At 72.6% G+C, this 43,818-nt stretch carries 37 protein-coding genes and 2 pseudogenes; 26 read left to right on the top strand and 13 right to left on the bottom strand.

The window, feature by feature from the left end; translation table 11 throughout:
- Positions 1 to 393: 393 nt before the first annotated feature.
- Both UK12_RS18830 and UK12_RS45075 read right to left on the bottom strand, forming a co-directional pair.
- Positions 394 to 864, bottom strand: a complete 471-nt coding sequence (locus tag UK12_RS18830; RefSeq protein WP_197084983.1) for a transposase — start codon at positions 862 to 864, stop codon at positions 394 to 396.
- A 94-nt stretch (positions 865 to 958) separates the two neighbouring features.
- Positions 959 to 1,585 (bottom strand): annotated as a pseudogene (locus UK12_RS45075) (tyrosine-type recombinase/integrase); the annotation flags it as partial.
- Between the two features lie 90 nt (positions 1,586 to 1,675).
- On the opposite strand from UK12_RS45075, the gene UK12_RS18825 reads away from it, so the two are divergent.
- A complete protein-coding gene (locus tag UK12_RS18825; RefSeq protein WP_045304186.1) occupies positions 1,676 to 3,268 on the top strand; it encodes a phytoene desaturase family protein in 1,593 nt (530 codons plus the stop codon).
- A 572-nt stretch (positions 3,269 to 3,840) separates the two neighbouring features.
- On the opposite strand, the gene UK12_RS18820 is transcribed toward UK12_RS18825, so the two are convergent.
- A complete protein-coding gene (locus tag UK12_RS18820; protein WP_045304185.1) occupies positions 3,841 to 4,776 on the bottom strand; it encodes an SDR family oxidoreductase in 936 nt (311 codons plus the stop codon).
- Positions 4,777 to 4,898: 122 nt separating this feature from the next.
- Here UK12_RS18820 and UK12_RS18815 point away from each other — a divergent pair, with 122 nt between their 5' ends.
- Positions 4,899 to 5,483 carry a TetR family transcriptional regulator gene (locus UK12_RS18815; RefSeq protein WP_045304184.1) on the top strand — a complete coding sequence of 195 codons (585 nt, stop codon included), beginning with the start codon at positions 4,899 to 4,901 and terminating at the stop codon, positions 5,481 to 5,483.
- Between the two features lie 60 nt (positions 5,484 to 5,543).
- Here the strand turns inward: UK12_RS18815 and UK12_RS45070 are convergent, their stop codons facing one another.
- Positions 5,544 to 5,822, bottom strand: coding sequence for an alpha/beta fold hydrolase (locus UK12_RS45070; RefSeq protein ID WP_045304183.1), 279 nt, complete (start codon positions 5,820 to 5,822; stop codon positions 5,544 to 5,546).
- Positions 5,823 to 5,987: 165 nt separating this feature from the next.
- Between UK12_RS45070 and UK12_RS18805 the strand changes: the two genes are divergently transcribed.
- The 18 genes from UK12_RS18805 (at position 5,988) to UK12_RS18720 (ending at position 25,819) form a co-directional block, all read left to right on the top strand.
- Positions 5,988 to 6,311, top strand: coding sequence for a hypothetical protein (locus tag UK12_RS18805; protein WP_045304182.1), 324 nt, complete (start codon positions 5,988 to 5,990; stop codon positions 6,309 to 6,311).
- The gene (locus UK12_RS18800; RefSeq protein WP_045304181.1) at positions 6,304 to 7,011 is read left to right on the top strand and encodes an SDR family NAD(P)-dependent oxidoreductase; all 708 of its coding nucleotides are present in this window, start codon (positions 6,304 to 6,306) and stop codon (positions 7,009 to 7,011) included. The genes UK12_RS18805 and UK12_RS18800 overlap by 8 nt, the downstream gene beginning before the upstream one ends.
- A gap of 21 nt (positions 7,012 to 7,032) precedes the next feature.
- Entirely contained in the window at positions 7,033 to 8,400 is a 1,368-nt protein-coding gene (locus tag UK12_RS18795) for an ANL family adenylate-forming protein (protein WP_045304180.1), read from the top strand.
- Positions 8,397 to 9,431: a hypothetical protein gene (locus tag UK12_RS18790; protein WP_045304179.1), complete on the top strand. Its 1,035-nt coding sequence runs from the start codon at positions 8,397 to 8,399 to the stop codon at positions 9,429 to 9,431. Before UK12_RS18795 ends, UK12_RS18790 begins: the two co-directional genes overlap by 4 nt.
- Positions 9,428 to 10,453 carry a polysaccharide deacetylase family protein gene (locus tag UK12_RS18785; protein WP_045304178.1) on the top strand — a complete coding sequence of 342 codons (1,026 nt, stop codon included), beginning with the start codon at positions 9,428 to 9,430 and terminating at the stop codon, positions 10,451 to 10,453. Before UK12_RS18790 ends, UK12_RS18785 begins: the two co-directional genes overlap by 4 nt.
- Entirely contained in the window at positions 10,440 to 11,240 is an 801-nt protein-coding gene (locus UK12_RS36715; RefSeq protein ID WP_052681984.1) for a class I SAM-dependent methyltransferase, read from the top strand. Before UK12_RS18785 ends, UK12_RS36715 begins: the two co-directional genes overlap by 14 nt.
- Positions 11,237 to 12,415, top strand: a complete 1,179-nt coding sequence (locus UK12_RS18775; protein WP_045304177.1) for a glycosyltransferase family 4 protein — start codon at positions 11,237 to 11,239, stop codon at positions 12,413 to 12,415. The genes UK12_RS36715 and UK12_RS18775 overlap by 4 nt, the downstream gene beginning before the upstream one ends.
- Positions 12,412 to 13,167, top strand: coding sequence for an endonuclease/exonuclease/phosphatase family protein (locus tag UK12_RS18770; protein ID WP_197084982.1), 756 nt, complete (start codon positions 12,412 to 12,414; stop codon positions 13,165 to 13,167). The genes UK12_RS18775 and UK12_RS18770 overlap by 4 nt, the downstream gene beginning before the upstream one ends.
- Positions 13,164 to 13,817, top strand: coding sequence for an FkbM family methyltransferase (locus UK12_RS18765; RefSeq protein WP_082119743.1), 654 nt, complete (start codon positions 13,164 to 13,166; stop codon positions 13,815 to 13,817). Before UK12_RS18770 ends, UK12_RS18765 begins: the two co-directional genes overlap by 4 nt.
- 10 nt (positions 13,818 to 13,827) lie before the next feature.
- Positions 13,828 to 14,679: a hypothetical protein gene (locus UK12_RS18760; RefSeq protein WP_045304175.1), complete on the top strand. Its 852-nt coding sequence runs from the start codon at positions 13,828 to 13,830 to the stop codon at positions 14,677 to 14,679.
- 52 nt (positions 14,680 to 14,731) lie between these two features.
- Positions 14,732 to 15,595 carry a hypothetical protein gene (locus tag UK12_RS18755; RefSeq protein WP_052681982.1) on the top strand — a complete coding sequence of 288 codons (864 nt, stop codon included), beginning with the start codon at positions 14,732 to 14,734 and terminating at the stop codon, positions 15,593 to 15,595.
- 23 nt (positions 15,596 to 15,618) lie between these two features.
- Positions 15,619 to 16,911 carry a DegT/DnrJ/EryC1/StrS family aminotransferase gene (locus tag UK12_RS36710; protein WP_052681981.1) on the top strand — a complete coding sequence of 431 codons (1,293 nt, stop codon included), beginning with the start codon at positions 15,619 to 15,621 and terminating at the stop codon, positions 16,909 to 16,911.
- Positions 16,904 to 18,205 (top strand): FAD-binding protein, encoded by a 1,302-nt coding sequence (locus UK12_RS18745; protein WP_045304174.1) that lies wholly within the window; start codon positions 16,904 to 16,906, stop codon positions 18,203 to 18,205. Before UK12_RS36710 ends, UK12_RS18745 begins: the two co-directional genes overlap by 8 nt.
- A gap of 23 nt (positions 18,206 to 18,228) precedes the next feature.
- On the top strand, positions 18,229 to 19,506 hold the full coding sequence (locus tag UK12_RS18740; protein WP_156178802.1) for a nucleotide sugar dehydrogenase: 1,278 nt from the start codon (positions 18,229 to 18,231) through the stop codon (positions 19,504 to 19,506).
- 16 nt (positions 19,507 to 19,522) lie between these two features.
- Positions 19,523 to 20,455: an NAD-dependent epimerase/dehydratase family protein gene (locus tag UK12_RS18735; protein ID WP_045304172.1), complete on the top strand. Its 933-nt coding sequence runs from the start codon at positions 19,523 to 19,525 to the stop codon at positions 20,453 to 20,455.
- A gap of 243 nt (positions 20,456 to 20,698) precedes the next feature.
- Complete coding sequence (locus UK12_RS36705) at positions 20,699 to 23,026, top strand: NHL repeat-containing protein (RefSeq protein WP_052681980.1); 2,328 nt, start codon at positions 20,699 to 20,701, stop codon at positions 23,024 to 23,026.
- A gap of 422 nt (positions 23,027 to 23,448) precedes the next feature.
- Positions 23,449 to 24,183, top strand: a complete 735-nt coding sequence (locus tag UK12_RS18725; protein ID WP_197084981.1) for a hypothetical protein — start codon at positions 23,449 to 23,451, stop codon at positions 24,181 to 24,183.
- Positions 24,184 to 24,307: 124 nt separating this feature from the next.
- Positions 24,308 to 25,819 carry a serine hydrolase domain-containing protein gene (locus tag UK12_RS18720; protein WP_082119741.1) on the top strand — a complete coding sequence of 504 codons (1,512 nt, stop codon included), beginning with the start codon at positions 24,308 to 24,310 and terminating at the stop codon, positions 25,817 to 25,819.
- Between the two features lie 162 nt (positions 25,820 to 25,981).
- Here UK12_RS18720 and UK12_RS18715 read toward each other — a convergent pair whose 3' ends face one another.
- Complete coding sequence (locus UK12_RS18715) at positions 25,982 to 27,607, bottom strand: serine/threonine-protein kinase (RefSeq protein ID WP_082119740.1); 1,626 nt, start codon at positions 27,605 to 27,607, stop codon at positions 25,982 to 25,984.
- A 530-nt stretch (positions 27,608 to 28,137) separates the two neighbouring features.
- Between UK12_RS18715 and UK12_RS18710 the strand changes: the two genes are divergently transcribed.
- Together UK12_RS18710 and UK12_RS18705 are read left to right on the top strand one after the other, a co-directional pair.
- Positions 28,138 to 28,926, top strand: coding sequence for a HAMP domain-containing protein (locus UK12_RS18710; RefSeq protein ID WP_197084980.1), 789 nt, complete (start codon positions 28,138 to 28,140; stop codon positions 28,924 to 28,926).
- Positions 28,892 to 29,677, top strand: a complete 786-nt coding sequence (locus UK12_RS18705; protein ID WP_231591286.1) for an ABC transporter permease — start codon at positions 28,892 to 28,894, stop codon at positions 29,675 to 29,677. The genes UK12_RS18710 and UK12_RS18705 overlap by 35 nt, the downstream gene beginning before the upstream one ends.
- Before the next feature lie 51 nt (positions 29,678 to 29,728).
- Here the strand turns inward: UK12_RS18705 and UK12_RS43385 are convergent, their stop codons facing one another.
- Together UK12_RS43385 and UK12_RS18700 are read right to left on the bottom strand one after the other, a co-directional pair.
- Positions 29,729 to 29,863 (bottom strand): DUF6126 family protein, encoded by a 135-nt coding sequence (locus UK12_RS43385; protein WP_231591285.1) that lies wholly within the window; start codon positions 29,861 to 29,863, stop codon positions 29,729 to 29,731.
- A 162-nt stretch (positions 29,864 to 30,025) separates the two neighbouring features.
- A complete protein-coding gene (locus UK12_RS18700) occupies positions 30,026 to 30,373 on the bottom strand; it encodes an ArsR/SmtB family transcription factor (RefSeq protein WP_045304170.1) in 348 nt (115 codons plus the stop codon).
- Positions 30,374 to 30,766: 393 nt separating this feature from the next.
- On the opposite strand from UK12_RS18700, the gene UK12_RS18695 reads away from it, so the two are divergent.
- Positions 30,767 to 31,141 carry a hypothetical protein gene (locus tag UK12_RS18695; RefSeq protein ID WP_045304169.1) on the top strand — a complete coding sequence of 125 codons (375 nt, stop codon included), beginning with the start codon at positions 30,767 to 30,769 and terminating at the stop codon, positions 31,139 to 31,141.
- A gap of 104 nt (positions 31,142 to 31,245) precedes the next feature.
- Here the strand turns inward: UK12_RS18695 and UK12_RS18690 are convergent, their stop codons facing one another.
- Positions 31,246 to 32,121, bottom strand: a complete 876-nt coding sequence (locus UK12_RS18690) for a universal stress protein (RefSeq protein ID WP_045304168.1) — start codon at positions 32,119 to 32,121, stop codon at positions 31,246 to 31,248.
- Positions 32,122 to 32,574: 453 nt separating this feature from the next.
- Here UK12_RS18690 and UK12_RS18685 point away from each other — a divergent pair, with 453 nt between their 5' ends.
- Positions 32,575 to 33,618, top strand: a complete 1,044-nt coding sequence (locus UK12_RS18685) for a zinc-dependent alcohol dehydrogenase family protein (RefSeq protein ID WP_045304167.1) — start codon at positions 32,575 to 32,577, stop codon at positions 33,616 to 33,618.
- A 114-nt stretch (positions 33,619 to 33,732) separates the two neighbouring features.
- Here UK12_RS18685 and UK12_RS18680 read toward each other — a convergent pair.
- A pseudogene (locus UK12_RS18680) lies at positions 33,733 to 35,012 on the bottom strand (APC family permease).
- Between the two features lie 442 nt (positions 35,013 to 35,454).
- Here UK12_RS18680 and UK12_RS18675 point away from each other — a divergent pair.
- Entirely contained in the window at positions 35,455 to 36,564 is a 1,110-nt protein-coding gene (locus tag UK12_RS18675; protein ID WP_156178801.1) for an ADP-ribosylglycohydrolase family protein, read from the top strand.
- A gap of 112 nt (positions 36,565 to 36,676) precedes the next feature.
- On the opposite strand, the gene UK12_RS36700 is transcribed toward UK12_RS18675, so the two are convergent.
- From UK12_RS36700 to UK12_RS18655, 4 genes are read right to left on the bottom strand one after another with little or no spacing between them, the layout of a single operon-like run.
- Positions 36,677 to 39,418, bottom strand: a complete 2,742-nt coding sequence (locus UK12_RS36700) for a hypothetical protein (protein WP_052681978.1) — start codon at positions 39,416 to 39,418, stop codon at positions 36,677 to 36,679.
- Between the two features lie 22 nt (positions 39,419 to 39,440).
- Positions 39,441 to 41,627, bottom strand: a complete 2,187-nt coding sequence (locus UK12_RS18665) for a putative T7SS-secreted protein (protein WP_045304165.1) — start codon at positions 41,625 to 41,627, stop codon at positions 39,441 to 39,443.
- A gap of 29 nt (positions 41,628 to 41,656) precedes the next feature.
- Positions 41,657 to 42,292 carry a hypothetical protein gene (locus UK12_RS18660; RefSeq protein ID WP_052681977.1) on the bottom strand — a complete coding sequence of 212 codons (636 nt, stop codon included), beginning with the start codon at positions 42,290 to 42,292 and terminating at the stop codon, positions 41,657 to 41,659.
- Positions 42,292 to 42,711, bottom strand: coding sequence for a hypothetical protein (locus tag UK12_RS18655; RefSeq protein ID WP_197084978.1), 420 nt, complete (start codon positions 42,709 to 42,711; stop codon positions 42,292 to 42,294). Before UK12_RS18655 ends, UK12_RS18660 begins: the two co-directional genes overlap by 1 nt.
- Positions 42,712 to 43,241: 530 nt before the next feature.
- Here UK12_RS18655 and UK12_RS18650 point away from each other — a divergent pair.
- Entirely contained in the window at positions 43,242 to 43,595 is a 354-nt protein-coding gene (locus UK12_RS18650; protein ID WP_045304164.1) for a hypothetical protein, read from the top strand.
- Positions 43,596 to 43,818 lie beyond the last annotated feature (223 nt).

Below are 43,818 nucleotides of genomic sequence, written 5' to 3'. Positions count from 1 at the left end.
GTGGCTTGCTTGTCGGCTGTTCCGGCTGGTTTTGGGCATACGCGGGCAGGGCGTCCCGTGGGTCAAGGCGGAGCGCCCGCAGGCGGAGCCGAGGACGAACGGCCTTGAGGCCGGGCGGCGGCTCGCGATGATGTTGGTGCCGGAAGTGCTCGTGTGGTGGTGCGGGGTTCCTGGTGGGGCTTGTGGTGGGGGTGTTTGGTGTCGTCTCCAGGGTCCGGGCGGTGCCGGGTGGGCAGGTCGTGGGTACGGCTGCCGGTCATCCCTTCGCCCCGGGGTGGGGCATGGAGCGGTGCGGCGTGCGGCCGGGCGGGGTCAATCAGCGGGGCGACCTCGCCGCCTTGGCGGGGGTCAGACGTTGCGCGGCCTCGCGCCCGGACGCGGCACGGTGCCTGGTCATGCTGCGGCCTCGTCTCGACGTAGGGCGCGGATCTCGCCGTCGCGCAGGCCGTAGTAGACCAGGGTGAGTAGCTTGCGGGCCACCGCGACGGTGGCGATATTGCGGCCGCGTCGTTCGGTGATGGCGGCCCGGGTGGAGGTGAGCCAGCTGCCGGAGGGAATCCTCTGGACGGCCTCGATGGCGGCCCAGCGCACGAGCGGGGAGCCCTGCTTGGTGATGCGTCCTCGGTGGACCTTGGTGTCCGACTCGCGGTGACGTGGTGTCATACCGGCCCAGGAGCACAGGTGAGCGGCATCGGAGAAGCGGTCGACCTCGCCGATCTCGGCGGTGAGAACGGCTGCGAGCGTGGGGCCGACGCCGGGCAGGGTGCACAGTGCGTGGTAGCCGGTGTGGGTGGCGAGGCGGGCTCGTAGCCACCTGTCGGCCAGATCGATCTCGAAGTCGTAGGCGTCGATGAGGCGGAGCATGGCGTTCGCGCGGGCCCGGATCGGACCGTCCGAGGGTACGGCGGATGCTGGCAGTGCCGCCCGCGAGGTCGAGGTCTTTCCAACGCAGCCCCAGGAGTTCGCCCTTGCGGAGACCAGTGCGCAGGGCGAGTTCGAACAGTGCCTGAAGCCGGTGGCCGTGGGTAGCGGCGAGGAACTGACGTGCCTCGTCGGCGGTGAGTGGCTCGAAGCGGCGGGGTCGGGGTGTGCCCATGCGGACGTTGCGGGCGACGTTGCGCGGGATCTCCTCCTCGCGGACGGTGTGCTCCAGCGCGGACTTGAGCACGGAGTGGACGTAGGCAAGGGTCAGCGGGGAGAGCCGCTTGCCGCAGCACTTCCCGATCGCGCAGCAGCGCGGCCGACCGGCTGCCTCCGGTGCGTTGGGGTCGCGGCCGGCGTCGAGGCCGCGTGCGCAGCACTGGCGGCGGGTGCGGAGCTGGTCGAGCCAGGTGCGGACGTCCTTGGCGGTGAGTTTGGCGAGCTTCTTCCGCCCGAGGCCGGGTATGAGGTAGAGCCGGACGCAGGCGGTGTAGCGGGTGTGGGTGTTCTCGCGGAGGCGGTGGACGGCGACGGTCTCAAGCCAGTACGTCAGGTGTACGCCGAGGCTGCCCTGGGCGGTAGGGGCGGGGACGCCGCGGTTGCTGGTGGCGATCTTCTCGGTGAGCTCGCCCGCTCGGCGATTCCTCGGACCGCTCGCGGACATACATTTGCTGTACTCGCGCGTCTCCGGACATCGTCGAATCCGGACGTCGGCCCACTGGTCAACACCAGCGCGCCCTGATAGGACGGGCGCATGCAGCCCGAGTTCGCTCCTGGCACCGCACCGTCGCCGCCCGGTCGCTCCAGCTACGACGCCGTCATCGTCGGCGGTGGCCACAACGGCCTGGTCGCCGCCGCCTATCTGGCCCGCGCCGGGCGCAGCGTGCTGGTCCTGGAGCGGCTCGGCCGGACCGGCGGCGCGGCCGTGTCCACACGGGCGTTCTCCGGTATGGAGGCACAGCTGTCCCAGTACTCCTATCTGGTGAGCCTGCTGCCCAGAAAGATCATCGCCGAGCTGGGGCTGAGCTTCGCCGTGCAGCGGCGGCGGATCTCCTCGTACACTCCGACCGTGCGCGGCGGCCGGTCGACCGGACTGCTCGTGGATGGTTCGGACCAGGCGCGGACCGCCGCCGGCTTCCGTGAACTGACCGGTTCGGAAAAGGAGTTCGACTCCTGGAGCGAGTTCTACGGTATGACCCGCAGGGTGGCCGAGCGGGTCTTCCCCTCGCTCACCGAACCGCTGCCGAGCCGCGCGGAGTTGCAGCGGCGGGTGGCTGACCCGGAGGCCTGGGAGGAACTCTTCGAGCGGCCGATCGGCGAGGCTCTGGAGCGCCGCTTCGCGGACGACCTCGTCCGGGGGCTGGTCCTGACCGACGCGCTGATAGGCACCTTCACGCATGCCCACGATCCGTCACTGCGTCAGAACCGGTGCTTCCTCTACCACGTGATCGGCGGTGGCACCGGGGACTGGGACGTCCCGATCGGCGGCATGGGCGCGCTCACCGAGGCGCTGGCCGACGCGGCGCGGGCGGCAGGTGCGCAGCTCCGCACCGGTTGCGAGGTGACGGCAGTGGCCACCGATGGCACCACTGCGGAGGTGACCTACCGCGCCGGGGACACCGAGCACCGGGTGGGGGCCCGGCAGGTGCTGTGCAATGCCGCGCCGCAGACCCTGGCCCGGTTGCTCGGCGAGCGGCCGGCCGCCCCCGGGCCGGAGGGCTCGCAGCTCAAGGTGAACATGCTGCTGCGGCGGCTGCCACGACTCCGGGACAGTTCGGTGGACCCACGGGAGGCCTTTGCCGGAACCTTCCATATCGCCGAGTCCTACCGCGAGTTGGAGGCTGCGTACCGGGACGCCGCAGCCGGACGGCTGCCTGCGGCCGCTCCCTCCGAGATCTACTGCCACTCCCTCACCGACCCCTCGATCCTCGGCCACGACCTCGCTGCCCAGGGCTACCAGACCCTCACGCTCTTCGGGCTGCATCTGCCGGCCCGCCTCTTCGCGGACGGCGGCGCCGCGATCCGCGACGCGGCGCTCGAAGCCGTCCTGGAGCCGCTCAACGCGTTCCTGGACGAACCACTCGCAGACTGCCTGGCGACGGACGACCACGGACGCCCGTGCATCGAAGTGAAGAGCCCGTTGGACCTGGAGCACGAGCTCGGCCTCCCCGGCGGGAACATCTTCCACCGGGAACTGGCCTTCCCCTACGGTCATGATGTCGGCGACCGCTGGGGCGTGGCGACCGCCCACGCCAACGTCCTGCTGTGCGGGGCGGGCGCCGTACGAGGCGGGGGCGTCAGCGGTATCCCCGGGCACAACGCGGCGATGGCCGCGCTTGGCCGGTAGAGCGGAACTTCCTTACCGGGCAACGGAGATCGGTGCCCGGGGACACCGCATGGTGTGCTGATCGGTGCCGTCTCCCCGCAGGGATGTTCCATGACCGGCCGGGCCCCTTCCCGCCATCGTGGACCGCGGCCACCGTAGGTGGGGGAGGCCCGGCTCTGCCTGTCAGGTCGTCAGTTCGCCCCGGGGTGTTGCCGTGGAGAGCGGGTCGTGGCGGATGTAGTACTCGGTGGAGAGCAGCCGTTCCCGGAAACTCCACGGGCACGACTGCACCGTAGCCAGGGAGCGGGCAGCACGGAGGGCATTCCCCGAACTCCACTGCCAGCACTGATCGGTGTGCCGGCCAGCCGTTCTCGATCTCAGCGGGCTTCCATGTGCACACAGAGCGAAGGAGTGTCCGTCGGGCTTCCAAGGTCGAGGCTCCGCCGTGTAGTGGTCACCCCGGTCCGACGAGTTCGCCGGTCATCGGGCCCAGGTCATCGAGCCCATCGGTCGACCGGGATGTCCACTGCGGTTCAGACGGCACCCGGGGGGATCGGCGAAGCCGGGAGGCCGATCCCCCCGGGTGCGGCTGGTCATGCGGACGGGGTGTGGAAGTAGTGGCCCTGGTCGAGGTCGTCGAGGAGCCCGGGATGTGCGGGCTGCCACCCCAGCAGTTCGCGGGTCAGCGTGTTCGAGGCCGGGCTGTCGGCCGCGAGGAAGCCGGCCAGCCAGCCGAAGTGCTGGCCCGCGTCCTCGGGGTTGGTGGCGGCCACCGGCAGTTCGAGGTGCCGCCCGATCACCTCGGCGATGTCGCGGACCGGCACGCCCTGCTCCGCGACCCCGTGCAGCGTCGATCCCGCCGGGGCCTTCTCCAGCGCCAGACGGAAGAGGCGCGCGGCATCGAGCCGGTGCACGGCGGGCCAGCGGTTGGAGCCGTCGCCGATGTAGCCCGAGACACCCTTGCTGCGGGCGATCCCGACCAGGGTCGCGAGGAACCCGTTGTCTCCGTCACCGTGAACCGTCGGAGCAAGCCGCACAACGGACGAGCGGACGCCGTGGGAGGCGAGGGCGAGCGTCAGCTGCGCATTGGCCATCCGGGCCTGCGGGCCGCCGGCCGGAGCCTTCGCACCCGGCTCGGGAGCATGCCCGTCCCGTTCGGTTCCCACCCGACCCGGTGCGAGCCCGAGCACCCCGGAGGCGATGACGAACGGTCGATCGGAGCCCGCGAGCGCCTCGCCGAAGGCCTCGATGGCGCGGCGATCCGCGTCGGCGGCGCCTTGGTAGTCGCCCGAGAAGGCGATGTCGTGCTTGAACGCGAGGTGGATCACGCCGTCCGACGCGGCGGCTGCACTCCGCAGGGTGTCGAGGTCGTCGAGGGTGCCCCGGTGCACCTCGGCCCCGGCCGCGGTGAGGGCGGCGGCCGAGGCGTCCGAGCGGGCGAGCCCGACGACCTGATGGCCCGCGCCGATGAGCTCGGGAACGACTGCGGAGCCGATCCAGCCGGATGCGCCGGTGATGAGAACGCGCATGGGAAGCCTCCAGTTCGGTCAGCCGTCCGGCGGCGCAGAGCTTGCGCCGGGACGACCGATGTCAGTGACTGTCATCAGCGTACATGTGATGGCAGCTGCTGTCATCACATAGGATCAGGGGCATGAGTCGATGGGAGCCGAACGCGCGCGGCCGGCTGGAGCAGGCAGCACTGGAGCTCTACCTTGAGCGCGGATTCGAACAGACCACCGTGGCGGAGATCGCCAAGCAGGCGGGACTCACGGAACGGACGTTCTTCCGGCACTTCGCCGACAAGCGCGAAGTCCTGTTCGCGGGCGCGGGATCGCTGCAGGAGCTCTTCGTGAACGCCGTCGTCGGCGCACCTGATTCCATGGCGCCGATCGACGCCGTGGCCGCGGCCCTCGAAGCTGCCGCCGCCCCGTTCCGGGAGCGCCGCGAACACGCCCGGCAGCGCCAGGCCGTCATCGCGGCGAACGCAGAGCTCCGGGAGCGCGAGCTGATCAAGCTCGCCTCGCTCGCCTCCGCGATCGCCGACGCGTTGCGCGGACGCGGCGTCACGGAGCCGGCCGCGAGTCTGGCTGCCGAGACGGGGATCGCTGTCTTCAAGGTCGCGTTCGAACGCTGGATCAACCCGGTCGACTCGGCCGACTCGATCAACCAGCCAGACCTGTCGCAGCTCATCCGGGAGTCGCTCGACGAGCTCAAAGCCGTGACCGCGGGCAGCTGACCACCGGCCACGGGTCGAGCGTGACGTCGCGACGGCCGCCGGCCTGCCCGCTCCACCCGGTCAGCGGGCCCCACTTGTCGCCCGAGTGGTGATCAGATCGCGGAAGGCGCGCGCGATGCGGGCCGGGTGCTCCTCCATAGAGACGTGGCCGGCGTCCGGCAGGACCAGCAGCCGGGCGTCGGCGATCGCCGGACGCTCGAACTCGCCTGCCACCTCGCGGAAGATGTGCACCGACTCGGCTTCCAGGGCGTCGAGGTGCGAGAGCACCTGGGGATGGCTCCGCTCGGAGGCCGGGAGTTGGCGGTCGGCCGGTGTGCGGATGTGGTTCGAGGCCGTCATGCGATGCCCTCTCGACAATCATTGACGGTCGGTCAGACTGTGACGGTGGCATTGACGGGCCGCATTCAACAGCGTAGCGTACACCCACTGTCTCCGACTGTTCTTGTTGTTTTGCCGACCCACTTCGTCTCATAGCGTTGTCCGTGAGAAGGGTTCTGCCGGCACATGACGCGCGAAACGGTCATTCTCCGTCTTATCTACGAAGCCATCGATGTCGTGAACGAAGGGCTGCCGCCCGGCGCGACCCTGGAAAAGGCTCCGGAACTAGCCCTGTTCGGTGCGGAGGGCCGGCTCGACTCGCTGGGGCTGGTGGAGTTGCTGGCCGAGACCGAACTCAGACTCCAGGACGAGTTCTCGGTTTCGGTCTCGCTCGTCGACGACAAGGCGCTATCGCAGCGGAACAGCCCGTTCCGGTCTGTTGCTTCGCTGGCGAACTATGCGGCGGAAGTGCTCGGTTCGGAGCTTCCCGGGAGGGGGGCGGGTGAGTGAGCATGACCGGGTCATCGTCATCACGGGTTCGCGCAAGGGGATCGGCCGGCACCTGGCCGAGACCTTCGCCCGGCGCGGCTGGCACACCTACGGCTGCAGCCGGCAGCCCAGCGATCTGGACGACGAGCACTACACCCACGCCTGCCTCGACGTGGCCGACGAGCCCGCGGTCACGCAGCTGTTCCGTACGGTCCGGGCCCGGCACGGCCGGCTGGACGCCCTGGTGAACAACGCCGGCATCGCGTCCATGAACCTGGCGATGACCACACCCGTGGCCACTCTCGAACGAGTGCTGCGCACCAATGTGGTCGGCACGTTCCTGTTCTCCCGCGAAGCCGTGAAACTGATGCGCCGTCAACGCCACGGGCGTATCGTCAACTTCTCCACCATCGCCGTCCCGCTCAAGCTGGAGGGGGAGAGCGCGTATGTGGCGTCGAAGGCGGCGGTCGAGGCGATGACTTCGGTACTGGCCAAGGAATACGCGGCCTACGGAGTCACCGTGAACACGATCGGCCCCCCGCCGATCGACACGGATCTGGTCCGCGGCATTCCACCGCAGAACCTCGCGGAGCGCGTCCTGGACCGGCTCGCCTTTCCCCGTTTCGGAGAACTGGCGGAAATCACCCACGCGGTGGACTTCTTCCTCAGTGAGCGAGCCGGAATGATGACCGGCCAGACGCTCTACTACGGCGGTGTCTGAACCCCGATCGTCGGAGAATCGATGGACACAGGATTTCTGATCGGCGACCGGCCGGGAAGTCGGGAGAGCGACTTCATGAGCTGGCGCGACCGGGGTTACTCGTACTGCTGGCTGATTGCCGCCATCGCCGACTGGCACTCCCGCTTCGACCGCCTTTCGCTTCCCGCGGGCGCGGTCGTGACGGTGGAGTCGGACTACTCGCCCAACACCACGGCCCTGCTGCTCGCGCTCCTGGAGCGGGACGCGATCGTCGCCCCGGTCGACCGGGACGGGCCGGCGGCGGTGGCCGCCGGGATCGCCGCCGTCGCCCCGGTCTGGGGCAGCGTCGGCATCGACGCGGCCGATGGCTGGACCATCACCCCGGGCACCGCGCCACAGCCCCCGGTGCACCCGCTGATCGCGCAACTGCGCGGGCGCGGGCGGCCCGGCCTGCTGCTGCTCACCTCCGGTTCGTCCGGGCGCCCGAAGGCGGTGCTGCACGATGCCGACGCCCTGCTCGCCCGGTTCAGGCAGCCGCGGCCGCCGCTGCGGATGCCCGCCATGCTGGTCTTCGAGCATCTGGGCGGCCTGAACACGCTGTTCCACACGCTGGCCACCGGCGGCACGCTGTACGCACTGCCGGACCGCCGGCCGGACACGGTGTGCGCGGCCGTCGCGCGCCACCGCATCGAGGTGCTGCCGACCTCGCCCACCTTCCTGCAACTGATGCTGCTCAGCCGCGCCCACGAACGCCACGACCTCGGCTCCCTGGGCCTGATCACCTACGGCTCCGAGGCCATGCCGCAGGCCACCCTGGACCGTCTCGACGCCGCCCTGCCCGGTACCCGGATCAAGCAGACCTACGGGCTGATCGAGGTCGGGGCGTTCCCGTCGCACTCCCGGGCCCGCGAGTCGCTGTGGCTGAAGCTCGACGTCGAACACCGGGTGGTGGACGGCGTGTTGCAGCTGCGGACCCCGGCCGCGATGCTCGGCTACCTCAACGCGCCGAGCCCCTTCACCGCAGACGGCTGGTTCGTCACCGGCGACCTGGTGGAGCGCGACGGCGAGTACCTGCGCATCCTCGGCCGGGCGTCGGACCTGATCAGTGTCGGCGGTGACAAGGTCTTCCCGCAGGAGGTCGAGGCGGTGATCCAGGAGCTGGAGTGGGTCCGGGACGTCCGCGTCTACGGCGAGCCCAACGCCCTGATGGGCGCCGTCGTCTGCGCCAGGGTGCGGGTCGACGCCCCGGCGGATCCGCGCCGGAGGGCCGGCGAGGTGAAGCGCCACTGCCGGGCCCGGCTGCCCCGCCACCAGGTGCCGGTCAAGGTACTGGTCGGCAGCGCCGGGCTGCCGACGAACCGTGGCAAGAAGCTGCGGTACGTGCCGCCGGCCGCGGAGGCGAGCCGATGAGCCCGGTCCGCGTGGTGACGGCGGACGACGAGCCGGCCCTGGTCGACTTCCTCGGCACCTTCCCCGGCGAACGGCGCGGCCCGGCGTTCTGGCAGGACCGGCTCGCTCTGTGGTGGCACCGCAACCCCGCCTTCACCGGCGCGCAGCCGCGCGGCTGGCTGCTGCACCAGGCCGGCGCGGTCGTGGGCTTCCTCGGCAACGTGCCCTCCCACCTGCAACTGGACGGCAGGCCGGTGGAGGTCTGGAACGCCACGACCTGGCGGGTGCGGGAGGAGTTCCGGGGCGAGAGCCTCGCGCTGCTGTTCGCCCACGCCACGGCCGCCCGGGGCGGCGTGGCCGTGTACTCCACCCCGAACGCCCGGGCACGGCTGATCATGGACCGGCTGGGCTTCTCGCCGCTCCTCGGCGGCGACTCGACCGTGAGCCTGCTGCCGGCCGGCCCGCTGAGCAGGACCGGGCCGGCCGCCCGCGCCTACGCCGCCCGGCTCGGCATCACCCCGCGCCCCGGCACCGGGAGCGAACCCCGCACACCGCCCGGCTGCGAAGCCGTCGTGCTACCCGACACCGACGAGCGCTTCGACGCCCTGTGGGAGCGGACCGGCCGTCAGTTCACCGGCGCCGCGCTCCGGTCCGCCGCCACCGTCCGCTGGTACTGCTTCGCCGGCGCCCACCACCGCAAGATCCTGCTGGCCGCGCTGAGGGACGGCGCGCTGTGCGGCTTCGCCGTCGCGCAGCGCGTCGAGGCCGAGGGGGTGTCCGTGCTGCGGCTGCGCGACCTGTGGGCCGACTTCTCGGACACCGACGCCATCGACACCCTGTGCCTGGGCGCGGCCGCCGAGGCCGGGCGCGCGGGCTGCGCCCTGGTGCACGTCCCGCCGCTGGAGCCGCGCGTCACCCGGCGGCTGCGCCGGCTCGGGGCGTGGCAGGGCGCGGCACCGCCACCGACCGGACGGCTGCGCGCCCCGGCCGGCCTGCTGCCCGACCCCCCGAGCCTGTACGTCTCCGAGAGCCTGGGTGACACCGGACTGTGACCGACATCCTCCCGCCCCCGCCGGGCACCGCCGCCGTCCTCTGCTACCACGGGGTGTCCGCGGACGCCGTCGACCCGGACGTGCAGACCGTGCAGGTGCCCGCCGAGACGTTCCGCGAGCAGCTCGACCAGCTCGCCCGCAGCCACGAACTCGTCCCGCTCGACGTGCTCGCCGACCACCTGCTGGACGGCCGGCCGCTGGGCGCGCCCAAGGCGGCGATCACCTTCGACGACGGGTACCGCAACGTCCTCGACGTCGCCGAGCCGCTGCTGCGCGAGCGACGGATCCCGTTCGCGGTGTTCGTGAGCACCCGTCACATCACCACCGGCGAGCGGTTTCCCACCCACGTGCTGCGCGCGGCACTGCACACGGCGCCGCCGGGCGAGGTGCGGCTGCCGAGCGTGGCCCGGACGTACCGGCTCGGCGACCGCAGCTCGCGGCGGCTGGCCGTGGCCGACCTGCTGCCCGTGCTGAAGGCGGCCGACCTGCGGGTGGTGCACCGCCTGGTCGGGGAGCTCAAGGGCCTGCTGCCGGCCGACGACTGGCCGGAGGTCGAGCGGAGGTTCGCGGCCGACACGGTGCTGGACTGGGCCGGGGTACGCGCGCTGGCCCGGGCGGGAGCCGAGATCGGCTCGCACGGCCACGACCACGCGATCCTGCACGAGCGCGAGAGCCCGGCCGAGGTGCGCCGCCAACTGGCCGACAGCAGGCGGCAGATCGAGACGCTGTGCGGGCCGTGCCGGTACTTCGCCTACCCCAACGGCGGCACGGCCGACATCGGGCCGTACGCGGCGCGCCAGGTCCCGGCCGGCGGGTACCGGCTGGGCCTCGCCGCGGTGCGCGGCCTGCTCACCGCCGAGGCGGCCCCGAACCTGCTGCCGAGGATCTTCGCCCCGGCCGAGCCCGGCCGGCTCCCGTCGCGCCTGGGCGAGGCGGCGGCGGCCACCGCGCAGTATCTGTCCTGGCAGCGGGGCCTCGGGGCACCCCGGACGAGAGGAGCGAGTGACGATGGGGGCAGGTAACGAGCGGGCCCAGCCACCGACCGGCGCCGACCGCGACCGAGCGGCACTGGCCGGGCGCTACCGCAGCGCGGGCGTCGCCCGGGCGTACAGCCGGCGGGCGCCGTACCCTCCCGAGGTCGACGAGATCCTGCTCGGCCTGCTCGGTTCGCAGCCGCGGATCGTGCTGGACCTGGGCTGCGGCCCCGGCACACTGGCCCGCCGGCTCGCCCCGCACGTCCGGCGGGTCGACGCGCTGGACGCCGCGCCGCAGATGATCGCCGAAGGGCGCCGGCTGCCGGGCGGTGATCACCCCGCCATCCGGTGGATCTGCGCCACGGCCGAGGAGTTCGACACCGACGAGCGGTACGGCCTGATCACGGCCGGGCGGAGTCTGCACTGGATGCGCTGCGAGATCGTCCTGCCGCACTGCCGCCGCCTGCTCACCGACGCCGGTGTGCTGGCGGTGCCCAGGAGCACCCGGGAGGTGCCGTGGCGGGCCGCCGAGGAGCGCTACCTGGCCGGCTGGGCGACCTCCCGCCCGCGCCGGGACATCACCGCCGAGCTGGAGCGGCGGGGGCTGTTCCAGCGGCAGGGCGAGCGGACCACACCGCGGCTGACGGTCCGTCAGCCGGTCGAGGACTACATCACCTCCTTCCACTCCAGGGAGGCGTTCCGGGTGGAGGACCTCGGCCTGGAGCGGTCCCGCGCGTTCCGCGAGGGCTTCCGCAGGCTGCTGCGCCCGTACGCCCGGGACGGCGTGCTCAGCTTCACCGTGCTCGGCCGGGTGACCTGGGGACGTCCCGCGTGAGCGGCCCGGGCGGACGCCGCGTGGTGTTCCTGATCGAGGCGCTCACCACCGGTGGTGCGCAGCGGCAGCTCTACAACCTGGCCGTGCAGCTCGGCGGTCTTGGCCACCGGGTGTCGCTGGTGGCGTACCACCTGGTCGACTACAACCACCGCGACCACTTCCGGGGCCAGTTCGAGCGCGCGGGTGTCCAGGTGACGGAGGTCCCGGTGATGCCGCCCTGGCGGCGGCTGCGCGCGCTGCGGCGGATCGTGCGGGCCGCCGAACCGGACGTGGTGATCGCCTTCCTGCGGCGGCCCGGCCTGCTGGCGGAGCTGACCGGCCTGCCCGCGCGGCGGTTCGCGCTGATCGTCTCCGAGCGCACCGGGAAGGAGGGCGGACGCAGCGTGCGGGATCTGACGTACTTCCAGTTCCACCGCCTGGCGGACGCGGTGGTGGCGAACTCCGTGCACCTGGAGCAGTACGTCCGGGGTGCGGCGCCGTGGCTGGGCCCCCGGCTGCGGCAGATCACCAACAGCGTCGACCTGGAGCACTTCCGGCCGGCCGACAGCCCGCCGCCCCCGCACGGGGCGCTGCGGGTGCTGGCGGTCGGCCGCTTCCGCCCGGAGAAGAACTTCCTCGCGCTGGCCGCCGCGCTGCGGCTGCTGCGCACCACCGACCCGGCGCTCGAGGTCACCGTCGACTGGTACGGCAACAACTTCTTCCGGGGGCAGACGCCCTCGGAGCGCTCGCGCCCGTACCTGGAACTGCTCGACGTCCTGCGCCGGTCCGGGCTGGAGGAGGTCTTCCGGGTGCACCCTCCGGTCACCGACGTCGTCCCGCTCTACCAGCAGGCCGACGTGCTCTGCCTGCCCTCCCGGTACGAGAGCCTGCCCAACGTGGTGTGCGAGGCGCTGGCCTGCGGCCTGCCCGTCCTGGCGAGTGCGGTCAGCGACAACCACCGGCTGGTGCGGGAGGGCGAGAACGGCTTCCTCTTCGACCCGCGCGAGCCGCACGGCATCGCCGAAGCCGTCCGGCGGTTCGCGAAGCTCTCCGCCGACGAGCGGGCCGCCATGGGCCTGGCCGGGCGGCGCCTGGCCGAGGAGCTGCTCGCTCCCCGGACGGCCGCGGGCCGGTGGGCGGAGCTGATCGAGGAGGTCGTCACGGCCAAGCGGGCGGCTCGGCAGGCGGGATGGTGAGCGCCGCGCAGCCGAGGTTCGTGGTCTGCTCGCTGAACCTCTGGCGGACCCGGCGCTGGCCGGACCGGGCGCGGCCGCTGGATGCGTTCCTGCGCGGCCACCGCCCGGACATCCTCGCCGTCCAGGAACTGTCGCCCGAGGTCCGGACGGCGATCGACGCGTCGCTGGAGGGTCACGACCGGGTGGCGGACGCGTTCCCCGGCTGGAGCAGCGAGAGCACCATCTACTGGCACCGCGGCCTGTTCGAGCCGGTGGCGTACGGGCGCGAGGACATCGGGCAACCGGAGGCGGAGCGGGGGCTGTACTGGGTCCGCCTGCGCCGGTGCGACGAACCGGCCACGACCCTGGTGGTCGCCACCGCCCACTACACCTGGCCCGGCCACCCGAGCGAGCTGCGCACCGGTATCAGCCCGCGCCCGGCCCAGGCCAGGGCGACCGCGGCGGCGCTCGCCCGGATCGCCCCGGCGCGCGAGGCCGTGGTCTTCACCGGGGACCTCAACGACTTCTTCCATCCGCTGCGGGTACTGCGCGAGGCCGGCCTCGACGACTCCTTCTCGGCCCTCGGCCGTACGCCGCGGCCCACCATCCCGTCGGTGCCGACCGCCGGTGGGATACCCAGCGTCGCCGACTGGATGCTGCACCGGGGACCGATCGCGCCGATGTCCACCGAGGCGGTGGACTTCTTCGTCGACGGCCTCTCCCCGTCCGACCACAAGCCCCTGATCACCACCTACCGGATGGAGACGCCATGACACGGCCAAGCCCCATGGCGGGGCCGGGCTGGCCGGCGCAACGCCTGCGCGCCCTGGCCGGCTGCCCGCGGACCGTGGTCGACGTCGGGGTGTCCCAGGGCACGCCGGTGCTGTACGAGGCGTTCCCGGACGCCTACCACGTGCTGGTCGAGCCCCGGGCGGAGTGCGAGCCGCAGCTGCGCGAGATCCTGCGCGGTGTGCGGGGCGAGTACCACCTGTGCGCCGCCGGGCGCCAGGAGGAGATCCGGGACCTGCGCCTGGAGCCGCGCCGGGCGGGTCGCAGCTCCTTCCTCGAACGCACCGCGCTCACCGCGACCGGAGACCCGCTGGAGGCGCGCGCGGTACCGGTGACCACGCTCGACGCGCTTCGGACGGCCGGCCGGCTGCGGCCGCCGTACCTGCTGAAGCTCGACACCGAGGGCTTCGAACTGGAAGTGCTCGCGGGGGCACGGGAGTTCCTGCGGGACACCGAGCTGCTGATCGCCGAGGTGTCGGTCGCCAGGCGCTTCACGGGCGGCTACCGGTTCGCCGACTTCACCGCCGAGGCGGCCCGTCTCGGCTTCGTCCTGTGCGATGTGCTGGAGGTGGTGCGGGATGCCCGGTCCGACGAAGTCAAGTACGTCGACGCCGCCTTCCGGCGCGAGCACTGAGCCGCCGGCGGTGGGCACCCGGCCGCAGCTCGCGGAGCGCCTGTGCGCGCGGTGGTGGGAGCTGCACACCCGGCCGCAGCCGGAACGCACGCGCGGCAACATCGCCCGGCCCGACTGGCGGCCCCGGACACCGGCGCTGCTGCTCGGGGTGCCGCTGCTGGCCGCGACCCTGCTGCTCGCCCCGGCGCTGGCCGGCCGGCTCGCCGGCCAGGGCGGGCCGGCGTCGTTGGCGCGCTGCCTGGGCTGGAGCCTCTGCCTGGCCGCGGTCTTCGGCTACGTGGCCAAGGTGACCACCGGGCGCCGGGGCTGGCCGCTGCGGGGGCGCCACGGCGGTCACCGGGACGCGGCGGTCGTGCTGGTCGCGGCGCCGGCGCTGTTCCCCGTGGTCTCCGTGCCGACGACCGTCGGGAGCAACGCGCTCCTCCTCGCGCTCCCGCTTGCCGTCGGGGCGCACTTCTCGTACACGGAGAAGCTGCCGCGTACCGCCGTGCGGTCGATCAACTCGGCCAGCTGGCGCGGCTCGCGGACCGCCGAGCGGTGGTGGATGCTGCTGCGGTTGCTGGTACTGGCGGCAGTGGCCGCCGGCCTGACGGTCCGGCTGCTGCTGTCCCAGCCGGCGGGCCCGTGGATCGCCGCCGGCAGTGCGGTGCTGGGCCTGGGGCTGTGGCGCATCGGCCGGACACTGCGCTCCGCCGGGTACTACCCGTACGTCCACCACTGGTTCGTGTTCCTGTGGCTGGCCGTGCTGAGCGCGGGATCGACGCCGCTGGTGTCCCTGGCGAGCGGGGCTTTCGTCGAGGGTGCCGCGCGGTGGAGCTGCGCGCCGCTGTGGCACCGGGACGTGCGCGGCGGTGTGGCATGAGCGAGCGGTGCGGGCACCTCCCGGCCGCCGAGACCGGGGGAGGGGTGTGCACATGAGCCTGCGGATCCGTCGCTCCGCGCTCGACAACGGCGCCTGGCTGCAACTGCGCGAGTCCTGGGCGACCCGCTGGGACTCGCTTTCGGTGCACGCCCGGGCCCGCCGGTACGAGCGCGCCGACCTCGCCGCCTGCTGCCTGTTCATCGGCCATCCGCGCAGCGGCCACAGCGCCGTGGGCTCGGTGCTGGACGCCCACCCCGACGCGCTGGTGGCCCACCGGCTCGACGCGATGCGCTACATCGAGCGCGGCTACTCCCCGGCGATGCTCACCAGCATGATCGTCGGCAATGTCCGCCGCTTCACCCGCGGCGGGCGCCGGCTGACCGGCTACAGCTACGCGATACCCGGCTCCTGGCAGGGCCGCACCCGCGACCTGCGGGTGATCGGCGACCAGGAGGGCCGGCTGACCGCGCTGCGCCTGGCCCGCAACCCGGCCGCGCTGGACGCTTTCGAGCGGCGCTGGGGCGTGCCGGTCAGGCTGGTGCACGTCACCCGCAACCCCTACGACAACATCACCACCTGGGCGCTGCGGCGGATGTCGGACCTGGAGTCGACCACAGCGGCGTACTTCGCCATCTGCCGCGAGGTCGCGTCGATCGCCGAACACCGCGGCGGAGCCGGGGTGCTGCACGTGCGGCACGAGGAGTTCCTCGCGCGGCCTCGTGAACTCACCGCGGAGCTGTGCGAGTTCGTCGGTCTCAAGGCCGACGGTGAGCATCTCGACCAGGCCGTCGGCCTGCTCTACCCTACGCCGCACCGCAGCCGCCACACCCAGCCGTGGCCGCCGCACCTGATCGCGCGGGTGGCCCGGGAGGCGAAGGCGTTCGCCTTCCTCGACGGCTACCACTGGGACAACTGACGTCCGACCGGGGGAGGCCGGCCATGCACCGAGTGATTCCGTGCCACAGTTCCTGTCTGCGGACCACCGACTACCTGCCCCTGCTGGCCGCGCCCGGACGCGGCCGGGCCTACCGGCAGCTGTCGCTGGAATCGGTCTGGGCGGGCCGGCTCACCGGCCGGCGCCTGCTGCCGATGCCCACCGGCCGCCACGCCCTGTGGGCCTTCCTCGCGCTGTGCCGCGGCCGCCTGGCGCCCGGCGACGAGGTCGTGCTGGCCGGATTCAACTTCTACGTGGTCGCCGCCGTGCTCCGGCAGTGGGGCCTGGTGCCGGTGTTCGCCGACATCGAGCCGGAGACCCTCTGCCTCGATCCGCAGCGCATCGCCCCCCTGGTCACCGAACGGACCCGCCTGGTCGTGGTCACGCACATGTTCGGGCACCCCGCCGACCTGCCCGCCATCCGTGCGGTCTGCCGCCGGTTCGGGCTGCTGCTGTTCGAGGACTGCGCGCACGCCGTCGGCACCCGCACGGCGGACGGCGCGCAGGTCGGTGCGGACTCGGACGGCGCACTGTTCAGCTTCGGCATCCAGAAGATCGTCAACACCTTCGGCGGTGGCATGCTGGCCGTGCCCGAGGACCTCGCGGCGGCCGGCCCGCTGCCCGGCCACCACCCCTCACCCGTCGAGGCGTTCGTCTCGCTCGGTTCGCGTGCCGCCGGCTCGGCCGTCACCCAGACACCGGTGGCCGACTGGTCCGTCGAGCCCGTCCTGCGTCTGTCGCGGGCGCTGGCCCGGCGCGGTCACGGGGGCCTGAGCCGGATTCTGGAACCCGCGCGCAACGACCCCGGCTACCGCTTCGACCCCGACGGCCGGTCGCCCTACCGCGACTTCATGCGGCCCATGCTCGCGGCCCAGCTCGGGCGGCTCGACGCGAACATCCGGGCCAGGCGGGCGGTGCGGCAGCGGATCCGGGAGCGCCTGGCCGGCATGCCGGAGATCGGCTGGCTGGCGGAGGACCGCCACGGGCTCTCCAACGCCGCGTACTTCGGGATCCACGTCCCCGATCCACCCGGCCTCGTCGCCTTCCTGGCCGGACGCGGGGTGACGGCCACCGCCGGCGACTTCCGCGACTGCTCGCGGCTACCGCAGTTCGCCGCCGCCACCGCCGACCTGGTCCACTCCCGCCGGGCCGACGCCCAACTGCTCAGGCTGCCCAGCCACCCGACGCTGGGGGAGCGCCAGATCGACCGGATAGCCGACGCCGTCCGGGACTTCTTCGCGCACCCCGCACCGACACCCGGACAGTTGACGATCAGTCAGGTAGGCCGCCGTGGCTGACACCCAGGTCCCGATCGCGAGCTGGTCCCACCTGCTGCCCACCCGCACCCGGCTGGTCCCCTACAACCGGGCCATGACGGCCGCTCTCGACCAACTGGCCGGCCCGGTCATCTTCCGCGGCGCCGGGCGCAGCTTCGGCGACTGCGCGTACGTCTCGAACGGCACCACCATCACCTCCGGGGAACTGCACGGCATCCTCGACTTCGACCGCGCCGACGGCGTCATCGAGTGCGCCAGCGGGACCCCGCTGCTGGCGCTGCACCTCGCGGTCAGCGGCAGCGGCTGGGCCGTGCCGGTCTACGGCGGCACCCGCTGGGCCACCGTCGGCGGTGCGATCGGCAACGACATCCACGGCAAGAACCACACCCGCCAGGGCAGTTTCGGCAGCCACGTCCTCGACCTCACCCTGCTCACCGTGGACGGCAGCCTGGTCACGGCCTCGCCCGACAGCCACCCCGACCTGTTCGCCGCGACCATCGGCGGGATCGGGCTGACCGGCCTGATCACCTCGGCCCGGCTGCGGCTGGTGCCCGTCGTCTCGGACACGGTACGGGTGCGCGCCGTCCCGTTCACCCGCACCTCCGGCCTCGGGCGGCTGCTCGAACAGGCCGACTGCGGCTACCAGTTCGGCTGGCTGCGGCACCCCTGCCGGCAGGCGTCCGGGCTGCACTACCGCGCCGAGCACGTCGCGGCCGACCAGCCCCGCGACCGGGATCCGCGCCGCCGGGGCGCGCTGCGGGTCAACCTCGCCACCCCGGTGGTGCTCGGCAGCCTCGACCGGCTGCGCCATCTCGCGCACCGTCGGCTGGACCGGACGATGCACGTGATCGACCTCAACTACTGGGGCGACCGCTTCGAGTTCCGCAGCAACCTGTTCGGCCGCCGGGGCTTCCACGAGTACCAGTTCACGGTGACCGCCGAGGTCTTCGACGAGGCCGTGCGCATACTCGGCGGCATGCTCGACCGGGCCGGCCTGCACAGCTACTTCACCGTCGCCAAGCGGCTGGGCGGCCACCGCTCCCCGGGCCTGCTCTCCTTCCCCCGCGAGGGCTGCACGCTGAGCACCCAGATCCCCGACGGAGCGGGCGTGCTCGGCGTGCTCCGGTCCTTCACCGAGGTCGTGATCGACCTGGGCGGGCGGGTCTACCTGGCCAAGGACTCGTGCGTGACGAAGGAACAGCTGGAGCGGATGTATCCGGAGATCGACCAATGGCGCGGGATCGTCAGGAGATACGACCCGAAGGGTCTCATCCAGTCCGATCTGGCCCGGCGGCTGGACCTCAAACCATGGTGAGGACAACGGAATTCGGGGGCGGCATGAGGAACGCACGCGTGGTGGTGGCGGGCCAGGGCTACGTCGGCCTCCCGCTGGCCGTCCGGGCGGCCGAGGCGGGCCACCGGGTCCTCGGCTACGACGTGGACGAACACCGGGTCAAACGGCTCGTCCTCGGCCAGTCCTACGTGGCGGACGTGGCCTCGGAGCGGCTGCACCCGCTGCTCGCGTCCGGCGCCTACCGGGCCGGCCTCGACCTGACCGGCTGCGCCGGCTTCGACATCGCGGTGATCACCGTCCCCACCCCGCTGCGGGACGGCACCCCTGACCTCTCCCACGTCCGGGAGGCGGCCCGGACCATCGGCGGCCGGCTGCGCCGGGGCGCGACCGTGGTCCTGGAGTCGACCACCTACCCCGGCACCACGGACGAGGTGGTCCAGCCGATCCTGGAGGCCGCGTCAGGACTGGTCGCGGGCCGTGACTTCCACCTCGGCTACAGCCCCGAGCGCATCGACCCGGGCAACCGGCAGTGGAACCTGGTGAACACCCCCAAGATCGTCTCCGGGATCGACCAGGCCTCGCTGGAGCGCGTCCGGGACTTCTACGCGACCGTGGTGGACACCGTCGTCCCGGTCGCCGACTGCCGGACGGCCGAGCTCAGCAAGCTGCTGGAGAACACCTTCCGGCACGTCAACATCGCGCTGGTGAACGAACTCGCCATGTTCGCCCACGACTTGGGCATCGACGTCTGGGCGGCGATCGAGGCCGCCGCCACCAAGCCGTACGGCTATCTGCGGTTCGTGCCCGGCCCGGGTGTCGGCGGCCACTGCCTGCCGATCGACCCCTCCTACCTGTCCTGGCGGGTGGAGCGGACCCTCGGGCAGCGGTTCCGTTTCGTGGAGCTCGCCAACGACATCAACAGCCACATGCCCGACTACGTCGTCAGCCGGCTGATCGAGGCGCTCAACCGGCGCGAACGGGCCGTCAACGGTGCCCGGATCCTGCTGCTGGGCCTCGCCTACAAGGCCAACACCGGTGACGCCAGGGAGACTCCGGCCGCCCGGATCATCCAACTGCTGGGCCGGCTGGGCGCGGAGGTCCGGGTGGCGGACCCGCACGTGATCGACGCGCTGCACACCGGGAGCCAGGAGCTCTCCGGCGTGCGGCGGGTCTGCGCCACACCCGACGAACTGCGGGCCGCCGACGCGGTCGTGCTGCTCGCCGACCACGACGAGTTCGACTACGACGCCATCGAAGCCCACTCCGCCTACGTGCTGGACTGCCGACACCGCGTCGGCGGCGACCGCACCGAAGCCCTGTGACCAGGAGGACCCCGCTGTGCGGATCGCGATCACGGGAGGCGCCGGATTCATCGGCAGCAACCTCGCCCACGCGCTGGCCGCCAGGCCCGAGATCTCCCACATCCGGGTGGTCGACGACCTGTCCACCGGCAACCGGGCGAACCTGGACGGCATCGCGGTGGAGTTCTCCGAAGGCAGCATCCTGGACCCCGGCCTGCTCGACCGGGTGTTCCGCGGCGTCGACACCGTCGTCCACCTCGCCGCCCTGCCGTCCGTGCCGCGTTCCGTCCGCGATCCGCTGGCCAGCCACCGCGCCAACGCCACCGGCACGTTGCAGGTCCTTGAGGCCGCGCGCCGGGCCGGCGGCCCCCAGGTGATCGCGGCATCCTCCTCCTCGGTCTACGGACTGAACCCGCACCTGCCCAAGCACGAGGAGCTGCGAGCCGTCCCCAGGAGCCCGTACGCCGTCAGCAAGCTCACCGCGGAGGCGTACCTGACCGCCTACCACCACTGCTACGGCCTGCCCGTCCTCCCGTTCCGCTTCTTCAACGTGTACGGCCCCCGGCAGCCCGCCGGGCACGCGTACGCCGCGGTCGTGCCGACCTGGATCAGCGCACTGCTCGGCGGGCAGCCGCTGGTCGTCCACGGCGACGGGAACCAGAGCCGGGACTTCACCCACGTCGAGACGGTCTGCCAGGTGCTGGGCGCGGCAGCCGTGGGCCAGGTCGTCCATCCCGACCCGGTGAACCTCGCCTTCGGCACCCGCACCTCGCTGCGCGCCCTGATCGCCGAGCTGGAATCGGCCACCGGCCTGCGCGCCGCGGTCCGGTACACGGCCGCCCGGGCCGGCGACGTCAGGAACTCGCAGGCCGACAACACCAGGCTGCGCGCCCTCTTCCCGGAGGTGACCCCGATGCCGCTGCCGGACGGCCTCAGGCTGACCGTCGACTGGTTCAAGTCGGTTCCCTGACGCGGTTCCCCGATGCGGTTCGAGCCGAGGTGGCCGGGCCGACGGTTCACCTGATCGGGTGATTCCCCCTCGCCTGTCACTTGTATACGAATGAACTGGGAGACGCGACTCTGCCGGCCGGCAGGCATACCAGTTCCACATCCAGTCGGAGCGCAAGCCCTGACGAACGTCCGTACGCGGGTTTTCGGCGGCCTGAGCCGCCTGCACCGGCCGTCCCGACCAGAACTCGGAGGAGACCGCACCGTGACTTCCGTTCTCGACAGCTCCAGGACCGAGCAGTTGGCAGTACCCGGCACGATCACCGCGTTGGCGGGGAGCGGGGTCCGAGGCTTCGGCGGTGACGGTGGGCCGGCGGTGGACGCCCTGCTGAACCACCCGTCGGGGATCGTGTTCGACGGCGCGGGGAACGTGCTGATCGCCGACACGCACAACCACCGGATCCGGGCCCTCTCCCCGGACGGCCGGGTGAGTACCGTCGCCGGCAGCGGAGTTCGGGGTTTCGGTGGTGACGGCGGACCGGCGGTCGACGCCCTGCTGAACCACCCGTCGGGGATCGTGTTCGACGGCGCGGGGAACGTGCTGATCGCCGACACGCAGAACCACCGGATCCGGGCCCTCTCCCCGGACGGCCGGCTGACCACCGTCGCCGGTACCGGAGTCCGGGGCTTCGGCGGCGACGGCGGGCCGGCGGCCGAGGCCCTGCTGAACCAGCCGATCGGGCTGGTGCTGGACGGCTTCGGACACCTCTACGTGGCCGATCACAGCAACCACCGAGTCCGGCGGATCGCGCCGGACGGCCGCATCACGACGGTGGCCGGCGGAGGCGCCGCGCTCGGCACGGCCGCCGAGGGCGGACCGGCCACCGCCGCCGAGCTGTACTACCCCTCGGGCCTCGCGCTGTGCCGCTCCGGGACGCTCTACTTCACCGACACCCACAACCACCGGGTCCTGAAGGTCACCCCCGACGGGCTGCTGCTGCCGGTGGCGGGCACGGGCACCGAGGGGGACAGCGGCGACGGCGGCCCCGCAGTCGCGGCGCGGCTCGACAAGCCGCTCGGGCTGGCGCTGGACGGCTCCGGGGGCCTGTACGTCGCGGACTGGGGCAACCACCGCGTCCGCCGCGTCACACCGGACGGCGGGATCTCCACCGTGGCCGGGACGGGCCGCAGCGGCAGCACCGGAGACGGCGGCCCCGCCGCGTCCGCCCGGCTCTACTACCCCGCCGGCCTCGCGCTGGACCGGTCCGGGGCCCTCTACGTCGCGGACTGGGCCGGCCACCGCGTGCGCCGGATGCCGCCGGCCGCGCAGTCCCCCGAGCGGCCGGGGGCCGCGGAGCTCGTCAGCGAGCCGGTCAGTCCCGGTGTGGTGCAGCGAGGACTGCCGTTCGACCTCGGGACCAGGCTCCGGAACCGGGGACCGGCCACCGCCCGCGGCGAGGACGTCACGGTGGTCCTGGCCCTGCCGGAGGGCCTGACCGCGCTGTCCGGCCGCGGCGGTCCGGCCGGGCAGTGGGAGCGGAGCTTCCCCGGGGCGCGGCTGCGGACCGACGACGGCTCACTGGACGGGGTGTTCCGGGTCTTCGTCGCCGAGACCGTCCGGCCCGGGCCCTACACGGCGGAGCTGACGGTCAGGCACGAAACCGGGGGCCGCCTCCAGGAGCACACCGTCCTGATGACCGTGGCCGTCGTCGCCCCGACCCCGGAGCTGGACGAGTCGGCACTGACGGTACGTCAGGACAGTGTGCCGGAGGCGGCGCCGGGCCAGGCGGCCGTCCTGACGGTGGCGCTCGAAGCCTGCGTCGGCAGGCGGGTGCAGCCGGGGGGAGTACGGCAGCGGTTCACGGCCCCCGGCGGCTTCGTCTTCACCGGGGTGCCGACGTACCACTACGGCAGCTCCCACACCGGATGCCTGGACAGCTGCCGGATCGAGGACTCCGGGCGGACGCTCACGGTGATCGGCAATCCGCACCTGAACACCACGGGCGACGACTGCGGCCCGCTCATGTACGTGATCCCGGTCAAGGCCGCCGAGGACGCCGAAGCCGGCACCCGGGCGGACGGCCTGGCGGTCATCGGCCGGAACGGTCCGGTACCCCTGGCCGGGACGGTCACGGCCGGGCCCGGGGCCGAGCCGAAGATCGACGCCCTCGCGCTCGTCGAGGGCGGCGACGGGTCGCACAACGGGGCGCTCAACGGGGCGCTCAACGGTGCGGGGCCGGTGCGGATCCGTGCTCTTCGCGGTGGCCGAGGAGTCGCGGGGGTCCGCCTGCGGTTCACGCTGGCCGAGTCTCCCCGCGCGGTGTTCGCGCTGACCACAGGGCACTGCCCGCAGGCCGACGTCCGGACCGGTCCGGACGGTGTCGCGGTGCTCCCCCCGCTGTCGTCCGGCGGCGCGGCAGGCGGCCCGGTGGCGGTCGACGTCTGTGCGCCGGACAGCCCCGTGGCGGACGCGCTGCGGCTGTCGGTGGCGCCTTCCGCCGGACCGGCGGGGCCCGTTCCCCATCGCCGTGCCGCCGCCCGGCCGGCCGGCGGCCAGGTGCCGAGCGCACTGCTGCGGGCGGACGGTCGGTGAGTCCAGCACCGGTACGCGCCGTATGCGCGGTGGGGGCCTGCCGGTGCCGGTGTCGGTGAATCTCCCGAACACCCGTCGGTAGCAGGCGGAGTGCGGGTGAAGGCGGCGGTCACGGGGAGGCGGGCCGGGGCGGGTGCGGAGAGCATCCGCCCCGGCCGGCGTCGAGGTCGCAATCGTGCCGGACCCCGGCGGGGGAGGGCTGTTGGACTCGGCGGAACACCGCTGATCTCCGGACGGGACCGTCGACGCGCCCGACGCGCTGACGGCCGTTCAGAAGCGGCCCCGGGGTCTGCGATCGGCTTTCACGGGTCCGGTCCGGCGTCCTTTTTCCAACACTGTTTGAATCTTGCCGTGGCCAGCGCTAATGTCGCCGTGAGATCGTTCCGAACGGTGTTCGAAGGGGGGTGGTGACGATGGGCGCGGTGGTGTTCAACGTGACCACGGCAGGGCTGATGGTGCTGATGTTCAAGGCAGGGCTGGCGCTGATCGGCGAGGGCACGGTGGGCCGACGACGCCTCCCGTGGACCGCGATCGGGCTGACCGCGGTCGCGCTCGGCGGCGTGCTGACCCAGCTCTGCTGGTCCGGGGCGATGGACGCGTTCGACAGCGACCCTGCCAAGTCCGGCTGGTGGCGGGTGATCACCTCGGTCTTCATGCAGAACGGCGGCATCGGCGGGGCGACGTGGAACATCGCCACCCTCGCCGTCATCGCCGCCCTGGCGGAGTGGTTCTGGGGCGGCCCCCTGATGCTGGGCCTGTTCGCCGCGGGCATCCTCCTGCCGCAGCACATCGACGCCCTCTTCGGCTCGTCCGACCGTACCGACACCGATCCCCGCAACTTCGCGGGGAGCTCCGGCGCCACCTACTTCCTCGCCGCGACCCTGGCCGCCGCCCTCCTGCTGCGCGCCGGAACCGGCAAGGCCGTCCGGACGGACCGGCTGCTGGCGCTCGCCGCGCCGGTCGCCGGCCTGGCCCTGTGGTTCGCCCAGTCCAACGGGCACGGACTGGTGACGGCCTACGGGTTCGCACTCGGCGCCCTGGTCCGCGTCCTGGCCGCCCCGGTCATCCGTCCCGACCGCGACCTCCAGCAGCCGCCGCGCACGACGATGGCCTCGCTGGCCGCCGTGGTCGGCAGGCGGCCCCGGCAGGCCGACTAGGGCACCGAACAGCTCCAAGACTCGGGCGCCGCAGCCGAGTTCCACGAGGCGCAGGGGCCCGTAGGAGTCCGGGCACCGTACCGCCGGCCACACCGATCGCGTCACCATCCCAGGGGAGGATGTCATGTCGAAGCACGGGTACCAGGAGTTCTCGCAGCGCGTGGAACAGGAGGTCGCTAAGCTCGTCGACCGGACCAACCGGGAAGCGGCGCAGGCCGTGAGCCGGGCACTGGGCAAGGACGGCGGCTCCGGGGCCTTCGACCACGCCCACTGGCAGGACCGGCTCGACGAACTCATCACCACCCACCGCATCCCCGGGGCGACCCTGGCCGTCCTCGCCGACGGGGAGGTCCACGAACTGGCAAGCGGCACCCTGCACACCCGGACCGGCGTCGAGACCACCACGGACTCGGTGTTCCAGATCGGGTCGATCAGCAAGGGCTACACGGCCGCGCTGGTGATGATCCTCGCCGACGCCGGGAAGCTGGACCTGGACGCACCCGTCGTGGACGTCCTGCCGGACTTCACCGTCGCCGATCCGCAGGCCGGCCGGACGATCACCGTGCGGCAACTGCTCAACCACACCAGCGGCATCGAGGGCGACTACGTCAACGACACGGGCCGCGGCGACGACTGCCTGGCCCGCTACCTCGACGGCGTGCGGAACGTGGGCCTCACCAACCCGCCCGGCGCCACCATGTCGTACTCCAGCACCGCCTACAACGTCCTCGGCCGGATCGTCGAGGTGGTGACCGGCGGGACCTGGGACGAGGCGCTCAAGGAACTGATCTGCGACCCGCTCGGACTCGGGCAGACGATGACGCTGCCCGAGGAGGTGCTGCGCTTCCGGGCCGCGATGGGGCACATGGGCGAGCCCGGGGAGGACCCGGAACCCACCCCGCTGTGGAACATGCTGCCCCGCTCCGCGGGTCCGTACGGCGGGATCAGCGCCACCGCCGCCGACGTGGTGCGGTTCGCCCGGCTGTTCATCGACGGCGGCACGGCGCCGGACGGCACCCGGGTGATGTCCGCGGCGGCCGTCGAGGCGATGCTGACCCGCGAGGTCGACATGCCCGACCAGTGGTTCCTCGGTGCCCACTGGGGCCTGGGCTGGGGCCTGTTCGAGTGGGACGGCGCGCGCGGGTTCGGCCACGACGGCAGCACCTTCGGACAGCTCGCCTACCTGCGCGCCATCCCGGAGAAGGGCATCGCCATCGCGCTGCTGACCAACGGCGGGGGCGCCGCGCCGAAGGTCCACGAGGCCCTGTGCCGCGAACTGAGCGCCACCCTCGCCGGGGTGACGATGCCCCGGTTCGGACCGGCCGAGCAGCACCTCGCCGTGGACACCGAGCCGTTCATCGGCGAGTACAAGCGCGAGGGCTTCCTCATGACCATCACCGCCGCCGCCTCCGGCGAGGGCGTACTGGACCTGAGGTACGAGGGTATCGAGGGCCTGGCAGGCACCTTCGAGCCGCTGGTCTGGCACCTGACCCCGGTCTCGGACACCCCGTCGAAGACGGTGTTCGCCGGCCGCCGCAACGACAAGGACGCCTGGATACCCGTGGTGTTCTACGCTCTGGCGGACGGCAGTCGCTACGTCCACTTCGGCGTCCGGGCCACCGCCAAGTCCCGCTGACCCGCCCCCCGGGGGGGCAGCGCAACGGGACGTAACTCCCTGGCGCTGCCACGTTGTTCGAGGACGGGGGTGCGTCCCCGGGTGTACCCGGGGACGCACCCCCGTCCTCGCCCGACCTGATCGCCGAGTGCCCGCAGCCGGTCCGTCACCGCCTCCGGCGGATCAGCCGTCGTAGCGGTAGTAGTCCATGGAGATCTTGACGGGTCCGTCGCCCGAAGCGGCCGAGAGTACCTGGACGATGGCGACGTCCTGGCTGCCCTGCGCGCGGACACAGAAGCTTCGACCGGGCTGCAGAACGCTGAACTGCAGCCGGGTGACCGGTTGGCTGTCGACGCCCCTAAGGCAGTCGGCGGTTCCGAGCTGGTCGTCCTGGCCGATGTAGGCGTCACTGCTGTCGGGGACGTAGAACTCGTCGGCGGTGCGCCCGACGTACCAGGTCGCGGACCCCTCGGGCGCCACCTTGCCGGTCTTGATGTCGAACTCGTAGCTGTGGTCCGGCGAGGTGAGCTCGGCACCGGTGTAGACGGCGGTGTAGCCGGGCGCCGCTTCGGCCGAATCCGAGCCGGGTGCCGAGGGCGAGGCCGACTGGCCCGAGGACGAGTCGCTGTCAGTGGTCGAGGTGTCGTCCGGACTGAGGTAGTCGAACAGGGCGAACGCCCCCGCCGCGCCGATGAGCAGAGCCACGGTGGCCGTCAGTGCCGTTCTCCGCAGTGAACGCCGCCGTACGGACCCCGACCGGGTGCGTCGATGCGGGTTCGGTTCCTGCGGTGGAACCGGAGAGGGGGAGGCGGGCGTTCCGGGCCGGGGGACGTCCGGCAGGGTGGCCAGGGTGGCCAGGGCGGTAGGCGGCGGGGGCGGAGCCTGGGGCAGGTCGGCCCGCTGCACGAGCTCGGAACTGACCTGGTGCGGCAGCCAGTCGTCGGTGAACCTGAGGTCCCCGCTCACGGCCGGGTGGAGCCGGGCGGCCTCGATCACCTGAGCCGTGGTCGGACGGTGCTCGGGCTGCTTGGCCAGACAGTGCCGAAGGAGCTCGTGCAGCCCGGCCGGGACGCGGGTGAGGTCCGGCTCCTCGTGGACGGCCCGGTACAGCGCGACCGACTCCGGTCCGTCACCGAAGGGCGGCGCGCCACCCGCGATGTGGACGGCCAGGGCGCCGAGGGCGAACACGTCGGTGGCGGATGTGGCAGTCAGGCCCAGGGCCTGTTCGGGTGCCATGAAGGCGGGCGAGCCGATGCGCAGGCCGGTGGCGGTCAGAGCACTGGCGTCGGCGGCACGGGCGATGCCGAAGTCGATGACCCGCGGACCGTCGGTGGCTATCAGGACGTTGGCGGGCTTGAGGTCACGGTGCACCACCCCGCTGCCGTGGATGGCCTGCAACGCCTCGGCGATGCCGGCCACCAGCAGGAGTACGGTCCGCTCCGGGAGCGGACCGTACCGCTGCACCACCTGCTGCAACGAGGGGCCCGGTACGTAGGCGGTGGCCAGCCACGGGACGGCGGCGTCCACACCTGCGTCGACCACCTGGGCGGTGTACAGCCCGTGGATCCGCCGGGCGTTGGCCACCTCCTGGGCGAAGCGCTGCCGGAACTCGGGGTCCTCGGCGAGGTCGGGCCGCACCACCTTGAGCGCCACCGGTCGGCCGCCCGGCGTGTGGGACAGATAGACCCGGCCCATGCCGCCGGCGCCGAGACGGGCGGAGAGGCGGTATCCGGCGACCATGTGGGGGTCGTCCGCGGACAGCGCCTGGAAGCTCGGGGGCACGACGGCACCTGGTCGATCTGCGGACATGACTGCTCCTCAACGGGACGGGGCGAGGGTATCCGGAGACGGCCCATCAGCCTGAGCGGGGTTCCTCAAGCCGGTCCAAGCCATGCGGCCGCCGACCCCGGGGCGCGTCCAGTCTAGAGGGGGCGTCGGTCGCCTGTTCCATCCGCCTCCCGCCGGATCGGCGAGGGTGGGTTTCCAGGCGTGCGGTGCGCGGCTGGTGCGTACACGGATTGGCTCGGTTGCCGTTGCCGTTGCCGAGGGTGTGGTGCCGTTGCGCAGGTTGTCTGTCGCAGGACGGAAACAGGCGTCACCTGGCGGGCGGGGTCGGCGTGTAGAGGTGTGTCAGCAACCGAAGCTCCGGCCGCTTGCGTCCAACTGGCCGGGAAGTAAGGGGGGTTCATCATGTCGGCTCACGGCCGTCCGTTCGCCGCTGCGGCTCTCGCCGCGACCACCGTTCTCACGCTCACGGCCTGTGGCGGTGCCGCCGGGACGGTGGCGTCCGGTGCGCCGTCCGTCTCGTCGTCCGGCGCGCAGGAGGCGGGGGCAGCCGGGTGCTGGCCGTCCAGGTCAACATGAGCCCGGAGCTCTACGGGCTGCACCGACTCGACGTGAGCATGGCGGCGGCCTCGCTGCTCTCGCTCGCGGCGGCCGTGCCCCTGGCGGTCTGCGGGGCCGGGCTGATCAGCCGCCGACTGCGGCGGGTCTCCGAGACCGCGGGCCGGATCTCCGCCGGGGACCTCGACGCCAGGACCGGGCCCACCAAGGGCCGCGACGAGGTGGCCGACATCGCCGCCACCGTCGACCTCATGGCCGACAGCCTCGGCCGACGGCTGCGCACCGAGCGCCAGTTCACCGCGGACGTGGCCCACGAACTGCGCACCCCCGTCGGCGGTCTGCTGGCCGCCGCCGACCTGCTGCCACCCGGTGAGACGGAGGACCTGCTCCGGGCCCGCGTCCGCGACCTGCGCGGCCTGATCGAGGACCTGCTGGAGATCTCCCGGCTGGACGCCGGCGCCGAACAGCCGGTCCAGGCCCGTGTGCCGCTCGGCGCCGTCGTCTGCGAGGCCGTGGCCCGCACCGGACTCGACGCCTCGGTCACCGCCGCCGACGCGCAGCACGCGGCGGCCGCCGGGACCGTGGAGACCGACCCGCACCGCCATGACCGGCATCGACCCGGCCGCCGTGCAGCGGGTGGCCGACACCTCAGGGGTGCGGACGGCGACCGCCGTCACGGACTCCGTCCTGTTCACCGGCGGCCAGGTCCGGGAGATCTCCGGTGTCGACCCCGGCACCGTGAACGCCGTGATGAAGCTCGACCTGGTCAGCGGCTCCCTGAGTGACCTCGGACCGGGCCGGATCGCCGTCTCCAGCACCGTCGCCCGGGAACAGGGCGTGGGCGCGGGCAGCCGGCTCAACGCCCGGATGGGCCGCGACCGGGACTTCACGCAGTACACCGTCGTCGGCGTCTACCAGGACAACCCCATCGCCCGCGACGCGCTGGGCGCCCGTACCGAGGTGCAGCAGAACAGCTTCAAGCCCGGCTCCGTCCAGCGGATCCTGGTCCGCACCGACAGCGGCGCGATCTCGAAGAGCACCGAGGACCGACTGCGCACCGCCGTGGGCAACAGCCCGCTGCTGGAGGTGAAGGACCGGGAGGAACTCGTCCACGAGGCCGCCGGCACCCTGGGCGACCTGCTGACCCTGATGTACGGGCTGCTCGCCATCGGCGCCGTGATCTCCGCACTCGGCATCGTGAACACCCTGGCCATGTCGGTCTCGGAACGCACCCGCGAGATCGGCGTACTGCGCGCCATCGGCATGGACCGCACCGGCATCCGGCGGATGATCCGCCTGGAGTCGGTGACCGTCGCCGCCTTCGGCACGCTCCTGGGCCTGGCAGGCGGGCTGTTCGGAGCCTGGACGGTCGGCGCGCCGGCCAACGGCGCGATGGCGCAGTACTCCCTGGCGCTGCCCTGGGGGACGCTGCTCCTGGTGTGCCTGGTGTCCCTCACGATCGGCGCGGTCGCGGCAGCCGTCCCGGCCCGCCGGGCAGCCGCCCTGAGCCCGCTGGAAGCCGTCGCGGAGACGTGACGCACGGCCTCGGCCCGCCGCGCCATCCTCTCCACGGGGACGGGGCCGGGATCAGTGGTGTCGGCTGCCGAGGAGGAACAGCAGGCCGATGAAGCCGGCGAAGAGGTGGAGGCCGAAGATGTAGATCGAGGCGCGGATGATCATGGCTTTGCGCTTGGTCTTCTCGTCGCGGACGGCGTCGCTCATGGGCGGTGCTCCTCGGTTCGTATGGAAGGACGGCCCGGTCGGGGGCGGATGCGCGGGTGGCGGCCGGGCCGGCCGGGGACTACGGGGCCGGGATCGGCCGGTTCGGCGGCACCGCGCGCGGCCGATCCCACGCGTGCTCCCCGACCGGCACGCGGACGGCACTCATACCGCCGTCTCCGAAGCGGCGGGCTCCCGCAGCTGAGCGAGCAGCTCGCCCTGGTCCGCGATCATCTCGGTCAGGATCCGGCGGGCGGCGCGCAGCAGCTCGGCCACGTCGGGCGTGCTCAGCGCGTACACCACGGTGTTGCCCTCACGGGTCGCGGTGACCAGCCGGGTACGGCGCAGGACGGCGAGCTGCTGGGAGAGGCTGGACGGTTCGATCTCCATCGCGGCCAGCAGGTCGCGCACCGGGCGCGGACCGTCCTGCAGAATCTCCAGAACCCGGATCCTGGCGGGGTGGCCCAGCGTGCGGAAGAACTCCGCCTTCGCCTGGTACAGCGGGATGGCCATCAGCTCGCGTCCTCCTCTTCGGCGGCCGCGTGCGGCAGCCCGATCCCGTGGTGGGCGGCCGTGCGCGCCAGCTCGGCCGCCCGGCCCTGGTACGCCCGTTCGCCGTCCGCGTCACCGGCGGCCCTCGCCCGCGTGAGTTCTCGGACCGAAGTCTCCCCGGCCCGGCCCCCACCACTGGCCCAATTACGGGAAACAGCATCTAGGAAAATGAAGAATTCTTCAAGTTGTGGTCATTGCAAGTCGATCTCGAACGATAAACGGTCGATTCCGGTCGGTAGTTGTCATCCGGCTGACTGACGCCGATCGCATACGTACCCTCAAGATCACACAAGGCCGTCGGGCGCCTCTGCCCCCGGCGGCCGACCAGGAACACGGATGGTTACGGAGGAGCACATGTCCAGCATCGAAACCGCCCTCAAGGACGCCCTGACCATCGACGGCGCCCTCGGCGCGGCCATCGTCGACGCCGAGAGCGGCATGGCCCTGGGCACTCTGGCCACGTTGCCCGACCTGGACCTGTCGCTCGCCGCAGCCGGCAGCACCGACATCGTCCGCGCCACCCGGCGCTCCCTCGACGTCCTCGGCCTCCACCACCAGGTCCTCGAAGACACCCTCACCACGCTGACCAGCCAGTACCACCTCATCCGCCCGCTCACCCGCCCCGGCGGGCAGGGACTCTTCCTCTACCTCGTCCTCGACCGCACCCGCGCCAACCTCGCCATGGCCCGCCACCACGCCCGCCGCATCGAATCCGAACTCGACATGTGACAACACCGGCCCGGTCGGCCGGTTGCCGTCGAGCCGCCCACAACGCACCGGTCACAGAACGTGGTTCGGAGCAGCCGCTCCCGCCGCCGTCCGCCGCCCGGTGATCACTGCGCGTCGGAGGGCACGGGCACGATGACGGCCGGGCAGTGGGTGCGGTGCAGCAGCCCGTGCGGGACCGAGCCGAGCCACATGCCGGTGAAGCCGCCGTGTCCGCGTCGCCCGACCACGACGGCGAGGGCGTCGGCGGAAGCCTTCGCCAACTCCTCCACCGGGTGGCCACGGACGACCTCGTGGGTCAGCTCGACCTCCGGGTACCTGCCGGTCTGCCCGGAGGTGGCCTCGTACAGCTCCCCGCGCAGTCGCTGGACCACGGCGTCCTCGTCGACGGGGAGGAACGGCAGGTGCTGCCACACCCACAGGGCCCGCAGGACGGCGCCGCGCCGCGACGCGAGGTCGAAGGCCCAGTCCACGGCGGCGGCGGACGACCGGCTGCCGTCCACCCCGACCACCACCACGCAGGGCGGGTCCTGGGTGACGTGCTCCGGCTCGCGGACCACGACCACCGGACACGCCGCACGGGCGCTGACGGGGGCGGTGACCGAGTGTGCGCTGAGCACCTCCTCCAGCCGGGACAGCCCCCGCGAGCCGAGGACGACGAGCTCGGCATGCGCCGACTCCTCGACCAGCACGTGGCTCGCGTGCCCGTCCACGACGTCGCTGGAGATCTCCAGGTCCGGGTGTCTCCCACGGGCGAGGAAGGCGGTCTTCTCGACCAGCCGGCGGCCGGTGCGCCAGAGTTCCGCGTGGAACGACTCGTCGTAGCCGCGCGGGTCCCGGAACCGTGGCGGGATGACATGGAGCAGCCGGAGCGGCAGGTCCCGGCGGGCGGCCTCGTCGGCGGCCCAGGCCGCCGCCAGCGGCCCCCGGTCCAGGGCGTCGACGCCGAGGACGATCGGACGGCGTTCGCTGGTGGCTGTCATGGCTCCTCCACCGGGTGCTGTGGCCACGGCCTCTCTGCGGGCTCTGCTTGTACGCTACGCACAGCACGTCCCGAACAGCAGGGCCGAGGGGCCCGTCCCACGCTGACCGGCAGTCCCGCGCCGATCGGACGGAGACGGGGCAACCGCCATTCTCTGCCGAACCGCGCCTTCCCGCGCTGCACGGCCTGGCCGCCGCGCGGTCGGGGCGGGCGACGGTGCCGGGGGCCTCGGCCCTCGGAACGGTGGCGGCCGGTCCCGTCCGAGGTTTGCCGGATACCACTGCCCAGTCCGGCAGGGCACATCGGACACGTCCAACCGGGGCCCGTTGGGTCCACCGGCCCGCAGCCGGGGCCACCCGGCCCATGGCGGACCTCGCCGCCCCGGAGAACCCTGGAGCTGAAGGGGACGGTGCACCGGCGCCGCCCGCTCGACAGCCGACGGGAGGATCGGGACATGAAGGCACTCACCTACCACGGCCCGGGACGCCGCACCTGGGGCGACGTACCCGAGCCGACGGTCCGGGACCCCGAGGACGCCGTGGTCCGGGTGGACGCGGTCACCATCTGCGGCACCGACCTGCACATCTTCAAGGGCGACGTCCCCGAGGTGGCGGACGGCCGGATCCTCGGCCACGAAGCGGTCGGCACCGTCGTCGAGACCGGCCGGGGCGTGCGGACGGTGGCCGTCGGGGATCGCGTCCTGGTCTCCTGCATCTCCGCCTGCGGCCGGTGCGGGTACTGCCGTCGGGCCGTGTACGGCCAGTGCACCGGCGGCGGAGGCTGGATCCTCGGCCACCTCGTCGACGGCACCCAGGCCGAGTACGTCCGCACCCCGTTCGCCGACCACTCGCTGCACCGGCTCCCCGACGGTGTCACCGACGAGAGCGCACTGCTGCTGGCCGACATCCTGCCCACCTCGTACGAGGTCGGCGTCCGCAACGGCCGCGTCGAGCCCGGCGACACGGTGGTGGTCGTCGGAGCCGGGCCGATCGGCCTCGCCGCGATCACCACGGCCCGTCTCTACAGTCCGGCCCGGCTGATCGCGCTCGACCTGGCCACGAGCCGCCTCGACGCGGCCAGGCGGGCCGGCGCCGATGCCACGGTGGACGCCGCGAAGGCCGACGACCGAACGGTCCGCGCCCTCACACCCGACGGGCTCGGCGCGGATGTCGCCATCGAGGCCGTCGGAGTGCCCGAGACCTTCGAACTGTGCACCCGGGTGGTGCGCCCCGGCGGAAGAGTCGCCAATGTGGGCGTCCACGGAAAGCCGGCCACGCTCCACCTCGAAGACCTCTGGATCAGGAACGTCACCATCACCACCGGACTCGTCGACACCAGCAGCACGCCGCTGCTCCTCGACATGCTCGTCGGTGGCCGCCTGGACGTCGGGGAGCTGGTCACCCACCGCTTCGCGCTCGACGAGATGCAGGACGCCTACGACGTCTTCGCCGAGGCCGGGCAGAACGGCGCCCTCAAGGTCGCACTCTTCCGTACCTGACCGAGACCCCTCGGAGATTCACCACGACCGGGAACGCCCCGTCCACCGACGCGCAACGTGTCGTCGGGCGAACTGCACCACTCGGTGGGACGGAGAACGAAACCCCATGAGCTGTCAACGGCCCTGGCTCTGGCCCCGGGTGAACGCCCTGCGCAGACCGTGAGCGGCGGCCCCGAGCGCGATCACGGCCGCTCCGGAGAGCACCGAGGTCAGGGGGAGGGCGAAAGCCAGGACCAGGCAGCCGAGCGCGCCGACGACCGGGACGATCCTCGGCGGGCGGCCTTCGGCGGGGGTGAGGGTCCAGGCGGAGGCGTTGGCGATGGCGTAGTAGGCGAGCACGCCGAATGAGGAGAAGCCGATCGCGCCGCGCAGGTCGGCGGTGGCGGCGAGGACGGCGACCGCCGTCCCGACGGCGATCTCGGCGCGGTGCGGAACGTGGAAGCGCGGGTGGACGGCGGCGAGCGCGTGCGGCAGGTGGCGGTCGCGGGCCATGGCGAGTGTGGTGCGCGAGACCCCGAGGATCAGGGCCAGCAGCGAGCCGAGCGCCGCGACGGCCGCACCGGCCCGTACCACCGGCGCCAGGACCGGTGCGCCGGCGGCGCGTACGGCATCCGCCAACGGTGCTGCGTGTGGGCGAGTCGGTCGGGGCCCAGGACGGCCAGGACGGCGAGGGCGACGGCCGCGTACACGGCCAGCGTGATGCCCAGGGCGAGTGGGATCGCGCGGGGGATGGTGCGCTCGGGGTCGCGGACCTCCTCGCCGAGGGTGGCGATGCGCGCGTAGCCCGCGAAGGCGAAGAACAGCAGCCCGGCGGCCTGGAGGACGCCGCCGGGGCTGGCATCGGAGCCGATGTCCAGCCGCGCGGCCTCGGCGCTGCCGCCGGCCAGGCAGGCGGTGACCACGGCCGCGAGCACCGCGAGGGTGACCGTGACGATCACCCGGGTCAGCCAGGCGGACTTCCGCACACCGGCGTAGTTCACGGCGGTGAGCGCCACCACGGTGCCGACCGCCACGGCGTGTGCCTGCGCGGGCCATAGGTACGAGCCGACGGTGAGGGCCATCGCGGCGCACGAGGCGGTCTTGCCGACCACGAATCCCCAACCGGCCAGGTAGCCCCAGAAATCACCCAGACGCTCGCGGCCGTAGACGTAAGTCCCGCCCGACTGCGGGTAGTTGGCGGCCAGCCGGGCCGAGGAGGTCGCGTTGCAGTACGCCACCACCGCCGCCAGGGCCAGACCCGGCAGCAGCCCGGAGCCGGCCGCCGATGCGGCCGGGGCGAGCGAGGCGAAGATCCCCGCCCCGATCATCGAGCCCAGGCCGATCACCACGGCATCGAACACCCCCAGGTGGCGCCGCAGTTCCCGATCCCCTGCGGGCCTCTGGGCCTCACCCATCTCGCACTCCCTCACTCACCGGACCCGACCGCGATCCGACCGCGATCCGACCGCGATCCGGGGCACGCTACCGGACCAAGGTGGAGCGCAGGTCACTCCGGTCCAGGCCCCGACCGCAAGCACGAATGAGTGTGAGACCCCCGGGGGCGCTGTGCACACCCGACATGCCCTGCCGCAGCTGGTTCGCACGTTCACATGGTCGAGGGCCTCGCGCCGGAGACCACCGATCACCTGCGCGCACGTGCGCTCTCCGAGGCAGCTGCGGCGCGCATCTGACCACCTCCATGTCCTTGGCGCCGAAGACCGCGTCGAAGGCCCGGCCGTACCTGTCGTGGCCCGGACGGTGCCATGGAATCGCCCTGCTCACGGCCGCCCGAACGCGCGCGAACGACCGGGGGATAGCATGCGTGGCGGTTGATCAGCTCAGAAGGGGGGCCTGCAGGTGAGGTATCTGTCGTGGGACGAGTTGGCCGCCTACCGCGCGAGGGTCCGTGGTTGTCTGCTCGGCGGGGCGATCGGTGACTCGCTGGGCAATCCGATCGAGATGAAGTCCATGGTCACGGTCGAGGCCCAGTACGGGGAGACCGGCATCACCGGGCTGGTCCCGGACCGGCACGGTGTGGTCGGAAGGATCACCGACGACACCCAGATGACCCTCTTCACGGCCGAGGGCTGGCTGCGCGGCTACGCCCGCATCATGGCGGACGGCACCGGTGGCGCGGAGACCGCCCTGGTGCAGGAGGCGTACCTGCGCTGGCTGGACACCCAGCAGCACGACGCACCGCAGCCCGAGCTCAGCAGCCCGTACCGGACCGGGTGGCTGCGCAAGGAGCCCTGGCTGTACGCGCGCCGTGCCCCGGGTCGCGCCTGCGAGTACGGCATCCCGAAGAACCACGTCCCGGACCCGCGCAGCGCGATCGACGGCACTCCGGGCCCGGTCAACCCCGATGCGAAGGGCTGCGGCTCGGTGATGCGCTCCGCGCCGTTCGGTTTCACCGACGGGAGCGCCCAGTACTCCTTCGAACTCGCGGCCCGCTGTGCGCAGATCACCCACGGCCACCCGACCAGCTACTACGCCTCCGGTGCCTTCGCCGCCATGATCAGCCACCTGGTGACCGGCCAGTCCCTGGCGGCCGCGGTCCGGCTCGGCATGGAGCTGCTGGCCCGCTACCCCGGGCACGAGGAGACAACCGCCGCGCTGCGCAAGGCGGTCGACCTCGCCGCGGCCGGTCCGGCGACCCCGGAGCGAGTGGAGAGCCTCGGCGGCGGCTGGATCGCGGAGGAGGCGCTGGCCATCGCCGTCTACGCGGCGCTGGTCCGCACCACGTACTGGAAGGACCGCACCCCGATCGAGTCCGCTCTCCTGCTCTCCGTCAACCACTCCGGCGACAGCGACTCCACCGGCGCGATCTGCGGCAACCTCCTGGGCGCGCACTACGGCGACGGGCTGCTGCCGCAGCAGTGGCTGGCCCAGATCGAGGGCCGGGCCCAGATCGCCATGCTCGCGGACGACTTCGCCGCAGAGGTCTGCCCGGGCGAGCAGCGACCGTAGCGCGCCGCCTCGGCCCGGCCCGACAACCGCCGCGACGCCGTCGGCCACCCGTCCGGTCCGCAGCCGGAACGGCCGACCCGGCGACGCACGACAGCCGAGTGCCGGCCGGTGGTCAGTCGAGGGTCAGGCCGAGGACGCCCTCGGGGAGGGCGAGGCAGACCAGACCGGTCGGGTCGATCACGAGGCTGCCGGCGGGCAGGCCGAGGCGGAGGTCGACCACGGCCGGGGTGGCACCCCAGCGGCGGAGGCGGACCAGGCCGTCGGCCCAGGCGGAGGCGATCAGCAGGCCCTGGGGTGTGCTGGCGACGGCCACGGCGGTGACCGGGCTGTCGCGCGCGTCGATCGGGTCCTGCATCAGGCTTCGTCCGTGCATCCAGCTCCACACCCTGCCGTCGGCGCCGCCGCTCACCACCAGCACGCCGCCGTCCGTCCGGGTCAGGTCGACACCGGTGACCCGGCCCTGGTGGAGCGGCTGATCGGGCTTCAGGATCCTCCCGACGTCGACCTGGGCGTAGAGCACCCCGCCGCCGCCGTCCCCGACGGCCAGCAGCCGGCCTTCGTCCCCGCTGAGGGTGGCTATGGCGGAGACCCCGTTGTCGATGTCCTTGGGGAGCCCCTCGGCCGCATCCGTGGGTGGACCGGGATCGCCGCCGAGGGGTACGGAGGTGACGACGCCCTTGCGGTCCAGTACGTACACTCCGCCGTCGTCGCCGCAGGCCAGGTCGGCCATCCAGCGGTCGCGGGGCCGGAACGGGCCGGTCTTCCGGGAGTTCTGGCCGGTCTCGAGCTCGATGAACCCGACGGCGCGCCCGAGAGCCACCGCGAGCAGACCGGCGAACGGGCCCGCACCCGGAGCCGCCCGGTGCACCCGCTCGTCGTCCGCCGGGTACGACCACAGTGCCCGCCAGCCCTGGCCCGACCTCGCGGCGAGCCGGTCGGCGCTCTCCTGGTCGCGCCCCGCCAGCCAGGCGTGCAGGGCGGCGGCGCGTGCCGTCGGATCGGCGGTGCCGGCGATCACCGGCCCGGCGAGGTGCCAGGCCCTGGCGAGCTCGTCCTGCGGGCTGCCGGCGGCCTCGGCGTGGTCGAGGGCGGCGGTCACGGCGGGCGCATCCGCGTGGACGAGGAACTCGGGATCGGTCAGGAACTGCTCGGCCGCGCCCGCCCGTACGGCGTGTCGCAGCAGCAGCCCCAGCCAGTCCGGTGCGGTGCCTGCCGGGTCCGGTCGTCCTTGGCCGGTCCGCGGGAGCCCGGCGGTGATCCGCCCCACCAGGGCGGCGTGATCGACCGGCGGCGACCCGGCGTCGACCTGCCGCGCGAGCTGGTCGGGCCGCAGCCGCCAGGTCCGGCCGTCGGTCGGCGGGGGCAGGTATCCGGCTGCCCGGTGGACGGCCTCAGGGCCGCCGGCGTCCGGAAGGGCGGCCCACGCCGCAAGGGTGACCGGCTCTCCGGCAGTGGCCAACGTGCGCACCGCGGGACGCAGTTCGTCGGGCAGTACGGCCCACCAGGCGCCGACCAGCGCGGACGCCCGGTCGGCGGGCGGGATATCCGGGTCGAGACCGGCCCCGGCCGAGGTGCGGGCGGCCAACTGGGCCAGACCCGGACTCGGATAGACCTGCGCGGCCGCCACCGGGTAGCCGCCCAGACCCGTGCACCAGGCGGCGAAGCGCTCCCGGTCGGTCCAGCAGGGATCGTCCAGGTCCAGAACGGCCGCACCGGGTGCGGCGGCGTGCAGGGCGGCAGCGGCCGGCGTGCCCTCGGCCGTTTCCACGAGCAGCCGCAGCCAGGGGACTTGGAGCAGCGGGGTCAGCAGCTCCGCTGCGATCCGCTCCGGCATGTCGGGCAACAGGTCGCCGCCGGCCCGGTCCAGGTCGGTGACCACCAGCGCCCGGGGTGTGCCGTCCTGCAGGGCCTCCATCAGATCGGTGGGAGTCCTGGCGACCACCCCGAGCCGCGCGGCCAGCAGCCAGGTGGCGCTGCGGACCGTCAGGCCCTCGGCGCAGAGCGATGCGTGGACCCGGCGGCCGATGTGGGGGTTGTCCGCCGGGCAGGCGGCGGCCAGCCAGGTGAGCAGGTGAGTGCGGCCGCTGCCGGAGGAGCCCGCGACCCGGCAGAGCCGGGGTGCCTGTGGGTCCTCCAGCCAGTCCAGCAGCGCCCGGCCGGCCGGGCGGCGGCCCGCCCGCAGCGGCGGCACCGGGCTCGCCTCGCCGGAAGCGGAAGCGGACGCGGTTGCGGGGGCCGAGCCGTAGGCCGGGTTGTGCCAGAAGCGCACGAGGGCGGCCCGCGGGTTGACGACCTGCCAGGCGCCCTCGACCGCGTTCGACGGGACCCGAGTTGACGGGTCGTAGCCCTCGTCGACCTTGTACAGCCAACCGGTTCCGGCCGCTGCCGCCTCGCGCTGCTCGTCGGTGATCGGCGGGTCGGGGAGGTAGCCGAGCGGCGGCACCGGCTGCTTCGGGGGCTTCCAGCCCTCGGCGGCCAGTTCCCGAACCGCTGCCACGCTGGCAGCCACGGCCTTGGAGTCGGGGACGATGTGCCCGTCGAACGGGTGCCCCGGGTCCGCGGAGAGCTCCTGCACGGCCTGCGTCGGGGAAAGCCCCTGGGATTTGGCACCCAGCAGCTTCGCGTACCAGAAGTTTCCGGCGTTCAGGCTTCGGCTCGCGAGCCGCCGTTCGAAGCTGGCCGCGTCGTCGGCGTCACAGATCCAGAGGTAACCGGTCACCTCGGCGTAGTCGTTGACCACGGTGTAAAACTCGACAGCCTTGTTCGTGCTATTCGCGTATCGAGGGGGCCCCTCGCTGACCATCTTGAACATCAGCGGCTCGTTGAGACGATCACTGGTCCAGTCGCTGGGCATCACTGGTCATCCCTTTTCGCCATCACAGCACCTCGCCGTAGACATGGACCTTGCCGTCCGCAGTCGTGATTACTTTATCGACACGCCACTGCCGCCCTCGGCCGAGGAGCAGCTCTCGCTCGGCGGAGCCAAACCTTCCTGCACTCTCCACCCAAAGCGCAGGTGTTCCCGCCGGGACCCTGAGGTGCAGCATCGCCGGCTCGCCCCTGAATGCGGCGGGCACGTCGCTGCCGGGAGTGGTGGACATGTAACCGGGTTCGGTGAAGGTCTTTCCTGGCATGTTCTCCGAGGGCATGTCCAGATAGCCGAGGTCGACCCCTCGGCTCACCACGACATCCTCCGGGACGGGATGGACCGAAATCGCCTTGTCGAGTTCGGCAATTCTGCCTGCCGTTTCCGCCGTCACGTTCTCCTGCCCACGGAGAGACCGGTTGAATTGCCCGCTGCCCTCCGTATAGGCGTCGATTGCGTCCTTCTGTGACTGGGGAAGTCGACTGACATCGTCATTCCACGATTTGCCGAAGTCCGTGATGTCGTAGTCGTCCATCATTCTGCGGGTGCCCTTGGAGATGTCGGCCTCCGCGGCTTTCATATCCGTCAGGTCCTGCGCCCGCCGTATGTCAGCCGCAGGGTCGCTGTTGCGATACAAGTCCGGCGGCTCGCGCTCGGGTTGGGGCGCGTGTTCAGGGGCGTGCTCGTGGCTCGGGGAAGGGTCATGCTCAGGACTCGGCTCGTGCTCAGGGGCAGGCTCCGGCTCGGGGCTGTGCTCGGGGGCGTGTTCTGGAGCGGGCTCGTGGGGTGGGGCCGGTTCGGGGGTGTGGGCCGGGGCTGCTTCCGGGGGCGGGGAGTGGACAGCGGTCGGCTCGGTGGCCGGGCTGTGGACGGGAGCGGGCTCCGGTGCGTGGACGGGGGCCGGTTCGGGGGCGGTCGGGCGGACGGCGGCGGGTTCGGTGGGCCGCACATGCTCGGGGAAGGCACTCACGTCGAATGCGGGCGCGGCGGGACGGTTGAGTGCCGGGGCGCCGGCGTGTTCGGCGCTGTTGGCCGCGGCCTTCTCGGCGGCGTTCTGGCCGGCGCTCTCGACCGCCCGGATCCCGCCGCGTTCGCCTGCAGCCGCCGCGGCGTCGATGGCGACCTTGCCGCCCACGGCGGCGGCTTCGCTGCCGCCGCCGGTGGCCAGGCCCGACAGCAGGTTGAACACCGCCGTGCCGCCGGTCTCCGCCGGGTCTTTGCCCCAGCCGGAGCCGACGATGGCCGAGGCCAGCTCGGTCGGGTGGTTGGCGGTGTGGACCAGACCCGCGGCGACCGTGTTCACATGGTCGAGGTAGAGCGCGGGATGCGTCACGTTGTACGGGTCCTGCGGGTTCAGGCCCCGCGCGAACTTCACCAGATCGGTGGCGCCCTTGACGACGCCACCCGCGAAGTGGACCACACCGACCGTCGCACCCGCGTTGACGTCGACCAGATCCAGGTTGATCCGGTCCCACAGGCCCGGCTCCCTTGGTGCGCTACCGGTCGCGGCCATGATCGCCTGCGCTGCGGTCCGCGCCGCGTCGTCACGCTGCCCGCGCGCCGCCCGCAGCATCTCCTGAGCCCGCTTGAGGCCTGCCTCACCCGGGTCGTGGAACTCCCCCAGCGCGGCGGGCGGGGTGGCGTTCTGCCCGGCGGAGGCCGCCCGCCTGTAGTCGTCGAGCGCGCTGTTGTACTGGCTGACCTGCCGGTTGTAGGCGTTCCGGGCGTCCTCGGACGCCTTCTTCGCCGCGTTGTAGGCCTCGATCGCCTGCTGCGCCTGGTCCTGTGCCCAGGTGATCGTGCCCTGGTACGTCTCCAGGGCCTTCCCGGCCGCCGCGCACGCGTCACCAGTGACCATCCAGGCCTTCGGCTGGGGCGAGAACTTCCTGCGGAACGCCTCCGCCGCCTGGCCCTGCCAGTGCTCGGAGTCCAGCCGGGTCAGCCCCGCGGCGGTCTCCTCGAAAGCCTGGGCGAACTTCTGCAGGTGCTGCGCGGTCTCCCCGACCGCCTTCGCGTCGCCGTGCAGCAGCTCTTTCGGATCGTCGCTCTGCCCGAGGTTCAACTCGCCGACCGCCGCACCGAGACCGTCCGCGATCCGGTCGCCGTAGCTGTCCACCGTGTGCGCCGCGTCGTGCAGGCCGACCAGGTCCAGGCCCTTGCCCACGATGTGCGCGTTCACATCGACGAACTCGCCCAAGCCGCTCCTGATATCGCCGAGGACGCCCATCAGCCACCCCCGCCCGTCAGCTTCGCGTACTGCTCGTTGAGGTCCTTCCCGGCGGCCGCGGCCTTCGCCTGCCTGGTCGCCAGCCCGTCCAGGTCACCGGCCGTCGCCGCCATGGCCTGGAGCTGCGAGTTGGACAGCAGGTCGGCTTCCTCGCTCTTCCAGGTGGCCGCCGTGTGAACCGCCGCGTCCTGGTAGGACTTCGCCGAGTAGTCCGCGTCCCGGACCTGGGTGAACGGGTTGTCCGCGAGCGTCCTGCCCCACGACCGGCCCTCCACCTGCTCCCGCGTCAGATCGGGATTGCCCAGCGCGGCGTTGGCCACATCCTTCGCCACCCCCGACACGTACTGCTCCTGGTCGTTGTACAGCCCCGCCGACAGGTGCAGCTTCTCCGCGATGTCGGTACCCGTCTGCACCAGCGCGCGGACTCCCCACGACCAGCGCTCGCAGAACTCGTCGAAGACCGCCTTCACGTCCTGGCTTCCGGCCTGCACACCCGTCAGCTCGAGATGGGTGAAACCGCGCCCCACCTCCGCGCCCTCGACCATCCCGATCGACTTCAACTCACCGATCGCATCGTTGATCCCGGCCGCCGTCTGCTTCAACGCCTCCGGATCGACCCGGTACCACTCGGCCATCAGCCCCTGCCCCCACCCAGCACACCCGCACCCGCACCCGCGTCCAGCGCGACCGCATCCGGCACGATCCCCCGCACCGGCGGGAACAGCATCGGCTGCTTCCCCGCCACATCGACCGCCACCCCACCCGGCACCCCCAGGGCCGGCACCGCCACATCCAGCAACCGCGAGCCATACACCGTCAGATAATCCAGCCGATCGCCCTCGGACTCCCGCGCCCGCGCAAAAGCCGTCAACTCCGCCTCACAGCTGAACGCGAAGATCCACCGCAACCCGCCCTCATCGCCGGTCCACACCAGACCCGCCGAAGTCCTCGGCACCAGAACCACGCTCGACCGGAACTCCCCGACCAGCAGCCACGGATCCCCCATCTGCGCATACAACAACCGAAGTTGATGCGTCAGCCCCGCATTGGCCACCAGAATTCCCCCTCCACGGCAGACACGACAGCCCACCAGCCTAGACCGAATCGATCTTGGGGAATGCCGACACCGTCCTCCGAGCCACGGTCCCGCCCGGTCCGCTCCCGCCCGGTCCGCTCCCGCTGCCTGTAGGCACCCCTCACAGCGCGCGTACGGCTCCTCTTCCGGCGCGGCGGAGTCCACCCGGCAGCGGCGGGGCGTTGCGGGGAAGGTGTGTTGTGGCCCTCGCCGACGGAGTGCGCTCGGCTGACTCGCCGTCATCGGGCCCGGGTGCCTGCGGGTGGGGGATCCGGTCGCACCGCCTGCGGCAGAGTGTCGGGTCCATCATGCCTGGTCGGGGGCCACGGCGGTAGGGCGCAGAGCACGCCCGTTCACCCTTGTCCGCGCCCGGCCGTGACCCGCAGACTCGACGGCATCCACTCTCCGACGCACGTGTCGGCACCTGCCATCGGGTGCCGGCGCGTACGTCGCGCTGCGCCGCCGTCGGCGGTGACGGGGATGGAGGGTGACGGGACGAAGGGGGAACGATGGATCAGGATGCGGTACTGCGGGCGCGGATGAAGCTGCTCAGCACCGACCGGAGGGTGCTTCGCGGGCGGGACGCGCTGTGGGTGTACCGGGTGCTGACAGAGGTCAGCCCGGCGGTGTACGGGTCGAAGCTCGCCTACGTACTGGTGGAGGCCGCCCGCTCGCACCGGCTGCGGGAACTGCCCGGCATCCGCCTGGCGATGCTGGAGGAGGCGGTGGCGGTGGCCGAGGCCCTCGACGTCGCGAATCCGTTCCGTGCGAAGGTGCTCGCGAAGGCGCTTGAGGCGCACCGGCAGGAACTCGCCGCGTCGGCCTCCGAACCGTCGACGGACCGGGCCGATCCGGTGGACTGACCCACACCGGGTCGACCGAGCGGGGGAGCGGGGCACTCTGCGGTTGACAGGTTCGCCCGGGACTTCGAGTGCAGCCGGGCCGGGGCCGACGTGCCGGTCGCCATGACCACGGAAATGCTGCGCCCGGTTCCCCGCCCGGCGCACCGAGCAGTCGGAATTCGGAAAGCAGTCGGCCCCGGCCATCGCGCGGTCGCCGGGGCCGACTGTTGCCGGGTCCGGCCCG

This window comes from Saccharothrix sp. ST-888 (assembly GCF_000955975.1).
Taxonomy (GTDB): domain Bacteria; phylum Actinomycetota; class Actinomycetes; order Streptomycetales; family Streptomycetaceae; genus Kitasatospora.
Note: the sequence above shows the minus strand (reverse complement) of the source record. Positions and strands in the feature narration are given on the sequence as shown.

Coding starts and splice junctions, on each gene's coding strand:
- UK12_RS18830 (WP_197084983.1), bottom strand. CDS start 864: ATGCTCCGCCTCATCGACGCCTACGACTTCGAGATCGATCTGGCCGAC.
- UK12_RS18825 (WP_045304186.1), top strand. CDS start 1,676: ATGCAGCCCGAGTTCGCTCCTGGCACCGCACCGTCGCCGCCCGGTCGC.
- UK12_RS18820 (WP_045304185.1), bottom strand. CDS start 4,776: ATGCGCGTTCTCATCACCGGCGCATCCGGCTGGATCGGCTCCGCAGTC.
- UK12_RS18815 (WP_045304184.1), top strand. CDS start 4,899: ATGAGTCGATGGGAGCCGAACGCGCGCGGCCGGCTGGAGCAGGCAGCA.
- UK12_RS45070 (WP_045304183.1), bottom strand. CDS start 5,822: ATGACGGCCTCGAACCACATCCGCACACCGGCCGACCGCCAACTCCCG.
- UK12_RS18805 (WP_045304182.1), top strand. CDS start 5,988: ATGACGCGCGAAACGGTCATTCTCCGTCTTATCTACGAAGCCATCGAT.
- UK12_RS18795 (WP_045304180.1), top strand. CDS start 7,033: ATGGACACAGGATTTCTGATCGGCGACCGGCCGGGAAGTCGGGAGAGC.
- UK12_RS18790 (WP_045304179.1), top strand. CDS start 8,397: ATGAGCCCGGTCCGCGTGGTGACGGCGGACGACGAGCCGGCCCTGGTC.
- UK12_RS36715 (WP_052681984.1), top strand. CDS start 10,440: ATGGGGGCAGGTAACGAGCGGGCCCAGCCACCGACCGGCGCCGACCGC.
- UK12_RS18765 (WP_082119743.1), top strand. CDS start 13,164: ATGACACGGCCAAGCCCCATGGCGGGGCCGGGCTGGCCGGCGCAACGC.
- UK12_RS18755 (WP_052681982.1), top strand. CDS start 14,732: ATGAGCCTGCGGATCCGTCGCTCCGCGCTCGACAACGGCGCCTGGCTG.
- UK12_RS36710 (WP_052681981.1), top strand. CDS start 15,619: ATGCACCGAGTGATTCCGTGCCACAGTTCCTGTCTGCGGACCACCGAC.
- UK12_RS18740 (WP_156178802.1), top strand. CDS start 18,229: ATGAGGAACGCACGCGTGGTGGTGGCGGGCCAGGGCTACGTCGGCCTC.
- UK12_RS18720 (WP_082119741.1), top strand. CDS start 24,308: ATGTCGAAGCACGGGTACCAGGAGTTCTCGCAGCGCGTGGAACAGGAG.
- UK12_RS18715 (WP_082119740.1), bottom strand. CDS start 27,607: ATGTCCGCAGATCGACCAGGTGCCGTCGTGCCCCCGAGCTTCCAGGCG.
- UK12_RS18705 (WP_231591286.1), top strand. CDS start 28,892: ATGAAGCTCGACCTGGTCAGCGGCTCCCTGAGTGACCTCGGACCGGGC.
- UK12_RS43385 (WP_231591285.1), bottom strand. CDS start 29,863: ATGAGCGACGCCGTCCGCGACGAGAAGACCAAGCGCAAAGCCATGATC.
- UK12_RS18700 (WP_045304170.1), bottom strand. CDS start 30,373: ATGGCCATCCCGCTGTACCAGGCGAAGGCGGAGTTCTTCCGCACGCTG.
- UK12_RS18695 (WP_045304169.1), top strand. CDS start 30,767: ATGTCCAGCATCGAAACCGCCCTCAAGGACGCCCTGACCATCGACGGC.
- UK12_RS18690 (WP_045304168.1), bottom strand. CDS start 32,121: ATGACAGCCACCAGCGAACGCCGTCCGATCGTCCTCGGCGTCGACGCC.
- UK12_RS18685 (WP_045304167.1), top strand. CDS start 32,575: ATGAAGGCACTCACCTACCACGGCCCGGGACGCCGCACCTGGGGCGAC.
- UK12_RS36700 (WP_052681978.1), bottom strand. CDS start 39,418: ATGCCCAGCGACTGGACCAGTGATCGTCTCAACGAGCCGCTGATGTTC.
- UK12_RS18660 (WP_052681977.1), bottom strand. CDS start 42,292: ATGGCCGAGTGGTACCGGGTCGATCCGGAGGCGTTGAAGCAGACGGCG.
- UK12_RS18650 (WP_045304164.1), top strand. CDS start 43,242: ATGGATCAGGATGCGGTACTGCGGGCGCGGATGAAGCTGCTCAGCACC.